This is a genomic window from Scytonema hankhaensis NUACC26, assembly GCF_045865695.1.
Taxonomy (GTDB): domain Bacteria; phylum Cyanobacteriota; class Cyanobacteriia; order Cyanobacteriales; family Nostocaceae; genus Scytonema.
Genome location: NZ_BAACAP010000175.1, coordinates 1 through 52,628, shown reverse-complemented (window position 1 = coordinate 52,628; position 52,628 = coordinate 1). Strand labels below are relative to the sequence as shown.

General features: G+C 41.1%; 48 protein-coding genes and 4 pseudogenes. 17 read left to right on the top strand and 35 right to left on the bottom strand.

The features are described 5' to 3' along the window. Positions 1 to 134: 134 nt before the first annotated feature. Complete coding sequence (locus tag ACKTT2_RS15900; protein ID WP_407888526.1) at positions 135 to 1,730, bottom strand: nickel-dependent hydrogenase large subunit; 1,596 nt, start codon at positions 1,728 to 1,730, stop codon at positions 135 to 137. Positions 1,731 to 1,814: 84 nt separating this feature from the next. Continuing rightward, positions 1,815 to 2,777, bottom strand: coding sequence for an NADH-quinone oxidoreductase subunit B family protein (locus ACKTT2_RS15895; RefSeq protein WP_407888524.1), 963 nt, complete (start codon positions 2,775 to 2,777; stop codon positions 1,815 to 1,817). Between the two features lie 868 nt (positions 2,778 to 3,645). Between ACKTT2_RS15895 and ACKTT2_RS15890 the strand changes: the two genes are divergently transcribed. The 7 genes and pseudogenes from ACKTT2_RS15890 to hypD all read left to right on the top strand — a co-directional run bounded on the left by ACKTT2_RS15890 (position 3,646) and on the right by hypD (position 10,636). After that, positions 3,646 to 4,596, top strand: a complete 951-nt coding sequence (locus tag ACKTT2_RS15890; protein WP_407888522.1) for a tetratricopeptide repeat protein — start codon at positions 3,646 to 3,648, stop codon at positions 4,594 to 4,596. A 127-nt stretch (positions 4,597 to 4,723) separates the two neighbouring features. Continuing rightward, positions 4,724 to 4,990, top strand: coding sequence for an asr0689 family protein (locus ACKTT2_RS15885; protein ID WP_407888520.1), 267 nt, complete (start codon positions 4,724 to 4,726; stop codon positions 4,988 to 4,990). Between the two features lie 8 nt (positions 4,991 to 4,998). Beyond that, the gene (locus ACKTT2_RS15880; RefSeq protein WP_407888518.1) at positions 4,999 to 5,223 is read left to right on the top strand and encodes a hypothetical protein; all 225 of its coding nucleotides are present in this window, start codon (positions 4,999 to 5,001) and stop codon (positions 5,221 to 5,223) included. A gap of 153 nt (positions 5,224 to 5,376) precedes the next feature. After that, on the top strand, positions 5,377 to 6,564 hold the full coding sequence (locus ACKTT2_RS15875; RefSeq protein ID WP_407888516.1) for an NHL repeat-containing protein: 1,188 nt from the start codon (positions 5,377 to 5,379) through the stop codon (positions 6,562 to 6,564). A gap of 142 nt (positions 6,565 to 6,706) precedes the next feature. Then, positions 6,707 to 9,171, top strand: a pseudogene (locus ACKTT2_RS15870) (carbamoyltransferase HypF). A 72-nt stretch (positions 9,172 to 9,243) separates the two neighbouring features. Beyond that, the gene (locus tag ACKTT2_RS15865) at positions 9,244 to 9,531 is read left to right on the top strand and encodes a HypC/HybG/HupF family hydrogenase formation chaperone (RefSeq protein ID WP_407888514.1); all 288 of its coding nucleotides are present in this window, start codon (positions 9,244 to 9,246) and stop codon (positions 9,529 to 9,531) included. Further along, positions 9,518 to 10,636, top strand: a complete 1,119-nt coding sequence (gene hypD / locus ACKTT2_RS15860) for a hydrogenase formation protein HypD (RefSeq protein ID WP_407888512.1) — start codon at positions 9,518 to 9,520, stop codon at positions 10,634 to 10,636. The genes ACKTT2_RS15865 and hypD overlap by 14 nt, the downstream gene beginning before the upstream one ends. A gap of 27 nt (positions 10,637 to 10,663) precedes the next feature. Here hypD and ACKTT2_RS15855 read toward each other — a convergent pair whose 3' ends face one another. The 3 genes from ACKTT2_RS15855 to ACKTT2_RS15845 are packed head-to-tail and all read right to left on the bottom strand — an operon-like array spanning position 10,664 to position 12,109. Further along, positions 10,664 to 11,140, bottom strand: a complete 477-nt coding sequence (locus ACKTT2_RS15855; protein WP_407888510.1) for a PIN domain-containing protein — start codon at positions 11,138 to 11,140, stop codon at positions 10,664 to 10,666. Further along, a complete protein-coding gene (locus ACKTT2_RS15850) occupies positions 11,137 to 11,928 on the bottom strand; it encodes a hypothetical protein (RefSeq protein ID WP_407888508.1) in 792 nt (263 codons plus the stop codon). The genes ACKTT2_RS15855 and ACKTT2_RS15850 overlap by 4 nt, the downstream gene beginning before the upstream one ends. Positions 11,929 to 11,941: 13 nt before the next feature. Continuing rightward, the gene (locus tag ACKTT2_RS15845; RefSeq protein WP_407888506.1) at positions 11,942 to 12,109 is read right to left on the bottom strand and encodes a hypothetical protein; all 168 of its coding nucleotides are present in this window, start codon (positions 12,107 to 12,109) and stop codon (positions 11,942 to 11,944) included. A 215-nt stretch (positions 12,110 to 12,324) separates the two neighbouring features. Here ACKTT2_RS15845 and ACKTT2_RS15840 point away from each other — a divergent pair, with 215 nt between their 5' ends. Both ACKTT2_RS15840 and hypE read left to right on the top strand, forming a co-directional pair. Beyond that, complete coding sequence (locus tag ACKTT2_RS15840) at positions 12,325 to 13,506, top strand: FAD binding domain-containing protein (RefSeq protein ID WP_407888504.1); 1,182 nt, start codon at positions 12,325 to 12,327, stop codon at positions 13,504 to 13,506. A gap of 187 nt (positions 13,507 to 13,693) precedes the next feature. Further along, positions 13,694 to 14,788, top strand: coding sequence for a hydrogenase expression/formation protein HypE (hypE, locus tag ACKTT2_RS15835; protein ID WP_407888502.1), 1,095 nt, complete (start codon positions 13,694 to 13,696; stop codon positions 14,786 to 14,788). A 57-nt stretch (positions 14,789 to 14,845) separates the two neighbouring features. On the opposite strand, the gene ACKTT2_RS15830 is transcribed toward hypE, so the two are convergent. Next, a complete protein-coding gene (locus tag ACKTT2_RS15830) occupies positions 14,846 to 16,252 on the bottom strand; it encodes a CHASE2 domain-containing protein (protein ID WP_407888500.1) in 1,407 nt (468 codons plus the stop codon). 240 nt (positions 16,253 to 16,492) lie between these two features. On the opposite strand from ACKTT2_RS15830, the pseudogene ACKTT2_RS15825 reads away from it, so the two are divergent. Continuing rightward, positions 16,493 to 16,652, top strand: a pseudogene (locus tag ACKTT2_RS15825) (hydrogenase expression/formation protein HypE); the annotation flags it as partial. Between the two features lie 50 nt (positions 16,653 to 16,702). Here ACKTT2_RS15825 and vapC read toward each other — a convergent pair. Beyond that, a pseudogene (gene vapC, locus ACKTT2_RS15820) lies at positions 16,703 to 17,023 on the bottom strand (type II toxin-antitoxin system VapC family toxin); the annotation flags it as partial. Positions 17,024 to 17,087: 64 nt separating this feature from the next. Beyond that, complete coding sequence (locus tag ACKTT2_RS15815) at positions 17,088 to 17,324, bottom strand: type II toxin-antitoxin system VapB family antitoxin (protein WP_407888498.1); 237 nt, start codon at positions 17,322 to 17,324, stop codon at positions 17,088 to 17,090. Positions 17,325 to 17,367: 43 nt separating this feature from the next. On the opposite strand from ACKTT2_RS15815, the gene ACKTT2_RS15810 reads away from it, so the two are divergent. Next, positions 17,368 to 17,673, top strand: coding sequence for a hypothetical protein (locus tag ACKTT2_RS15810; RefSeq protein WP_407888496.1), 306 nt, complete (start codon positions 17,368 to 17,370; stop codon positions 17,671 to 17,673). On the opposite strand, the gene ACKTT2_RS15805 is transcribed toward ACKTT2_RS15810, so the two are convergent. The 8 genes and pseudogenes from ACKTT2_RS15805 to ACKTT2_RS15770 form a co-directional block, all read right to left on the bottom strand. Then, positions 17,637 to 17,846 carry a hypothetical protein gene (locus ACKTT2_RS15805; RefSeq protein ID WP_407888494.1) on the bottom strand — a complete coding sequence of 70 codons (210 nt, stop codon included), beginning with the start codon at positions 17,844 to 17,846 and terminating at the stop codon, positions 17,637 to 17,639. The genes ACKTT2_RS15810 and ACKTT2_RS15805 overlap by 37 nt on opposite strands. Next, complete coding sequence (locus tag ACKTT2_RS15800) at positions 17,833 to 18,318, bottom strand: PIN domain-containing protein (protein ID WP_407888492.1); 486 nt, start codon at positions 18,316 to 18,318, stop codon at positions 17,833 to 17,835. The genes ACKTT2_RS15805 and ACKTT2_RS15800 overlap by 14 nt, the downstream gene beginning before the upstream one ends. A 258-nt stretch (positions 18,319 to 18,576) precedes the next feature. Beyond that, positions 18,577 to 20,037: a GAF domain-containing sensor histidine kinase gene (locus tag ACKTT2_RS15795; RefSeq protein WP_407888490.1), complete on the bottom strand. Its 1,461-nt coding sequence runs from the start codon at positions 20,035 to 20,037 to the stop codon at positions 18,577 to 18,579. A gap of 502 nt (positions 20,038 to 20,539) precedes the next feature. Further along, entirely contained in the window at positions 20,540 to 21,094 is a 555-nt protein-coding gene (locus ACKTT2_RS15790) for a hypothetical protein (protein ID WP_407888488.1), read from the bottom strand. Positions 21,095 to 21,105: 11 nt separating this feature from the next. Then, the gene (locus ACKTT2_RS15785) at positions 21,106 to 22,380 is read right to left on the bottom strand and encodes a glycoside hydrolase family 10-like protein (RefSeq protein ID WP_407888486.1); all 1,275 of its coding nucleotides are present in this window, start codon (positions 22,378 to 22,380) and stop codon (positions 21,106 to 21,108) included. Between the two features lie 192 nt (positions 22,381 to 22,572). Further along, positions 22,573 to 23,166 (bottom strand): annotated as a pseudogene (locus ACKTT2_RS15780) (FAD-binding protein); the annotation flags it as partial. Positions 23,167 to 23,298: 132 nt separating this feature from the next. Then, entirely contained in the window at positions 23,299 to 24,840 is a 1,542-nt protein-coding gene (locus ACKTT2_RS15775; RefSeq protein WP_407888484.1) for a GMC family oxidoreductase, read from the bottom strand. A gap of 54 nt (positions 24,841 to 24,894) precedes the next feature. After that, positions 24,895 to 25,023 (bottom strand): hypothetical protein, encoded by a 129-nt coding sequence (locus tag ACKTT2_RS15770; protein WP_407888482.1) that lies wholly within the window; start codon positions 25,021 to 25,023, stop codon positions 24,895 to 24,897. A 385-nt stretch (positions 25,024 to 25,408) separates the two neighbouring features. Here ACKTT2_RS15770 and ACKTT2_RS15765 point away from each other — a divergent pair, with 385 nt between their 5' ends. Next, positions 25,409 to 26,110, top strand: a complete 702-nt coding sequence (locus ACKTT2_RS15765; protein ID WP_407888480.1) for a Crp/Fnr family transcriptional regulator — start codon at positions 25,409 to 25,411, stop codon at positions 26,108 to 26,110. Between the two features lie 11 nt (positions 26,111 to 26,121). Here ACKTT2_RS15765 and ACKTT2_RS15760 read toward each other — a convergent pair whose 3' ends face one another. The 7 genes from ACKTT2_RS15760 to ACKTT2_RS15730 all read right to left on the bottom strand — a co-directional run bounded on the left by ACKTT2_RS15760 (position 26,122) and on the right by ACKTT2_RS15730 (position 30,946). Next, the gene (locus tag ACKTT2_RS15760; RefSeq protein ID WP_407888477.1) at positions 26,122 to 26,802 is read right to left on the bottom strand and encodes an alternative oxidase; all 681 of its coding nucleotides are present in this window, start codon (positions 26,800 to 26,802) and stop codon (positions 26,122 to 26,124) included. 67 nt (positions 26,803 to 26,869) lie between these two features. Continuing rightward, positions 26,870 to 27,151, bottom strand: a complete 282-nt coding sequence (locus ACKTT2_RS15755; RefSeq protein ID WP_407888475.1) for a hexameric tyrosine-coordinated heme protein — start codon at positions 27,149 to 27,151, stop codon at positions 26,870 to 26,872. A gap of 112 nt (positions 27,152 to 27,263) precedes the next feature. Further along, on the bottom strand, positions 27,264 to 27,797 hold the full coding sequence (locus ACKTT2_RS15750) for a hypothetical protein (protein ID WP_407888473.1): 534 nt from the start codon (positions 27,795 to 27,797) through the stop codon (positions 27,264 to 27,266). An 18-nt stretch (positions 27,798 to 27,815) separates the two neighbouring features. Then, entirely contained in the window at positions 27,816 to 28,220 is a 405-nt protein-coding gene (locus tag ACKTT2_RS15745; RefSeq protein WP_407888471.1) for a hypothetical protein, read from the bottom strand. Positions 28,221 to 28,239: 19 nt separating this feature from the next. Then, a complete protein-coding gene (locus ACKTT2_RS15740; RefSeq protein WP_407888469.1) occupies positions 28,240 to 29,178 on the bottom strand; it encodes an NAD-dependent epimerase/dehydratase family protein in 939 nt (312 codons plus the stop codon). Positions 29,179 to 29,625: 447 nt separating this feature from the next. Continuing rightward, positions 29,626 to 30,384 (bottom strand): SDR family oxidoreductase, encoded by a 759-nt coding sequence (locus ACKTT2_RS15735; protein WP_407888467.1) that lies wholly within the window; start codon positions 30,382 to 30,384, stop codon positions 29,626 to 29,628. A 184-nt stretch (positions 30,385 to 30,568) separates the two neighbouring features. Next, on the bottom strand, positions 30,569 to 30,946 hold the full coding sequence (locus ACKTT2_RS15730) for a hypothetical protein (RefSeq protein ID WP_407888465.1): 378 nt from the start codon (positions 30,944 to 30,946) through the stop codon (positions 30,569 to 30,571). Positions 30,947 to 31,537: 591 nt separating this feature from the next. Here ACKTT2_RS15730 and ACKTT2_RS15725 point away from each other — a divergent pair. Beyond that, on the top strand, positions 31,538 to 34,081 hold the full coding sequence (locus tag ACKTT2_RS15725) for a two-partner secretion domain-containing protein (protein ID WP_407888463.1): 2,544 nt from the start codon (positions 31,538 to 31,540) through the stop codon (positions 34,079 to 34,081). 125 nt (positions 34,082 to 34,206) lie between these two features. Here ACKTT2_RS15725 and ACKTT2_RS15720 read toward each other — a convergent pair whose 3' ends face one another. Next, on the bottom strand, positions 34,207 to 34,413 hold the full coding sequence (locus tag ACKTT2_RS15720) for a hypothetical protein (RefSeq protein WP_407888461.1): 207 nt from the start codon (positions 34,411 to 34,413) through the stop codon (positions 34,207 to 34,209). A gap of 282 nt (positions 34,414 to 34,695) precedes the next feature. Here ACKTT2_RS15720 and ACKTT2_RS15715 point away from each other — a divergent pair, with 282 nt between their 5' ends. Next, complete coding sequence (locus ACKTT2_RS15715; RefSeq protein ID WP_407888459.1) at positions 34,696 to 37,464, top strand: CHAT domain-containing protein; 2,769 nt, start codon at positions 34,696 to 34,698, stop codon at positions 37,462 to 37,464. A gap of 84 nt (positions 37,465 to 37,548) precedes the next feature. On the opposite strand, the gene ACKTT2_RS15710 is transcribed toward ACKTT2_RS15715, so the two are convergent. The 9 genes from ACKTT2_RS15710 to ACKTT2_RS15670 all read right to left on the bottom strand — a co-directional run bounded on the left by ACKTT2_RS15710 (position 37,549) and on the right by ACKTT2_RS15670 (position 46,256). Beyond that, complete coding sequence (locus tag ACKTT2_RS15710; protein ID WP_407888457.1) at positions 37,549 to 39,009, bottom strand: cyclic nucleotide-binding domain-containing protein; 1,461 nt, start codon at positions 39,007 to 39,009, stop codon at positions 37,549 to 37,551. Continuing rightward, positions 39,002 to 41,431: an adenylate/guanylate cyclase domain-containing protein gene (locus ACKTT2_RS15705; protein WP_407888455.1), complete on the bottom strand. Its 2,430-nt coding sequence runs from the start codon at positions 41,429 to 41,431 to the stop codon at positions 39,002 to 39,004. Before ACKTT2_RS15705 ends, ACKTT2_RS15710 begins: the two co-directional genes overlap by 8 nt. Before the next feature lie 96 nt (positions 41,432 to 41,527). Continuing rightward, positions 41,528 to 41,656 (bottom strand): hypothetical protein, encoded by a 129-nt coding sequence (locus tag ACKTT2_RS15700; protein ID WP_407888453.1) that lies wholly within the window; start codon positions 41,654 to 41,656, stop codon positions 41,528 to 41,530. Positions 41,657 to 42,002: 346 nt separating this feature from the next. Further along, entirely contained in the window at positions 42,003 to 42,590 is a 588-nt protein-coding gene (locus ACKTT2_RS15695) for an EF-hand domain-containing protein (protein ID WP_407888451.1), read from the bottom strand. Positions 42,591 to 42,706: 116 nt separating this feature from the next. Beyond that, positions 42,707 to 43,894 carry a mechanosensitive ion channel family protein gene (locus tag ACKTT2_RS15690; protein ID WP_407888449.1) on the bottom strand — a complete coding sequence of 396 codons (1,188 nt, stop codon included), beginning with the start codon at positions 43,892 to 43,894 and terminating at the stop codon, positions 42,707 to 42,709. Between the two features lie 90 nt (positions 43,895 to 43,984). Then, positions 43,985 to 44,206 carry a carbonic anhydrase family protein gene (locus ACKTT2_RS15685; RefSeq protein WP_407888447.1) on the bottom strand — a complete coding sequence of 74 codons (222 nt, stop codon included), beginning with the start codon at positions 44,204 to 44,206 and terminating at the stop codon, positions 43,985 to 43,987. Between the two features lie 235 nt (positions 44,207 to 44,441). Beyond that, entirely contained in the window at positions 44,442 to 45,011 is a 570-nt protein-coding gene (locus ACKTT2_RS15680; protein WP_407888445.1) for a carbonic anhydrase, read from the bottom strand. A 561-nt stretch (positions 45,012 to 45,572) separates the two neighbouring features. Next, on the bottom strand, positions 45,573 to 46,034 hold the full coding sequence (locus ACKTT2_RS15675) for a hypothetical protein (RefSeq protein ID WP_407888443.1): 462 nt from the start codon (positions 46,032 to 46,034) through the stop codon (positions 45,573 to 45,575). Positions 46,035 to 46,127: 93 nt separating this feature from the next. Next, complete coding sequence (locus ACKTT2_RS15670) at positions 46,128 to 46,256, bottom strand: hypothetical protein (protein ID WP_407888441.1); 129 nt, start codon at positions 46,254 to 46,256, stop codon at positions 46,128 to 46,130. Between the two features lie 96 nt (positions 46,257 to 46,352). On the opposite strand from ACKTT2_RS15670, the gene ACKTT2_RS15665 reads away from it, so the two are divergent. From ACKTT2_RS15665 to ACKTT2_RS15655, 3 genes are all read left to right on the top strand, one after another. Beyond that, complete coding sequence (locus tag ACKTT2_RS15665) at positions 46,353 to 47,051, top strand: LysR substrate-binding domain-containing protein (RefSeq protein ID WP_407888439.1); 699 nt, start codon at positions 46,353 to 46,355, stop codon at positions 47,049 to 47,051. Positions 47,052 to 47,599: 548 nt separating this feature from the next. Beyond that, complete coding sequence (locus ACKTT2_RS15660) at positions 47,600 to 47,743, top strand: AAA-like domain-containing protein (protein ID WP_407888437.1); 144 nt, start codon at positions 47,600 to 47,602, stop codon at positions 47,741 to 47,743. Between the two features lie 45 nt (positions 47,744 to 47,788). Next, positions 47,789 to 48,724: a LysR family transcriptional regulator gene (locus ACKTT2_RS15655; RefSeq protein ID WP_407888435.1), complete on the top strand. Its 936-nt coding sequence runs from the start codon at positions 47,789 to 47,791 to the stop codon at positions 48,722 to 48,724. Positions 48,725 to 48,729: 5 nt separating this feature from the next. Here ACKTT2_RS15655 and ACKTT2_RS15650 read toward each other — a convergent pair whose 3' ends face one another. Both ACKTT2_RS15650 and ACKTT2_RS15645 read right to left on the bottom strand, forming a co-directional pair. Then, positions 48,730 to 50,853: a mechanosensitive ion channel family protein gene (locus ACKTT2_RS15650; protein WP_407888433.1), complete on the bottom strand. Its 2,124-nt coding sequence runs from the start codon at positions 50,851 to 50,853 to the stop codon at positions 48,730 to 48,732. 377 nt (positions 50,854 to 51,230) lie between these two features. Further along, on the bottom strand, positions 51,231 to 52,628 hold a 1,398-nt coding region (locus ACKTT2_RS15645), incomplete at its 5' end, for an EF-hand domain-containing protein (RefSeq protein ID WP_407888431.1).

Genomic DNA, 52,628 nt, shown 5'->3' with positions numbered 1-52,628 from the left:
ATTGTCCCTTCCACAAGGCAATTGTCCCTTCCACAAGGCAATTGTCCCTTCCACAAGGCAATTGTCCCTTCCACAAGGCAATTGTCCCTTCCACAAGACAATTATTTATTGCAGCCAATTGAGAACCGCAATATTTAAGCTGTCCGAAAACGTGCGAGTTCTTGACCCGTTTTCGCATCGTGAGCATGAACGGTACAAACGAGACAAGAATCAAAAGATCGCGCTACGTGTCCAACTTCAATCGGATCGCTAGAATCAACAATAGGCGTTCCAATTAAAGCTTCTTCAATAGGTCCGCGTACCCCTTGAGCATCTCTCGGTCCTACGTTCCAGGTTGTGGGTGCAATCACTTGGTAGTTTTTAATCTTGCCATTTTCTAATTCCACCCAATGGCATAGAGAACCTCGTGCTGCTTCTGTTGCACCCCAACCGCGTCCATCTTTTTCCGTTGGTTTAATATACCAAGGATCGTTTAGTTTGAACTCACGCAAGCAATGTTCTGCTTGTCGGTACAGCTTGACGATTTCATGCACTCTTGCCAACTGACGCAGGTGAGTACTTGCTCCACCCATTGCCTTGAATGCACTTAAGATAAACCCATCGTAATGCTGCCAAGGTTCGCCATGTGTACCACCTGCTACTAACTGACGTGCAAGTGCGCCTGCTTCTAAGCGTCCATAATCTTCATGGCGGACTGCAGTTGACCAAGAGTAAGCGTTTTCAAAGTCTTTGTCATTCTGCTCAATTGGTTGAGTCACGCGATTAAAAGGATGAATGTCTTCTGTTCCTTCGTCGTACCACGCATGAGTGGTATTTTCGCGAGCAAACGTATGATCCATGAGAGTGTGAGTATCGCTAAAACTGTCATACACTCCACTCTTCATAATCATAACAGCATTGCGGGTAGCAATCGTAGGCTTTTGGTACTTATCTTCATGGGGTAAATATCCCCAAGTTACATACTTACCTACACCTGCACCATACTTATCTAAACCAATATCCAAACCCATACGCCAGTAAAAACCCAAGTCAGAATTAGCATGATTTGGGTTTTCTTCTAGCCAAACCATGAAATCTTCATAGGTTTTGATTTGTTCGTAACGCTCTAAAGAACAACCTAACCAGACTGATTCTAGCCAATTGGTGCGAAAATATTCCAGTATTGACCAAGCACGGGTGATGTCCGTTAGGGTGGGGGCGCACATCACACCACCAGGTACCATGTAACTAGAATGCGGCCACTGTCCCCCAAGTAATGCATAAATTTCGACTGGTTTGCCAGAAATGGTGACACCAAGTTCGTAAGATTTGCCAGTAAAAGCTGCAAAGCGCCTGCAAGCTTCTTCGTAAAAAGAGCTTTGTTGATACTTTTTGTTGGTCAAGTCAATTGCAAACAAACCGTAAAAGTAACGGGGAATGCTTTGGATTGTTTCAACAATTTGACCCAAATTTCTTGCCAAAATTGCATTGCGCGGAATCTCTGTCCCCCACGCTGTATCCAATGCCCAAGATGCACTGGTTAAGTGAGAAGCACCGCAGATACCGCAAACGCGAGGTGTGACAATTAATCCGGCTTGAGGGTCTTTGCCTCTAAGAATAACTTCAAATCCGCGAAAAAGTTCGGCATGAGTCCAGGCGTTGACCACATACCCATCTTCTATATCGACGCGAACATCTAAATCGCCCTCAACTCTTCCAACGGGTGAAATATCTAGTGTTTGAATTGTCATTTTATCTCCTTTAGTGATTGGGGACTAGGGATTGGCGATTGGGATGAACCAGTTCCCAGTCCCTAATCCCCAATCCGCATTCCCTTACACTGTAAAAAAATCATCTTCTGCCCATGCTGGCATCGTGTCTTTTGAAACAAGAGTGAGTAGGGCGTAGTCTTTCTTATTAACTCCTGTGGGTAAATCTTTAGGAACTCCCATCACGGTTTGTGTCTTGAATACTGTTCCTGGCTTGAGGTCGTAGAAGGGGAATTCTGGTTCCGTACACCCCAAACATGGCATTCCCACACGGGTTTTAGACGAGACTCGGTTCCATAAAATACGGTTGCAGGAAGAATGAGTCATGGGACCGCGACATCCTAAGTCGTAGAATAGACATCCTTTGCGCTGACCAAATTGGGTAGTTGAGGCTTTGTAGGCAAAATGGATGTTGCGCGTACAGCCTGTTTGGGTATAAGTGTTAAAGAAGGTTTGAGGACGGTGCAGTTCGTCTAGAACTATATCGCCAATTCGATTCGTAGCGATCGCAACTAATATTTGAGTTATCCAATCGGGATGGGCTGGGCATCCGGGAATATTAATAATGGGTAATCCGGATTTTGCTCGAAAGTCTTTACCTAAAAACCCTCCTTCTTGACGTTTGAGAAATTGCAATCCTGTGGATTCGCTGGGATTGGGTGCCATTGCGGGTATTCCTCCCCAACAGGCGCAATCTCCTACTGCTACAATATAGTTAGCAACTTGTGATAGGTCGCGTAACCAGTCTTTCATAGGACGGTCAGCAAAACGGTTCCACTCTCCTGTTCCATCAGGTGCGTTCACAACTGTGCCTTCAAAGACGAGAATGTCTAGAGAAATTTTTCCTAAAAGGCACTGCCACAGCATTGTTTGTAAGTTTGTACCTAGTTCCACACCTAGAGACGGATGCCAAAGTACATTAATACCAAAGTCAACGATGAGGTCGCAGACTGTGGGTTCTTCAGCATTGAGGAATGACATAGTGTTGCCCGAACAAGCACCACCTTGCAGCCATAGTAAGTTAACCATTTGTTATCTAGTAAAAAAGTATAAAGTATGAAGGATAAAATATTTATACTCACTCTCGCATTTGGCTTTCAGAACTCCTTAGATTCCGTCTTCTTCAAGAAGATGGGAATCTTGCTAACTCTATTACGGTTAGTTTATCCTTTATTACATATCATCTCGTGTATTTTTTAATTCTACTGTTTATTATTTACATAAAATTTTAGATTTTTTAGCTAAAAACATTTGAAGAATCGATGAAAAAGTTATAACATAACACCTTCTCTTTCTAATTTCAAGCTAATATGCGATCGATGACATCATTATATTCATCTCAATGTATGGGTTCGGTCTTCTCGTAACCATACTAAATTTTTTATAATACTTAACTCTATCTTGCCTGATTTAGTTATTTTTTTACATATTTATGTCAACTCTAATCTCGCTAGTAGAGTGAGCAATGCCCACAACAAGACTTGGATGATGGGCATTACTCACTCTACTTAAAATTCCAATCAAATGTTATAGAAGAATTTAACTATTGAGTTAAGTTTTGATTGTTTGTAACCAACTCTCATGCTTCAAAAAATATTTATGAAATATCAAAGATACATAAAAATTTCAGAATAAACAAATTATAATAAATATTAATGAAATACTTATATCTTTTTAGAGATAGAGTGTTTTATATTGGAATAAAATAACTCTTCATCGCTAACTTTTGAGGAAACTCAGGCGAATCATTTTAGAAGAGACTCTCTATGTTAAGGAATTCATTGCGTAAAGCCTCAAGAAACACATTTATAATTTGGTGTTGAGAAATGAGTGTTTCTTTTATGTGTCACAAGTATATGGTGTCCTTTTCCTCAATTACGAATTACGAATTGGTATTATGACCCCTAGCATAACAGATTCAGCAGTAAAGGTGGCTATGGATGTCCTTGCTTCATCTCCAGCATCGACACAAGAAAAAATTCAAATGTTAATTGAAATGGCACAAGGCTTTCAAAAAAAGCCGAAAGCTGCTCGAGATTTATGGAATGCTCTGTCATTGTACAACCAAGCACGCGATTTATGCGCTGATGAGGATTTGCTGTGGAAAGCTAGAGCAAATGTCGGAATGGCAAGTACTTTAAAGGCGATTCCTGATGTTGGGGCGCAATTGCTGTTAGAAGCAAAAGAACAATTAGAAGAGGCGATCCCAATTTTGCAACAGCTTGCTTTACCAGAGGAAGTGGCAGAAGCCCAAATGAACTTAGGGTTGGTGTTACAGTCTCTCGTACCTTTTAACTTGGCACGGGCAACTGACAGCATCCAAGTTTACCACAAGGCATTGCAAGTTTTTACTTGTCAGGACTACCCGCAAGAATATGCTATTTTACATAATAATATTGCGATCGCATACCTGTCCATGCCCGTCACATCAGAACGGCAATACTTGTATCAAGGCTTAGCCGTACAAACCTTTGAGGAAGCACTGAAGCATATTCGACTCATAGACCACCCTAGGGAATATGCAATGCTACATAATAATCTTGGTAATGCTTTGCAATATTTACCAAGTACGCATCCCATAGACAACATTATACGGGCAATAGCTGCTTATGACGAAGCATTAAAAGTACGCGATCGTCAAGACACGCCTCTTGAATATGCTAATACAATTGCTAATAAAGCCAACGCTCTATTAAATTTACCAGATGATTTAGATAAACCAGAATTTGGTAATCCTCAAAATATTGCTAAAGCGAATGCTTATTATGAAGAAGCCGTGGAAATTTTCACCCAATACGGGCAGATAGAACAAGTGCAATTAATAAATGAGTTAAGGGTTAGTGGTTAGTGGTTAGTAGATAGTTGTTAGTGGATAGTGGTTAGTTGTTAGTAGTAGAAATATTAACAACTAACAACCAGCAACCAACAACTAACGACTAACAACCAACAACCAACAACCAACAACTAACAAAAAAATGTCACACTTGATAACCAATCCTTCAGTCAAAGAACTCTTCACAAGTTTAATGGCCGATGAATTAAATCTAACAACTGGATTCGTTTGGTTTTTAGTAGCAACGGTCATATCCATGATTGGTGGTGCTATAGGAGGAATGTTGTTAGGCGGACGCGATATCGGGTATCAGTTTTCTGCTTTACTTGGTGGGTTATTTGGTCCGGCTGGTGTGATTCCTGGAGTTGTTTTAGCACTCATAGTCATAGATTTGTTGAGGAGTTTTTAGGAGGAACTATGTTAGAGATAGGCTGGTTTACAGCCCGGTTATTTTTTAAGGGGAAGCTTTTGCGAGATCCTATGTATTTTGTACAGCAAACTTCATTCGGTATTGGCATCAGTGCGCTCATACTATTTTTGTTTACACAAGCAAACGTGAGTCTTTGGATGTCAGTTCCGATATCGAGTTTTATCGGTGGCTTAGTGATGCCGCTTTTCCTTAAAGACCTCAAGCTAAAATAAAAGGATAAGGTATGAATTATGAAGGATGAATTATGAAGGATAAAATATCTTTATATCCTTCATCCTTTTTTCGGTCATACTGGCAAGTCAATAGATGAGCAACTTGTCAAAATAGATTTAAGAAGTTTAAACTCCGAATTTTCAAGGAATTTCGTGATAGCACCAACAAGCACGCAAAAAGAGACAGACGTTGCCAACAACTTACTCCTTTCGCCTAAAGGTGCTCGAGTTATTTTGGGAAAAAGTCTGGAACCAGGGCAATTAGCACTGCCTGTCATACCCAATAGACAAGAAATGTTTGGTCCTCGTGGTGCCTGTTTAATATCGGAAACAGGACCATTATGGGTATCAGATACAGGACATCATCGTTTGTTGGGATGGCGCGATACACCAACTGAAGATGGTCAACAAGCAGATTGGGTCATTGGACAACCAGATTTTAACCATGAGGGACAAAATGCGAAAGGCGAAGTTGGAAAGGCTACTCTGAGTGTTCCTACTGGTATTTGTGCTTGTGGGGAAGGATTGGCGGTAGCAGATGCTTGGAATCATCGAGTTTTAATTTGGAAAAAATTACCAGAGGATAACAATGTTCCGGCGGATATTGTGCTAGGTCAAGCTTGCTTTACTGAAAATCAAGCAAATCGGGGAAATCAAGAAGCTGCAGCCCATACCTTGAACTGGTGTTATGGAGTTTTTTACCATCAAGGAAGGCTGTTTGTGACTGATACCGGAAATCGACGAGTTTTAATTTGGTATCAAATACCTGAAGAAAACGGTCAGCCTGCGGATCTAGTATTGGGACAACCAAATATGATGTCCCGCAATGAAAATGGTGGTAGTTCTCCTTCTGCATCTAGTATGCGTTGGTGCCACGATATCACCTTTTGGGGAGATAATCTGGTTGTCACGGATGCAGGTAACAATCGGGTGATGATTTGGCAGGGAATGCCAACAGAAAACAATACTCCTTGTACAGTCGTATTAGGACAAAAAACTTTTGATTCGGTAGAAATGAATCAGGGAGTTTATTTTCCTACCGCTCATAGTCTGAGTATGGCGTATGGTGTAGCTTCTGTAGGGAAGTGGTTGTTAGTGGCAGATACTGCTAATTCCCGGTTATTGGGATGGAAACAGCCCCAAGAAATCATGACTTTGCAAGGTGTGAGGAGTGATGTCTTGGTCGGACAATTGGATTTTCACAGTAAAGGTGAAAATCGCGACTATGGATTGCCAATGCGAGACAGCCTGAATTGGTGTTATGGAATTAACGTATGTGGCAATACAGCAGTTATCGCCGACTCAGGAAACAACCGAATTATGTTATGGCATTTCAATTAAGTCATTTGTCATTGGTTATTTGTCATTGGTCATTTGTCATTGGTCATTTGTTCTTTACAATTGACCGATGACTAAGGACTAATGACTAACGACTAAGGACTAAGGACGAACCTCTTTAGTTAACTTATGTACCGACTTAATCATGGACTTTGAAGAAATTAGAATTTGCGGTACTGTACAAGGAGTTGGGTTTCGACCTACAGTTTATCGCCTTGCCAAAGCTTATGGTTTGTGTGGTGATGTTCGTAATGATGGTCAAGGAGTCTTGATTCGGGTATCTGGGAAACAAGAATCAATAGACGAATTTGTCCACAAGTTACAGAAAGAATGCCCTCCATTGGCAAAGATTAATATATTAACGCGCAAGCGTTATCAAAGCGAATTTCAATTCGACGATTTTGCGATCTCTGGCAGTGTAAGTGACGGGGTGAAAACCGAAATTGCCCCTGATGCTGCTACTTGTCCGCAATGCAAAGCAGAAACTCTCGATCCCTTCAGCCGTTGGTATCGCTATCCCTTCACAAACTGCACTCATTGCGGTCCCCGCCTGAGTATTATTCGTGCCATTCCTTATGACCGTAGCAATACGAGTATGGATGCTTTTGCCATGTGCTCGAATTGTTCTGATGAATATAAGGATGTCAATAATCGTCGCTTTCACGCTCAACCCGTAGCCTGTCATGTCTGCGGTCCTAACGCTTGGTTAGAACGTTCTGATGGTAAACCAATAACAAGTTCTATGTTTTCTATGTTAGACGATACTGATTCTGTTTGTACTTTACTACAAAAAGGTGAAATTGTCGCCATTAAGGGTTTAGGAGGATTTCACCTAGCTTGCGATGCTACCAATGAAACTGTAGTGCAAAAACTTCGTCAGCGCAAAGGACGCGAAAGCAAGCCTTTTGCTTTGATGGCAAGAGATATGGCTGTCATTGAAGAATACTGCACTCCTAGCATTGAGGAAAAAGAATTACTTGAAAGCCCTGCAGCACCTATTGTATTGCTTGCAGCAAAAGGAGGTGATGAGGGTGAAAGAGGAAGTGGAAGAATCACCAACATGGAAAACTGGACAGCCAAAAAAAAACTTACACTTCACGCCGCATAGCACCTTCTGTAGCACTAGGGCAAAAAACCCTTGGCTTTATGCTTCCTTATACCCCGCTTCACCATCTCATTCTTAAGCGGATGAATCGTCCAATTGTTTTAACTAGTGGCAATTTGTCTAATGAACCACAATGTATTGATAATGATGAAGCGCGTGAGAAGTTGGGGAAAATTACTGATTATTTTCTCTTTCACAATCGGCAAATTGTTAACCAGGTTGATGATTCAGTTGTGAGGGTTGTAGGCGATAAAGTGCAAATTGTTCGTCGTGCGAGAGGTTATGCACCAGCACCTATCCATTTACCACCAGGTTTTCATCGTGTTCCACAGATTTTAGCAATGGGCAGTGAGTTGAAAAATACCTTTTGTCTATTGCAAGACACAAAAGCAATTATATCCCAGCATTTGGGAGATCTAGAAAATGCAGTTTCTTTCCGCGCTTATCAGGATATGCTGAATTTATACTTAAATTTGTTTGAGTATAAACCAGAAGCGATCGCTGTCGATCTCCATCCTGAATATTTGTCTACAAAACTTGGTAAAGAACTAGCATCAGTTCGTGAAGAAGGGTACAGCAAAACTGTACCCTTACTATACATTCAGCATCATCACGCCCACATTGCTGCTTGTATGGTAGAGAATGGTGTACCGATTGATTCTTCCCCTGTTTTAGGTGTTGCTTTTGATGGATTGGGTTACGGCGAAGATGGTACGCTTTGGGGGGGAGAATTCCTTTTAGCAGATTATCGACAGTTTAAACGCTTAGCAACATTTAAACCAGTCGCCATGCTTGGTGGAAAGCAAGCGATTAAAGAACCTTGGCGTAATACCTATGCTCAATTAATATCTAGTTTTTCTTGGGAATATTTAAAACAAAATTACGGAAATTTAGAAATTATCAAATTTTTAGAACAAAAGCCTTTACAGATTTTGGATCGAGTTATAGAAAAACAAATTAATTCTCCTAAAACCTCATCAGTTGGTCGTTTATTTGATGCAGTTGCTGCTGCTATTGGTATTTGTCCAGAAAAATGTAGTTATGAAGGACAAGCCGCAATGGAACTCGAAGCTGTATGCGATCCGGCTTCAGCCGTTAAGCTTCCAGCCGATCGCACTCTTCTAAATAATTCTACAAAAACATTTGGTTATTCTTTTACAATTGAACTGATAGATAAACTCTATAATATAAATTCCTCTACAATGTGGCAGGCTTTGCTAAACGATTTACAACAGCAAGTTCCTCAGTCAATTATTGCCGCTAAATTTCATCTAGGCTTAGCTAATATCGTTGTAAAAATAGTAAAACTACTATGTCAAGAAAATCACATTAATTGTGTTGCGCTTAGTGGAGGAGTTTTTCAAAATCGTATTTTGTTAGAGCAAGTCACTACAAAATTAGAAGTCTTAAATATAAAAGTTCTAACTCATAGTTTAGTGCCAACAAATGATGGCGGCTTATCACTAGGACAAGCAGCGATCGCAGCTGCTTTACAAAAGAGTTAGTAGGGTGGGCAATGCCTACCAATAAACAATGATGGTGGGCATTGCCCACCCTACAAAAATAAGGAAAACAAAATGTGTTTGGGAATCCCCGGTCAAATTATAGAAATCACAGATATTGAGAAAAAATTAGCTGTTGTTGATGTTGGTGGTGTCAAGCGCCAAGTCAATATTGCTTGTATTATTGACGCACAGCATCCAGTTGAATCTTGCGTTGGAGATTGGGTACTCGTTCACGTTGGCTTCGCCATGAGTAGAATTAACGAACAAGAAGCAGCCCAAACCATCCAACTCTTAGAAGAACTGGCAAATTTAACAACTAACAACCAACTACTAACAACTAACCCTTATGAAATACGTTGATGAATTTAGAGAACCTAAAAAAGCTTTATCTCTACTCAAACAAATAGAAAAATTATCACAACAGCTAAAAAAGCCTATCAAGATTATGGAAATCTGTGGTGGGCATACTCATTCTATTTTTAAATATGGTATTGAGGACATCTTACCTAAGAATATTGAATTAATTCACGGTCCTGGTTGTCCTGTTTGTGTCATGCCAAAGGGAAGGCTAGATGATGCCATTGCGATCGCTCAAAATCCTAATGTTATTTTAACAACCTTTGGCGATACAATGCGAGTTCCTGGTTCAAAAGCAAGTTTGTTGCAAGCTAAAGCACAAGGTGCGGATATCCGTATGGTTTATTCGCCACTAGATAGTTTGGTAATTGCACGGGAAAACCCCGATAAAGAAATTGTTTTCTTTGCTTTAGGCTTTGAAACAACTGCCCCTAGTACAGCTTTGACTCTGTTGCAAGCAGCATCTGAAGAGATTCATAACTTTAGTATGTTTTGCAATCACGTTCTTGTGATTCCTGCTCTGAAAGCATTATTAAATAATCCAGATTTACAACTTGATGGTTTTATCGGTCCGGGTCATGTCAGTATGGTTATAGGGACTGACCCTTATCAGTTTATTTGTCAAAAGTATTATAAACCGATTGTTATTTCTGGATTTGAACCTATAGATATTTTTCAATCCGTTTGGATGCTGTTACAGCAAATAGTAGAAAATCGTTGTGAAGTCGAAAATCAATATAATCGATTAGTAGAAAAAACTGGGAATGATGTTGCGATCGCAGCCATAAACAAAGTTTTTGAAGTGCGAGAAAATTTTGAGTGGCGTGGGTTAGGAGATCTTCCTTATTCTGGCTTAAAAATTCGTTCTGACTACGCTCAATTTGATGCAGAAGTAAAATTTCCCATACCCAATCTTAAAGTGGCTGACCATAAGGCTTGTCAGTGTGGAGAAATTCTCAAAGGAGTTTTAAAACCTTGGCAATGTAAAGTCTTTGGTACGGCTTGTACTCCAGAAACACCCATTGGAACTTGCATGGTATCTTCAGAAGGTGCTTGTGCGGCATATTACAAGTACGGTCGCTTTTCAAAAATGTTCGGGAAACTATGAAGTATAAAAGATAAATGTTTTTATCTTTTATATAAACCAAAATTTATCTTCCCAATGTTTTGTGTCTGTATGATACCTTTGTAAATGACCTACATTAGTAGTTGCAATTATTACTGTTTTTCCTTCGTTCTGAGACATAATTATTGCTGTTGCACTTAGAATCACATCTCCATCAAGTGCTTCTTCTCCTGCAGTTTGCTGACCTGTACTGCGTGCCCATCCCCATAATCCTGCGGCTTTGAGCATTATTTCTGTTGTTATGGGTGCATATCTTATATTTTCAAAACTTTTAAGTTTGTCTAATCTTTCTATGCTTTTTTCTAACTTATTATGAATTAATTCTCTACGAACTTCATAATTTGTTATCTCAGGCAAATAAACTATAGAAGTAGTTAATATTTTTCTAAACCACTGTTGACATCTAATCACTGTTTCTTTCTTACTAGTTCCATGTATTATCCAATCAAGTGGTCCAGAATCTAAAAGAATAAGGTTTGTTTTCATGAGAAAATAGTTCGCCCACCTCGTTTTCTTCTTTCTTCGTTAATTCCTTTTTCAAAGATTTCTAGCGATTTTGTCACTTCATCTTCACTATAGGTTTTCTCCCAATCTTCAAAAAGCTCATCAACTGTTTTAAATTTAATACTATTAAATTTTCTATTATTATTAATTTCCCATAAAATAGCTCTTGCCACAATTCTAATTTGAGAAGCATAATCATGTACTATTGTTTTTTGAAATTCGTGGTTAGGCTTCCAATTATTTACTGTTTCTGAAGCTAAATTTTCTAAAATTTCTTTAACAATCTTAAATAAACTAAGTGATTCTACTGGAAATCTAGATTCTACCAAATGAAGTAACTCTAGTAAAGCTGTATTTAAATTTTCTAGCCATCTACTTTCATCTTGAACTTCAGCTTGAATCGTAAGTAAAGGTAAAAACAAAATAAATTCAAATTTGATTTTTTTGAGGCTTGTTTCTACCTGTTCAAGAGTCTGGCTAACTTCATTAGATGATTGGTGTTTACAGCTATTTTTAGTATCATCAATGTGATTTTGTAGAATACTTAGTAACTTTATTTTTTCTAATAAATCCTCTAACCCTTCATTTTTAAATTGAATCATTTTTGTTAAAGAATCAATCATTTCTTCTCGTGGAATATCAACACAGCAACCAGAGTGAAATATAGCCTCTAGTTCTTTGGTTACTTCTACTATTTCCTTGTGCGTATCAGAGTGACTTTTGGTGATATAATTCTTGACTTGAATAGGATCTTCTGCTAAGAGAGACATGAGTATCCTCCTATTAATGTTTTGTTAGCATTTTGAGAATTTTTCGCCGCCTCGATCCTCCAGTCTTCCCTGTGCTGGCTTCTTCAAAACCAAACCCAGAAAGCAAGCTGACCAATTCCTCCCATGTAAAATCTTTAGGACGACTGAGAAACCGCTCAATTAATTTCTCTCTACGGGTCATAGGAACTCCAGACTGCTTACTTCCATTATCTGCCAAAAAAGATTTTTTGCAACTAAAATTAGTTACACCATTGTAGTTAACCAATTACCTAATTTCGGTACAAAAGATTCCACTTTACCTCTAGTGTCAATAACGCTAACAAGTACCAACATTCGGCAGATCTTACCATCAGGTTATGACGTATACTCTATCGAAGACCTTAAATAGATAACCCCATGTCAGAGAATCAGGGCTTCGCGGATCGAAATTCTCAGCCTTTGCGCGTCATTATATCTGGTGGTTCAATAGGTGGTTTGTGTGCGGGCTTGGCACTGCGACACATTGGTTGTCATGTGAGAATTTTTGAACAATTGCCTGATGTCTTGCAAAGCTGGGATGCAGGCTCTGTTGTCCAATTAGAAATGGATCGCTTTCTCTCAGAACATGGTTTGACAACAACGGAAACAGTAAGTGTTCTGTCTAAGAAGCAACAGTTTCTATCGATTGATGGCAGCATAATTTGGGAAGAAGCAACACCACAAGTCATGATTTCCTGGGATATGCTCCATCATCAACTCAGGAAAAGTTTTCCACATGAGTTTTACCATCAAGGAAACAAAATTGTTAGTTTTGAACAGAATGATAACTGCGTAACAGTGCGTTTGGAAGATGGGCAAGAAGAGGAGTGCGATCTACTGATTGAGGCTGACACAAGTTCTATGATTCGTCAGCAACTACTACCAGACGCCGTTCCCCAATATGCAGGGTATGTTGCATGGCGAGGAATGATAAATGAAAGCATTCTTGTGCCTGAAGTTGCAGAGTTTTTGGCTCACAACTTCACATTCTATAACGGACCTAGTATGCAAGCAACTTGTTATGTAGTGCCGGGAGAGAATGGGGAACTAGAGGTCGGAAAGCGACGCTTCAACTGGCTTTGGTACTTTCATGTTCCTGTAGAAGAATTATCTGAAGTGATGGACAGCGATCGAGATACTGTACAAAAATTTTACTTGCCTCAAGCAGACGTGACAGAAAAAGTCATGCAACAGCGCCGTGTAGAAGCAAAGAAGTTTTTACCAGCCGTTTTTCAGCATTTGTTTGAACTGACAGAAAAACCATTGATTCAACCAATCTACGATTTATCAGTACCCCGTATGGCTTTCGGACGGGTGTGTTTAATCGGTGATGCAGCATTTTTAATTCGTCCTCATACAGATGCTGCTACTTCCAAAGCTGTGACAAATGCTGTTGAACTTGTACACGAGTTACAGGAAGCTCGTGGTGATGTAGTAGAAGCGCTGAAAAGTTGGCAAATAACCCAACTTGCGTTAGGGAATTACTTAAGAGTTTTGGGAGTAACTTTAAGCAACCGCCTGGGACTTTCTAACGCTTCGTCATTCGTTACCCCTAAGTAGCTTCAATAATACGATTTTAGTAGCATAGGTATTGCCCACCAACATCGAATGGCGATAATATGCTTTGTTTCTTGTGGTGCGGGCGTCCTCGCCCGCCACTCATATAGAACGGGCGAGGACGCCCGTTCCACAATTTGGGGTAATTTATTTCTTGGGACATTCCTTACTAACTTAAACATAATTTAATATGAATTTTTCCTCGGCAAATTCAGGACAGCCATCCTTCACGCCAAAAGTCCAATCGTCTCGCCGTAAAGTAACAGATACTCACATTACCCTCGCACATGGTAGTGGCGGTACAGCTATGCGCGATTTAATTAACGATATTTTTGTGAAAAATTTTGACAATCCTATTCTTTCTCAATTAGAAGATCAAGCAAGTTTCAATTTAGCCAATCTACTACAATATGGAGATAGACTGGCTTTTACGACGGATTCTTATGTTGTAGATCCTTTATTTTTTCCTGGTGGCGACATTGGCAAATTGGCTGTCAATGGAACAGTCAACGATTTAGCCATGAGTGGTGCTAAACCCTTGTACCTCAGTTGCAGCGTAATTTTAGAAGAAGGACTAGCTGTAGAAACTTTACGGCGTGTTGCAGAAAGTATGCAAGTTGCTGCTAAAGAAGCTGGTGTAAAAGTTGTAACAGGCGATACAAAAGTTGTACATCGTGGTGCTGTAGATAAATTGTTTATTAATACTGCTGGTATTGGTGCGATCGCCGCAGGAGTCACCATCTCAGCCCGCAATCTTCAACCAGGAGATGTAATCATTGTAAATGGTGAATTGGGCAATCATGGCACAGCAATTTTAATTGCTCGCGGAGAATTAGCGTTAGATACTCAGATTGAAAGTGATTGTCAGCCCTTGAATGGTTTAGTCGATGCTATCTTAAGTGTCTGTCCTGATGTTCATGCCATGCGAGATGTAACGCGAGGTGGCTTAGCCACAGTATTAAATGAATTTGCTGTCAGTTCGCAAGTGGGAATCCGTCTTGATGAGCAAGCTTTACCAGTTCGAGAAGAAGTCAAGGGTGTTTGTGAAATTTTGGGTTTAGACCCCTTGTATCTAGCAAATGAAGGTAAATTAGTGGTAGTTGTCAGACGCGAGCATGCGGATATAGTGTTATCTGCTATGCAGACTCACCCAGCAGGTAAAAATGCTTGTATCATTGGCGAAGTAATTTCTTCACCTTCAGGTATTGTCTTGTTAAAAACTGTCTTTGGTGCTGAACGCATTGTTGATATGCTTGTTGGCGAGCAGTTACCAAGGATTTGTTGACTTAGTTATAGATATAACTTCAAATAGTAATGGCAGAATTGCGAAGCTTCAAATTACTTACCTAATAAGATTTTTAAATAGTTTGTTATTCAACCAAATGACATTGAACTTAAATTTTATATGTACGTAAATTTTTACATATGTACCACTAATTATTAAAACAGATACTAGCGATACTATTGGCATCCACACTCCTAGTTGGAAAAGACCGAAACCTATTCCTACTACACTAAACACAGCAATACCTTGTAGCAGCTTGAGTCTCAATGGATCTTGCACTTGGGATGCAAGAACACTTCCCATCAGCGCTACAGTATATATCCATATAATTTCAATCGTCTCGGAAAGGTATTGAATCTGAAGTCGCCCATCCAGAACTACACTGATGATATGACTTGCTACCTGTGCGTGAATCAAAGCTGGCGACGTTCTTGCTGGTTGGTCTGGTAATGCAGTGTAGGGGGTGTAAAAACCAGGATGAAGGCTGGGGGTTTTAGTACCGACAATTACCAGACGGTCTTTGACTAACTTGGGGTCTACAGATCCGGTTAACATTTGTGTGAGCGTGACTTCTGGCGCAAGGCGATCGGGATGGCGATAATTTCCCCCTTGGATTTGTGCCAACTCGTATGCTTTGCGGATTTCCCACTCTACGATCTCGCTATGGACTGACCAAGCTGAAAAAAAGACAATGAAAAAATCAGCTTGACAAATTTTTGTTTCTATGTAGTCAATCCAATGCGTACCTACCAACATTTTTTGGTCAATAAAAACATCGTGATGCTGGGATAGTTCTTTATAGACTTGCAAAGCCACAGGTTCATCCGGTTCCACATTCCGCTTATAGCTAATGAAAATGCGCTTGCGGGTTTTCTTTGGTATTGGAGCAATGGATTGGTTTATAAGAAGTATGGGAGTTTGGTGTTCTTTTAGCCCAACTAAGCGAGAACAACCCAATTCAAAAGCGAACGGAATATTTTTCCCTGCGGCTAAAGCGTCATAAAATGCGGTCGCCAAAGTAACAGCACAGCGATCGCCAATTATCCGATTTGTCCCAATGACGTAGTTGACAGATCGGCTAATTTCTTCAGCTTGCGTTTTTGAATAACAAGCATTCAGGACAACACATTCAACACTCTCTAGAGCAAACAGCTTAAACATACTTCCTAGCTCTGCAGCTGACAACAACTCTACCTGTCCTATGTCATTTTCTAAAACAATTCCATCTTCCCCTGTGCCATGTCCGCTAAAATGAACTATTTGAGGTTGATAATCGAGTATTGCCCTATAAAAGTCTCGCTGGCGCACTGCCCATTTCTGTTCTAGCTTAAACTGTTCTCGTTTGTTAGCTCGCCGTAATCCTTCCTCAATTTCCCGTACTTCTTCATCAAGCCGCAAACGAGAAGTGCTTGCAGGGTTTGCTGCCAGAATTAGAATAGTTTTTACACGGGTATCATTGTTCATGAAAAAGTAATGCTAACGCGAACAGAGCAAGTGGAAAGTGCTGTTACTTCATCAATATAGTGAAACTTAATTTGATTTGAGTAAGCACAAATACGTAATTAAGTAGTATTTTAATAATCTTTCTTTATTTATAGAGTTTAATCCGGATTTCTATTTAGGAAATAAAAAAAGAGTCAAAAACTATAACCATTCCATAACTACATATACTAATCTTAATTAATACATATTTATACGTAGATATTGTTATCTGCTATGCAGTCTCGCCCAGCAGGTAAAGATGCTTGTATAATTGGCGAAGTAATTTCTTTCACCTCCAGGTATTGTCTTGTTAAAAACAGTCTTTGGTGCTGAACGCATTATTGATATGCTCGTTGGCGAGCAGTTACCAAGGATTTGTTGACTATTAGAACAGTTTTTACTGCATCATCAACAGTGTTTTGCAGAAGAGACTCAGAGTTGAAAGCGAAAATGTTGGAGCGCTCGCACTTGGGCAATGATTTCAAAGTCACGATCGTTGTGAATCAAGAGGAAATTATTCTCTAGAGCAGCTTGAGCAATACAGCAATCAATCGGGCTACGAACGGTCAGTCCTTGGCGGCGCAGGTCATAGTAAATGCGAGCAGCCGATTGCCAGGAATGAGGTGTAAGTTCAATGTAATCTTGTGTTGCAAGGTACGTAGATAGGATAGTCCACTCTTGCTCGTTCAGGCTACCTTGAAGAAGTTCAAGCTGAGTAAATCGAGTGAGGAAAACTTGACGATCGGCAATTAGGGTTTCAAGTTGCTAGCGTACTTGACCTGTGCGATTGCGAAAGACGGCAATCCAAACAGATGTATCAATCAGCAACATGACGAGTTTCACGCAGAGCTTTGTGGTCGAAATCCGGGGTAAATTGTATTTGTCCGGCGAGGTCGAGAAGGTTCCTCTTGCTACACGATCCTCCAGAAGAGCCACTTCGCGAGCGCACAAGTTCTTGTAGAGCAAGATTAAGCAGTTCTTCTTGAGTAGTAAGGTTGGTAAGTTTGAAGGCTTCGTTAAGAAGGGCTTCGTCGAGGTTGAGAGTGATTTGCATAAGCTGACAATGGGAGAACTGATTTTAGGGACAATGTCGTCTTATGTCTATTCTATTTGAGGGATTCAAGTTGTTCCTCAAAATTCTTAAAGTAGCTTGGCAAGCACTACAGGAATTAGAAATAGAAGGTAAAATCAGAATATATACTCCAGAACAAGTAGCAGAAATCATTAGACAAAATCCAAAGAAAAAAATTAATAAACAAGCAAACAATCTCAAAGCCGCAATGGATAAAAATGGAGAAATTCTTATAGAGGGACAAGCGCTTTGTTTGGCATCTGCCAAAAAGGCATCTTGTACAGTACTCAATCGCTATGACTCCCCAAAGTTATCATTACTCTGCCGTTGAGAAATATCTGCTAAGATTTCATCCAACGTCAGGGAGTCAAGCCATTGATGACGCTCAGCAGTATAATCTCCACTGCCTGAGTCAAATTGACGAATAAACCGGATAGCATCGGCATATCCCAAAGCATCTACCAATGCCTTAAATCCTTTTCTGTATAATTCAATTGGAGTCATTTTCTTCTCCTTCTAAAAGATTAGTAGTAACTTCTACCCACCAAACCATTGGGTTAGCAACAACAATGTTTAAGTTATTTCTATAGCTTAATGCTTTAGATAATAAACGGTTATCGGTTGTCAGGAAAATATCAGCATTACCTTCTGCACAAGCAATGTGAAGTGCATCAAAATTTTTAATATTATAATTTGTTAAATCTATGACTCGCTTATAAATTTTAGAATTTACTAAAATTTTCTGTTGAGCAATAGCTAACGCTTCTTGTACCTGCTCTCTCCTACTTAAATCTGGGGTTCTAGCAATCTCTGATTCTAAGGCTGTGCTACTCAATAATTCCCATTCTCCCGTTGGACAACGGCTAAGAATTTCTAAAACTGCTTCGGCTTCTAAGCGAATCCGCGACTGTGCTTGGTCGTCAAATGGACGATTTAAACAACACACATCGAGATATATTTTATACTTTTTAGCCATTGTATCAACATCTTCGAGGTTATCCTAATTTTTCCATACCTTGGGCAATTTGCTTCAACACAGTCAGTAAGGATGTTTTGCCGAGTAACGCGAGTGGTTGACGATTCATCGCCACATCAACATAAGAAGTAGCGCGTGTTCAAGAGCTTCTAATATAACACTAGGTTGTTGCGGGTAAGTTGTATAATTTCATCATTAAAATTCCGATGCACGAAGCCCCGTTACTTTAGTACGGGGTACTGACTTCTAGTGATATGACTAAGAACCGAAGTTTCTTTTGTTCAGTATAGCTTCTCTTTCATCATAGTGTGGAAATCTCAACGTAAAAGTTGTTTGATGTGATGTGCTCTCTACATCAATAAATGCTCCCATATGCTTGGTTAGTTTCTGCACTAAAGCCAGTCCCAATCCCGTTCCACTATATTTCCAAGGATCGTCATTGGGAATCCGATAGAAGGGAGCGAAAATTCGCTGCTGCTCGATCGCTGTAATTTCTATTCCAGAATTACTCACGCTGAGCACCACTGCATCTACTATCTTGAGAGCCGAAACTATAATTTTTCCGCCTCTAGGCGTAAATTTACAAGCATTATTTAAGAGTTCTGTAAGAATACGTTCTAAGTCTGCTAGCTCTGTTTCCAATAAAGGAATATCGTCAGCTATATTTAGCTCCAACTGCTGTTGGTAACAGCTTGTAAGTTCTCGGAATGGCTCAACAATTGTAGGAAGCCAGCTTTGTAGCTCAATAGGAATTAAAGTCAAAGGTTCGATTTCTGCTTCTAAATATGTTAGCGATAACAAATCATTAATTAACTTACTTTCGCGCCGACACTCTTTTTGAAGGATATGTAATAGTTGGGGAACCATTTCTACCTCAAGCAAACCTTCTTGCTTGAGAACATTTTCCATCGTTTGTACTGCAAGATGAAGACTGGCGATCGGCGTTTTTAGTTCGTGAGAAAGTGTTCTGAGAAATTCTTGTTTTAAACGTTCTAGTTTTTCTGACTCTTTTTTTTGCTCTTCAAGCTGAACTTGTAATTTCTCTACTTGCTGTTGCAATTCAGCCTGTTGAACAGCTATTTCTAAGTGCGTTGCAACTTGTTTGAGTAAGTCTATATCTGTTTGTTGCCATTGACGCGGTTGATTGCTTTGTTGAGCCGTTAGCAGTCCCCATAATTCTTGCTTAAATAGAATTGGAACAACTATATTGGCTCTGACTTCCATGGAAGCTAATAGCTTGATGTAGCACGGTGCTAACCCGGCTGCATATATGTCTTCTATGACTTGAATGCAGCGTCTGTTGTATCGTTCTGAATATTTTTTGGCAAAGCAAGGATCTGCGATCGCTCTCCCTAGCAGCGAACTAGGGGTAACGCTTGCTTCTACGGCTATAACACCAGTCATATTTGATTCTAATCGATAAACGAGTACGCGATCGCATCCTAAAAACCTTCTCAAGTCTCTCACTGTTTCATCGAGAGTAGTCTTCAAATCCTCACGTTGACCAATCCGTTGTGCGATCGCTTCTAGCACGGACTCCCTCTCAGTTTGATATTGCACAATCGAATCCTGAAATCTATGTGTAAACTGCTTGTTGGTGTTTTTTTTGTCTAGCTTTGGGACTCGTTGACGAACTGCTGATGGCAGTTGTGTTAACTCTACAGTTGATTCCGATGAATTGATACTCATGCGAGAGACCTTATCTGGTGTTGCTGACAATACATTAAGCGCTCTCTATCGTAGATATTCTAGTAGAAAACGCATTTTTGCACCAAAATCACTGCAAAGACTTTTCAGCCTCTGCTTATTGATACTTCTATCTGTCGCTACTTTGTATGAAAAACATAACCAAGCTAGTGCTGAGACGAAAAAATATCCCCTGAGTAGAGAAAAAACGTGCTTGCAAGTTTACATTAATTTACTAAAATTTATTTTTTAAAATTTTGTAGTACTTAATTCTTGCACATAGTGTCGGTACGGAGATAATAAATTGCTCAGAAAATTTACAATCTGTAATAATAGGGACTAGGGACTGGGGATAAGGGATTGGGGATTAGGGAATAGAGAATAGGAATTAAATAACTTTAACGATATCCAATAGACATCTCTGGCAAAAGATGTAAGGAAGATGTAAGGGCGCAATGCCTTGCGCCCCTACCAAGGCTTTCGGATAATGCATAATTAATTCCTGGAGATGCCCAATCGCCAATCGCCACTCCCGTCACCTGAAAATTTTCCCGCCATAAACTCCTGTGAAGACAGCTACCACAAACCACGTCACAGCCAAACCAACCACTTCGCCTAAAAACAACTGCGTCAAGTGATAGAGTAAACAGCCCACAGTCGAACCAATCCCTACTCCTAGCGCCCAACTGACTGCACTAATCGACACCCATTGCAATGCAAGAGGGTTATGCTGTTGGATGGCAAACCAATGAGCTAAACCCATACTCAATCCTGCTAATGTTCCTAAAATGACACCATAGACAACTCTCAGGATAAGAACTTGGGTTGACAATACCATCCAACCAACCGCACCAATCCCTGCAGTCGTCAGAAAAATCCAACCAGCCAGACTTGTCCATACCCATAACCAAGGGTTTTTCAAGCGTCCTCTCAGAACGAAAGCTTGAGGTAATGCGATGCTAAGTCCACCTACAGCTCCTTGAAAGACATTAAGATCTGATTTTTCACCAATTTCAATCAACAACAAACTTATCAGGAAACCGCCAAAAGTTGCGATCGCCCATTGTAATGTAAATTTCTCTGAATGCATCAAACTATTATCTAATCTTCTTGAATTTTCTTTTCTGCTACAGGAAACAATTCCAAAAAAGCTTTGCGGCGCTGTTTTGGAGAGTCAGGAGTCATATAACTCCACAAACTTTCCCAGTAAAAAAAGGAAACACCATTAAAGTTTTGCTCTCGCACAACCTTAACCTGTTCTGTAATTTGCTGGATATTAACTGGATTCGTCCAAATTCCGGTTAATATCCCTACACTCACTGGAATTGTTTGGCGTGCATTTTGTACTTCTGGTTGTGAGAGTTCAGCCAAGAAGCTGTTTTTGTCACTGCGGTACACTTGTAAAACCAACTCATCTACCAAACCAGTTTTTACCCAAGTATCCCAGTCTTGTAAATAGTGTTTATACGAAAATCTGTGTGAATTAGGAGACAATGATATTTTTATGTTAGGTTTCACATTTCTGACAGCACGAACAATTTCTTGCATAAGAATGGTTATTTGATCGGCACGCCAGCGCATCCACTCTGGATCGAAAGGATCGGATGGTGGATTTTTACCTTGATGTTCTTGCTGATAAAGACCGCTCGTGAAGGAATCGTAACCTAACTTAACTGGCATGCCAAAATGGTCATCCAGTTGAATTCCATCAATATCATAATTTGTAACAACTTCTAAAATTAAGCCTTTAATAAAGTCTTTAACTTCTGGATGAAGGGGATTTAACCAAACTTGCTTTTTAGGCGTAGTTATACTAATTAACTGTTGCCAAAAAGATGGTTTTGGTGTGTTCGTTTGTACATTGTGAAGAGTATCATCTACCAATTCATCTCCAGAAAGTTGTGTTGTTAACCAATCAGGATGATGTATTGCTAATTCTGATTGAGCAGGTAACATCAATCCATACTCAAACCAGGGAATAACACGTAATTTTTTTTGAGAGGCAAGTTTTGCGATCGTTGCTAAAATATCTTTACCACCGTGCATTATCCCTATTAAAGGTTGTGTTTCTATCCCTATCTCTTGTTTAAGAAGGTGACTTTTATAAAAAGTATGTCCTCTATTCCAAACTACAGGATAAACCGTATTAAACTTAAATGCAGAAAGTTGGTTTAAAGCACGGTTAATACCCCAAGGCATAAATAAGACACCGCTACTGACATTAGTTAACCAAACACCTCGGATTTCTGCTGTTTGAGGTGAATAGTATTGACTTTGAAAAGAAATTGAGGTAGAAGGTGAAGAAAATATGAATAGACTTAGGATTAACCCTAAAAGAATAAAATAATTGAACTTGTGGTGAATAAAACGATACATCTGAATTATAGTGCGATCGCGATCGGCGGAAGTTGTCCTCCTACTGCTTACTTCTATGGTTTTATCTGAAGAAATGATTTTTGCAATAGGTTGAATAAAATATTTACAAATCTTTTATAAAATACCACGAAGATAGAAAAAAATTTTGTAACGTTAATAACTGATGAGAAAGTGACATCATATAGCGCTTTAATCGTAACCGGGCATTTCGGGTATTTGTCCTCCCAAATCCACAATTGAACCGTCAGGAGTGACAACTTTTAACCCTAAAACGTGGTTGGTGGTGACGCCGTACTTCAGACAATGCACTCCACCTGAATTTTCTGCAACGTTCCCACCTATGGAAGAAATAATTTGACTTGAGGGGTCGGGAGCGTAGTAAAAACCAGCACCACTGACTGCTTGTGTCACCCAATTGTTAATTACCCCTGGTTGTACGACAACACGTTGATTCTGTAGATCTATATTGAGAATTTGACGCATTAAGGCAGTCACAATTAAAACGCAATCTTCAACAGGTAACGCGCCACCAGATAAGCCAGTACCAGAACCTCTAGCGATGAAGGGGATGGAATTGCGATCGCATATCTTCACAATTTCTGCCACTTGTTCTGTAGTTCTGGGCAGTACTACAATAGCTGGACGTTGGCGATAGCTAGTGAGTCCATCACATTCATAAGTAATCAATTCTTCACGACGTTGCACCACGCCATTTTTGCCAAGTACTGCTTCAAACTGCTTGATGATAGGTTTCCAGTTGCGTTGTTGTTTGTTTTGGGTGAGCATAGGGGTTTTAAAGTTTTTATATTATGAATTACAGCAGTTTTCGCTGATAAGGAGCCACACTATTTGCAAGGGCGCAATACCTTACGCCCCTGCGACTGTGGTCTATTTACCCGATGAGGTATAACTTATAGTTTAACAAGACTGGGATTTCAATCTTGCGACTTTAATCAGATCGGCTGCTTTTTCGCCAATCATAATGGTGGGCGCATTGGTATGTCCCGTGTTTAACGTTGGCATGATTGATGCATCGACGACACGCAAGCCCTCGACCCCACGTACCCGAAGTTGAGAATCGACAACTGCCATTGGGTCGGTACCCATTTTGCAAGTGCCGATTGGATGAAAGACTGTCCCGCAGTTCTCTCGGACATAAGCAGCGAGGGTATCATCGCTTTGAACGTCCGCACCAGGAGAGACTTCCCGACCGCGAAACTCATCAAATGCACTGGTCTGAAACAAGTGACGCATCAACTTAACCCCAGCAACGAACTTTTGCAAATCGGATTGACTTTGCAGATAGTTCAGTCGAATTACGGGGGCGTCTTTCGGGTCACGCGATCGCAAACTGACACTGCCAACGTTTTCAGGATGAACCAAAGCAACTATACCCGTGAAGCCTATACCAGAATTGGGATAGCCAGGAGGAGCAAACAAAATCGGACCGAAAATTAGTTCTAAATCTGGTGCTATTCCCTGATTAATCTTGCTATGCACAAACAATCCAGCTTCAGCAATTCCATTACTGGTCGCTGCCGTTTGTAAATCCTGAGTTGCCTCGTAGGACACCGGAATGAGAATGTGGTCTTGCAGATTTTGACCCACACCAGGCAAATCAACGACAACCGGAATTTCCATTGCTTGTAATTGTGCTGCATCTCCAATACCAGAAAGCATCAGCAGCTTGGGTGAGTCGAACGAACCAGCACTTAAAATCACTTCCTGATTCACCCTAACCTGATGCAGTGTTCCTTCATACAAATATTCCACCCCAACGGTATGGTTCCCCTCAAACAACAGCCGTGTTACTAACGCACCCGTTTGCACCGTTAGGTTCGGACGGTCGAGAATCGGTACTAAGAATGCAACTGCCGCACTGTGTCGTTTGCCATCTTTGACGGTCAATTGAATTGGTCCCACCCCTTCTTGCTGCTTCCCGTTGAAATCAGGATTATAGTCATATCCCAGTGTTATGGCTGTGTCTATAAAGTGTTGAGAGATTGGAGCAGGAGAAGCGACATCAGTGACGCTCAACTCTCCATCCACTCCGTGATATGGGTCAGAACCGCGTTGCTGGTGTTCGGATTTCTTGAAATAAGGCAAGACATCCTGATAGCTCCAACCTGGATTTCCGAGTTCCTGCCAGTGGTCATAATCGTGAGGATTACCCCGGATATACACCAGGAAATTAATCGAACTGCTGCCACCCAGGACTTTACCACGCGGGCAAAAGATTCTGCGCTCGTTGAGATACGGTTCTGGTTCAGAGAAGTAGCCCCAGTCCACTTCAGTGCCTGGTAAATGGGTGCATTCCAATGGGATGTGAATCTCTGGTTTCGTATCGGGATTTCCCGCTTCGAGCAATAATACGGTTGTTTCACAGTCTTCTGTCAGGCGGTTAGCAACCACACAGCCAGCTGAACCAGCACCAATCACAATATAATCATAGTGAATCATGATACCCTCGCTTGTAAATTTAACTACTTTAAGAACTGCAACTGAGACTTTTGTTCACAGTAATGAGAAATTGTTCTGTTCATCTTTTGCTAATGCTTTGCGAGTAACTCTAGGTTTTGTGTAATCCGCCAATTCCTGTAGGTTAACGGTTACTCCAGCGTCATAGCTTGAGGGGGATAGCATAGTCGATCTCCTATCATTTCAAGGTTAATTAGAATTCTTGAACTGCATATAAGATTGCTGGGTCAATACTTCAGAGAGGACAGGCACCTTTGTCCAACAGTGAGAACAGAACCAGCAAATTTCGTGGTGCTGAATGTGCCGTAGTAGTGGATAAGAACAGTAAGGACAGTTGTGCATAATACTTACCTCTGTGAGCTCCTATGGAAAGACGATTTTAGGAGCCGCTGCATATTTTAGATAGAGATAGGCTGTGAGTGTCATATCACTAACCCTCCCTTGAACTACCTTTAGTCTGACAGTTACGAGCGACAATTTCTTCGATCTAGCTCATAGTTGGCACTAAAACCGATAAATTAGAGAAGAAATCAAGATTGAGAGTTTAGCGATGCATGCCACGGTTGAACAACTCCAGCAAATTCTACTCTTTTCTGGACTCGATCGCGATCGGCTAGTCCAGTTGCAGGCTCGGGCTGTGGTTAAGCAATATTTGCGTGGAGAAATAATTCTGCATGAGGGCGATCTCCTCCCGGCTCGACTCTTTGCTGTCTTCAGTGGCAGAATTGAAGTCAAGAAAACTGGGTCTACGGGTAAAGAAACAATTTTGCGGACGTTACCAGCCGGAGAACTATTTGCCGCACCTGCCCTCTTTGGCAATCACCTTGCCCCTGCAACCGTAGTGGCACAGCAGGACTGCCAGATTCTCACAATTGAACGCGCTGCTTTGCTAGAAACGATCCAAAACACACCAGAGGTAGCATTGCAAATCATTGCTGTCCTTACCGAACGTCTCCAACAACTCCATCAAGTCGTACATGGGTTAGCTTCAGAACGAGCGATCGTGCGGTTAGCCCAGTTCATTCAAAATGCCGCAATGACTGAGGGAACAGACGAGACCGCAGAGGGATTACAGGTGCGCTCGCGCCTACCCTACTATCAAATTGCTCGCAGCATAGGTATTACCTATGAAGAATGTGTCCGACTGTTTAAGCAAATGGAGGCGATCGTCACCTATTATCGGGGTGGCAAGATTTTGGTATTAGACCGAGCGAAGTTAGAGGCGATTGCTCGAGGTGAATTCGATGTCTAAGCAACGCTTGTTCAATCGGTTTTATCTGCTATCAGTTCGAGCACCGTATGAGGACTCTTAAAGGTTTGCCGCGCTTCTGGTAGCTGGAGTGCTTCCATGGTTCTCACATGTTCGTATTCATCATCGCGGATGTTGACGAATACATCGTAGAGATTGTCTATTTTAGGACGACGAAATCGATGATTGGATGTAAACTGAGTCTCTTCAAACATGTAGAGATCCCCATCACGGTAGTAGTTGATGGCAACCTGAGGAGCGCTTTGAGTTTTTAGCTCCGCTTCATGCATTTTCAAGTGTTCGTCGTAGGTGTGGTAGGCGTGATTTTCAATCAGTTCCATCAAGTAGTAAGCGTATCTGGGAGACAGCATATAGATCGGCACAACTACCCAGTAATAAATCACTCCGATCGAGTGAGCGATCGCGCGATCGCTCCAGTGACGGTTACCGCCTAGAGATTCCATTATTAACAGATGATGCAGTTCGTTCCAAGTTTCAGCAAAGTGAACTTTCAACAAATCTGCTTTGCGCCAAAGTCCCAACGTTTCGTACAGATGCAGCACTGAGAGATAGGAAAAGTAAGGCACACGGGCGATGGTTTCCAAGACATAGAACCGAGCATAGGAACGATTACCATACACAATATCCACGATGAATACGAAGAAACTGACAATCAGTCGAATCAAAAATTTCATACTGTATTCCTCCAAAATCAGAGTATATGACCATTTTTGAATTGGAGCAAAGTGAGTGACTTGTACCCTACTTACGCCAGTAGTTATTAGCAGCAGCAATCGTGGCAAACTCCGTCGCCACGGTCTGTCCAACGGCAATCAGCATCATAGCATCGTTGCCATAAACCTCTCGTAACTGTTTGCGCTTTTCGTCATCTGGCTGAGTCAGTTTGATAATTAGCCGTGCCATGATGACTGCGAGTTGCCGTCCTTCTTCAGGTGTGTCAGTCAGTAGTGAATTATTTGGGATCAATGTAACTTCGGGTGGTGTTACAGTAGATACATGATTTGGAGCAGTTACGTTATCCATGTCAAAATCTCCTCAGTTAGTGTTGTTTTGAATTATTGATAGACAAAAAAGTTATGGAACCGCAGCCTGTAGCAGCCCGTAGCAGATAAATTTTTACTTCATTTGTCTTTGCTCACGGAAATACAATCTTAGGAGCAGCTGCATATCCCAGATACAGGTAAGCAGCCGATCGCAGCACAATTTCGGAGTAGAGAATTTTTTGAATTTCCAGACTGGGAACCCGTTTTGCGGTGAAGTTGTAAGCTACAATTTCTCCTTCCAGGCTGAAGTCGCTATGGGTTAAGTAGTGGTCATAATCGTGCATTCCCTGAAAAATAAACCCATAGATTGGATTGGGATACACGGCAGAATCGTAACTATCAGCAGAAACCCAGAGATGACCTTGTTCAATATCGGCGAACATCTCAAGAGCGTTGGCATAACGCATATAATCTGAAAATTGTAGATTTAAAGGCAATTGGTGGAACTCTTCTGCAAGCCAGTCACAGAGTTGGGTGATGGTTTCATCAGAAATTTCGGCTGGTTTGTTTTCCAGGTAGAGTTTAGCAAGGGTTTCTACTTGGGATGTGGTTGTCTTTGTTTTTGTGAGAATCATACGACTACCGTCATAACCATGAACTACATCTACTCTGACAATTTCTACCAACGATTTCCTTGAGCTAGCTCATGATAGCAAGGGTTGGTCGAGGGTTTTCAATGCCCGTATGCCAATCCAACAACCAAATCCATCTACGATTAGTATAAGAATGGCTGTCACTTGAAAAAGTAGACCCCAACCTTCAAAGGAAACTTGAGACACGTGGTCGGGACTAATTACAATCAAATGATTGTAGATTGCGAAAAGAAGCGATCCAGCTATTGAACAGAGCAAGAGCCAGCTACCAATACGGTATAAAGGTGTCCAAAGTAACACGGCAGCAACGATAGGAATCAGAAAAATCACAATACCCACAAACGAGATCTGAAGGAGAGAGAGGGCAACTGGGATTTCTATATGTGCTAAACCATGCAGTCCATTGACGATCGCGTGTGCGATCGCGATCGCTGTTCCATATTGAGCAATCTTCATCTTTTTCTCCTTGATATTATTAACTAGCACCAGGAACGGCAGTGTTAACCATCCATTCCAAAAGTCGAGGCTGAAAGTTGAGTTCGCGTTTTGCTTTAGCATTCGATGCACCTCGCATTTGAGTACCGTAGTAAACAGCATCTGCACCACCCATTTGTAGCGCCTGTTCCACTAATATCTGAGGTGGTGGAGGTGCATTTAACCAACGGGCAAAGGCTCTGAGCCACTCGCGCACTTCCAAGGGGTGGTCGTCAGTAATCTGATAAATACCAGGATTACCCCGCTCTACTGCCGCAACAGTTGCGAGCGCTGCATCCTCTACATGAATCCACGACCAAACACCTTCACCATTCCCAACAATTGGGAACTGTTGCTGTCGCACCTGTTGAGCAACATCGCCATCAGGGGCAAACCAGGTTCCAAGTCCGTAGAAAAAGCCATAGCGCAAGGCAATTCCTTCTAAGTTAGGTGTTTTGAGGAGACGATACTCGATCTCGTTCACTGTGCGAGCATCTGCTGCAACAGAGGGTGAAGCATCCAAGGATAGCGGTGCTTCTTCGTCTGCCAATCCGATACCAGGAACTGCCCAGAATGCGAGCGACTGTCTCAGATAACGACGCACACCAGATTCTTGGGCTGCTGCTAGCACGTTGGCACCTCCTTCTAAACGAAGACGACGGTTTAATGGTCCTGCTGCACTCATTGACTCACCAGTATAGGTTTTGGGTAGGGAGGTGAGTTGTTCGATGACTATCTCTGGCTGAGCATTCTTAATAGCGGCTTTGATGGCATCCTTATCAAATACATCTGCGAGCGCTGGTTCTATTCCTTGTTCGGCTAGAGTTCTGGCTCTGTCTGTGGAACGGGTCAACGCTACCACATCATATCCTTTGGCAAGCAGTTGCGCGATTAAAGGACGACCGATCGCACCCGTTGCACCTGCAATAAAAATCTTCATCTGCTAACCTCCTGTTAAAGCATAGAAAATATTGACTTTTTATTTAACTTATGTTAAAAGGGCTTTCATAACATCAGTGTCGATGTAAACCTCCAATCTCACAATTTTTTCCTCCTTGACTGTCCAGATGTAAGCAAAGTTACAACTAAACTTTTTTCCAGTTATCTTGGCTACGCCACTCGTTTTGCCGATTGCAACGATGCGCTCGCGCGCTTGAATGTAGTGAGATACCTCGACTTCTGAATCAATTAGCGGCAAAAACTTGGAGAAAAAAACTTTGCCTTCATCAAAGCCACGATAGTGACCGCCTCAGGGGAGTTCTTCAGTTTGGTAGAACTCAACGTTGGGAGACATTAGGGAAAAATAACGAGGAATGTCTTTCTCATGAAGGTAAATGTAAGCCTGCTTGACGATTTCTAGAGAATTCATATACAAGTGTTCCTTATTTTAAGCTGCGATTAATCGAGTCCAGCCACCGTCTACCACCAGTTCTTCACCCAGCACAAATGATGCCTCATCGCTAGCTAAAAATAACACAGCAGAAGCAATCTCTTGCGGTTTTCCAAATCGTTTCATGGGAATTGTTTGCTGAAGATTTGTAGCGACTTGCTCCAACTGTTGTTGAGAAAATCCCAATTTGTTATAAAGGGGAGTTTTAGTAGGACCTGGACTCACGGCATTGACTCGAATACCACGTTCAATCAATTCGGCTGCCAACACCCGAACAAGCGATCGCAATGCCGCTTTGGAGGCAGCATAAATACCTGAATTGGGCATACCCATCTGATTGTTGATTGAGGTATTGAAAACTATGCTGCTGTTTTCTTTCATTAAAGGAACGGCTTTCTGTACGGTAAACAGCGCTCCTTTAAAGTTGATGTCCATCGTTTCGTTAATAAACGCCTCATCTACATCAAGTAATGGACTGAATTTGGTAATTCCAGCATTGACAAACAAAATGTCGAGTCTACCCCATCGTTCTTTGATTTGGGTAAATACTGTGTCCAAATCGTCGAGCGCTCTTGTGTCTGCTCGAATCGCCAAAACCTCTGTACCAAGGGTTTTAGAAGCGCTATCCAATCGCTCTTGGTTTTGACCTGTAATAGCAACTCTAGCTCCTTCCCGCACAAAAAGTTGGGCAGTCGCTAAACCAATTCCAGATGTACCACCAGTAATTAGAGCAACTTTTCCATTCAGTCGAGGCATATTGATGCTCCTTGATAGTTGCAACAAATAAAATCAAAGCTTTTTATCTCTCTATTATGGAATGGGTACAGGCAAAATCAGATTATGCAGTTTTGAAGATTTTTTACGTACATTGTAAAACGTGACTGGCTGCATAAATGAACTACCCCACCTCACCCGTCGGATGGGGAATTCCGCGAAGTTGTTAAAGTTTCGTACAAGCTTGCTGCATTTGAATGTAGTTATTTTTGTACACCTCTAACGCTCCAGACTGCTGACTATCCAATGTACTGTCCCACACCCAGTACTGATAATTGCCATTCCGAAACCTGTAAACTCGACCTCCTTCTGTTGCTTGGCTTGTTCCTCTACCTAAACTCAGATTACCTTTGGAACTAGTTGCTCGATAGAGCAGTTCACCCGAATCATTCTTTTTCCAAACATTGACGTTGTATCCATCTCGGCATTTTAGGCTGAGGATTAAACCAGCCGTAGAATCCGCAGTGGCTCTTAAGGAAAGATTAGCTGTCATACAAGTTGCTAGAGCAAGAAGGAATGTGGAACATTTTAGTAGTGTTTTCATGGTGTTGTAGTCCTGCATAAATTAGACTGAAATTGTTCAATAGAGTCGCTTTGATGAGATCGAAGCAGAGCAGTAACTCTCTGTAAAGTTGTGTTGCAAGCATTTCTTAGCGACTCCAAGTTCATCTGCTTCGATCGTGCAATAACAGTTCAATCGCTTTTATGAGCTAGCTCAAGATTGCAGGAGTTAACTATCGCAATTGTAGCGATCGCTGCATCCTCACTCCGAACATACTCATATTTGTTACACCTATGAGCTAAAAGTTTTATTGAAAACCTATTTTCAATCCAAAACTTAACTGTACATTGATGTATATTGTTTATCTTGATGATGTGAAAATTGACTTCTATATGTCTATGGGTATGAACGAATCAATATTATGCAGCTGGAGCTACGGTTTACACACAAGTCTCTTTAAAGTGCTTTCTCGCGGTTTTGATCCCCCCTATCCCCCCTTAAAAAGGGGAGAAATCTAGAAATTTTGATTTTGCCAAGTATTGCTTAAGTTTTATAACATTGCAAATGATAATACTATTAATTTTGACAAATTTGATATAAACCAGAAACTAAATAAAAATCATGTATAGGGCAATGAGAAATTTAAACTTGTTTAAGTGGTTAAACGTTACCATTACCAGTGGAGTCATTAGCGCTAGCAATTGTGCGTTGTACACATTGTGCAGCAACAAAGCGATCGCTCAGATCGCGCCTGATAGTACTCTACCCAATAATTCTAGTATTCAAATAACTGGCAACACTATCAAAATTGAAGGTGGAACTACTGCTGGAAGCAATTTATTCCACAGCTTTAGTGAGTTTTCTGTTCCCACTGGGAGTACAGCCTATTTTAACAACAGTCTGAATATTCAAAACATTATTAGCCGAGTCACAGGAAAGTCTCTCTCTAATATTGATGGTTTAATCCGAGCCAACGGTACAGCTAACTTGTTCTTGATAAATCCTAATGGCATTATATTTGGTCAAAATACGCGGTTGGATATTGGTGGTTCGTTTGGGGCGACTACAGCTAGTGCAATTAGGTTTGGCGATCGAGGTTTTTTCAGTGCAACGAATCCGAATACTCCACAACTATTGACAATCAATCCAACGGCATTACTATTTAACCAAATTCGTGCCGCATCTATCGAAAATAACTCAGTTGCTCTCTCCGGTTTAAATCCATCTTCTGAGTTTACAGCAACAGGTTTGCGCGTACCAAATGGCAAGAGTTTGCTGTTAGTAGGCGGTGATATCAAAATGGATGGTGGAGGTTTGTATGCTTTTGGTGGGCGAGTCGATTTAGGTGGGTTAGCAAATGCAGGAACAGTTGGGTTGAACTCAGATGGTAATAATCTGAGTTTGAGTTTTCCCGATAGTGTAGAAAGAAGCGATGTTTTCCTTAGTAACGGCTCTGTAGTAAATGTAACTGCTGACAATGGTGGTAGTATCGCGGTTAATGCCCGGAATTTGAAGATGACAGGAGTAAGTCATCTGTATGCAGGTATAGAAAGTGGACTGGGTTCTAATAATAGTAAGGCGGGAAATATTTCAATTAATACCACCGGAGAAATAAACCTGAACGATAGGAGTGAGATTGCTAATCGAGTGCAACTAAAAGCAAATGGACAGGGAGGCGATGTCAATATCAGTGCTAGCAAATTACAATTTTTTGGCGGAGCGCAGGTATATACTACTACATTTGGCTTTGGTAATGGGGGTTCTTTAAGGGTTAATGCCCAAGATGTACAACTAATTGCTAGAAGCGCTGATAATCAGTTTCCCAGTGCTTTGAATACTGCTGCACAGTCAAACTCAACAGGAAATGCAGGAGATTTGATTATTAAAACTAATACTTTGCTTGCGCGAGATGGGGCAGTGGTAAGCGCTAGTACACGTGGTGCGGGCAAGGGAGGTTCTTTGAGGGTTGATGCTCAAGATGTGCAACTGATTGCTAGAAGCACTGATAATCAGTTTCCCAGTGGTTTGTTTGCTACCACAATCTCAACAGGAGATGCAGGAGATTTGACGATTAAAACTAATACCTTACTAGTACGAGATGGGGCAGTGGTAAGTGTTAGTACCCGTGGTGCGGGTAGGGGGGGTTCTTTGAGGGTTGATGCCCAAGACGTTCGACTAATTGGTAAAATATTTAACAATCAGCCTTTCGGTGGTTTGTTTGCTTCCACAAGCTCAACAGGGGATGCAAGAGATTTGATTATCAACACTAATACTTTGCTTTTGCAAGACAGAGCTGCAATAAACGTGTCAAGTCTCGTCGGAATAGGAGCCGCAGGCAATATGACATTAAATGCTCGCTCTATTCGTTTAAATAACAATGCTTTACTCAGTGCCAGTACGCGCAGTACTAAAGTTGACCCAAATAAAGAACAGGCAACAATTAACATTAACTCAAAAGATTTGATCCTAGCTCGCAATAGCAACATTACTACCAACGCCATAGGAGAAAACGTTATCGGCGGCAACATCATCATTAATACCAATGTTTTAGTCGCATTTGCCAATAGCGATATCAGTGCCAATTCTACTGACTTTCGGGGCGGGAATGTGAAAATCAATGCTACGGGGATATTTGGCTCTCAATTTCGTGATGCACCTACTCCAAATAGTGATATCACTGCCACAGGCAAAAATCAGCAGTTGAATGGTACAGTGCAAGTCGATACACCCGATGTAAATCCCAATTCGGGATTGGTAGAATTAGCTGCCGATTTTGTAGATCGCTCTGGTTTAATTGCTCAAGGTTGTCCAGCAAATAAAGGCAGTTCGTTTACCATCACCGGACGCGGTGGTTTGCCACCTCTACCAACCCAAACACTTCGCACTAATCAAACTGCAACTGTTGATTGGGTAACATTGAATCCTCAAGAACAAAAAAGCATAAGTGTAGAGGAGAATTTACATTTAGGGAGGAGCTTACGGCGTAAAAGCAGTGGATTAGAAGTTCGGCAAATCAGCCCTAAGATTATGGAAGCTACTGGTTGGGTCATGAATAAGTCTGGTACAGTGGAGCTAATAGCTTTTGCACCCACAGTGACTCATACCAATATTTCTACGAACGCGATAGGCGAAGCTCCGATAGAGGCGATCGCCACCTGTAGAAACCCAAGATGGTGAAAGGTTTCTTTTGGATGAAGCTAAAGCGAGTCGTTGCCTCTCAAAAAGTCTTGCAGCATCCTCAACAAAAGGCTTTCGCTCTTGCAATAAATCAAGGACAACATTAGTATCAATGAGAAGTCGCATCACTGGTACTTCTGAGTGAGATAGGTAACATAATCTGCTCCAATATTTTCATTATCTGATGTACCCGAACCTTTTGTAATACCGCGCAACCGGGATAAGTTCCCTTTCTTCGATACCAGGCTCGTTTCTTGTCGTAGCGATTCCATTAGGGTTTGCGTCAGTTGCCAACGTTCGCTAATGGATAATTGGAGTACCTGTTTTTGCAATTCTTACAATGTCATGAATCCTTTCCTGCCTGAATATAAGTTGATTGTTACATTAAAGTTAACTTGTTAGGGTTGTTATTTGTCCTTTATCATTTGCAAGAGTTTCAGGTATCTTTACATTTGGTAACATAGCTGTGTTTTTTCCACTTACCTACTTATTCTATCTTTAAATTATGCATTACCCGATCGCCGCTTGCCCTTAGTAGGAATGAGTACGAGGTTGATTCGGTTACTAACCCCCGAATAGAATTTGGTGGTTTCTACACTCCCGGAGGTTTTTAGATGACAAAAAGATTTCGTTTTTTCCTTATAGTACAGAGCTTTCTAAAAAATATTATCGTAACCTGCAAAAGTCGCTTTTATTCTAAAAAGTGGTTAAGAAGAATTACAATCGCTGTTTTAACTGCCTTATTAAGCGTTTGGGGAATTTCAATTCCTGCCTTTTCTGAATTAGCCCAAACCAGCACAAATCCTCAACTGTTGGTTGAACGAGGTCAAAAACTCTACGAAACTGGACAGTTATCTGAAGCAGTCACAGTTTTACAACAAGCAACAGATGCTTTTAATCTGCAAAAAGACTCTTTAGGAAAGGCGATCGCACTCAGCAATCTTTCGTTAGTCTTTAAGCAACTTGGACAGTGGAAAAAAGCAGAATCTGCAATTACACAAAGCTTGAATATCCTAAATAACTCAAAACTCAAAACTCAGAAATCTGCACAAATTTTGGCACAAACCCTAGATATTCAAGGAAATCTGCAATTAGAACTCGGTAGAACTGAAGAAGCTTTAGATTTATGGAAGCAATCTGCTAATACCTATGCTCGAGCAGGTGATGAAGTGGGTATAATCCGCAGTTTGATTAACCAAAGCATGGCACAGCAAGCTTTGGGGCTTTATCGACAAGCTCGCACAACCTTAGAAGAGTTGCAACCACGTCTGAAACAACAACCAGACTCGCTCCTGAAAGCGACTGCTTTACGTAGCTTCGGCGATGTTCTGCAACTAGTGGGCGATTTAGAACTATCTTTCAAAGTTTTACAACAAAGCCGAGACATCGCCAAAAAATTACAATCTCCTTCAGAAATCAGTGCTACGTCGCTGAGTTTAGGTAATACCTCTTTGGCTTTAGGTAACGGACAAATTTCGCAGCAAGACAGTACTAGTTTTGCAAACTATACTCCTTTACATTGTGTAAACAGACCTGTCTCTACAGAATCTGTCGAATTTTACCAACAAGCAACGCAATTTTATGAAGAGGCTGTCACCACAGCGACCTCACCAATTTTGCAAATTCAAGCCCAACTCAATCATTTAAGTGTATTGTTGAACCTTCAGCAATGGTCACAAGCCAAGCAATTGTCTTCTGAAATTCAGGTAAAGCTGACTAAAATACCCGCAAGCCACACAGCAAATGATGCACAAATTCATTTTGCTCAGAACTTAGTGTGCTTGAAACAAGCTACCAACGCAAATATTCCTTCGTGGAAAGAAATTGCTGAAATTTTAGCGACATCTGTACAGCAAGCTCAAAGCATGGACGATGGACGTTCAGTCGCTTATGCTTTAGGTGCATTGGGTGGATTATATTTAGAAACCCAAGACTTAGTTAATGCTCAAAAACTGACCGAGCAAGCTATATTACAAGCTCAAGCGATTAAAGCAGGGGATATAGCTTATTTGTGGCAATGGCAACTAGGATACATACTGAGAATAAAAAGAGATATAAGAGGAGCGATCGCTTCTTACACTGAAGCAGTAAATACTCTCAAATATGTACGTAATGACTTAATTGCTCTTAATCCAGATATCCAGTTTTCCTTTCGGGACAATATAGAACCCGTTTACCGACAATTAATTGATTTACTTTTACAACCTTCATCGACAGCCAGTACAAAAGAAAGCATTAGTCAAAAAAATTTAAAGCAAGCTCGTGGCATACTTGAAACACTGCAACTTGCTGAGCTAGAAAACTTCTTCCGAGAAGCTTGTTTAAAACCGGTACCCGAACAAATTGATGAGGTTGTTGACAAAACGGATGCGACAGCAGCAGTAATTTATCCCATGATTTTAGCAAACCATCTAGATATTATTCTCAAGTTACCAAATCAAGCTGAACTATTTCATTACACAATTAATAAAAAACCAACAGAGGTTAAAAGTATTTTAGAAAAATTACAACAATATTTAAGACAACCAGACCGGATAAACGATGTCAATAAGTTATCTCAACAGGTTTATAGCTGGCTAATCCAACCGTTAGAATCTGAATTAGAAAGAAAGAATGTCAAAACACTAGTATTCGTATTAGATGGTGAATTACGAAATATTCCAATGGCTGTTTTGTATGATGACAAACATCAACAATATTTAATTCAAAAATATGCTATATCCTTAGCTCCAGGTTTACAATTACTTGAGCCAAAATCTTTACAGACAGTCCAACTAAATGGATTAATTGCCGGAGTAAGCGAGCAACGTAAAATTGAAGGATATTCATTTGCTCCACTAAAAAATGTCAAAGTAGAGTTACAACGAATTCGGTCGATTATACCGAAAAATTCTGAACTGCTCGATCGAACATTTACCAAAATCAATTTACAGAATCAGATTAAAAAAGTACCATATACAGTAGTTCACATAGCAACTCATGGTGAATTTAGTTCTAATCCGGATAAAACATTTATCTTAACCTGGGAGCAGCTCTTAAAAGCCAAGGAATTTGATAATTTAATTCGGCTCAGCGAACAAAGAGAATCTAGGGCTATTGAATTACTTGTCCTAAGTGCTTGTGAAACTGCTCAAGGAGACAAACGAGCTACTCTAGGGCTTGCTGGCATAGCAGTACGTGCGGGTGCTCGCAGTACACTGGCAACTTTATGGGCGGTAGATGATGAATCTACTGCTCAATTGATGAGTCAATTTTATCAAGAACTAGAACAGGGCAAAGTCACTAAAGCTGAAGCTCTCCGTCGCGCTCAACTTAAGCTGTTGACTGATTACGAAATTCCCTATTTATGGGCACCATATATTTTAGTTGGCAATTGGTTGTAAAGGGAACTGGGGATGGGGGATTAGGGATTGGGCTAATATCATGTCCGGTTAAACAATTATGATTTACCTATCCCTCAAAAAACATCACTCTCCTTGTTGAGCCATACTTACTGCTTTGCTTCGCGCTTCTATAATTTGACCGATCTCGCGCCCCAAGCTTGGTTGACGTTCAATCATCGTATTTACAGCATCTGAGTAAATAACAAGAACTTGCAAATCGTCAACGGCGGCAATTGAAACCGGACTTGGTTCTCCAGTAAACAGTGCCATCTCGCCAAAGAACTCACCACGCAATATAGTCATTACTTCCTTTTCCTTGCCAAACTTATTCGTGACGGTGACTAGAGCCTGACCCGTAATGATAATGTACAAAGCATTACCAGGCTCGCCCTGTCGGATGACTTTCTCGCCAGCACCAAACTGCTGTAAAATAGTACCCTTAACTAAGTCATCCAAATTTTTCTGCTCGCGAGCTAAAGGCATAAATCCGGGAATTGAGTGCAAGTGGCTTAACTTACTTGACGCACTATCTGCTGATTTAGCAGCTTCCACAGCAAACTCATATCGGTAGCGATAGAGCGTCAGGTTGTTTCGCTGTGCTGCGTACCAAATTCGCGTCATAAATCTATCAATTATTTGCTCCACATCCTCAAAGTTCTCGATAAAGAACTCTACCTCATAAATAATTGCCGTTTCATCATAAGATGTAGTTTTGCTCTCCGGTTCGGGTTCTGCTAATATGCCCTGTGTAGCTAACGCTGTACTTTGTAATACTTGCTTAACGAGGTTGGGAGGGCTATCGTAGGAAAAGCCAACATTGATGCGTTGGTTGTAAATACGTTCTGGTTGGCTGTAATTATGGATGATTTCTTTTCCAATGAACTGATGGGGAACGACAATCACCTGGCGCTGGAGAGTTAGCAGACGAACAGATCGCCAATTGATATCAATGACTTGTCCTTCGATCGCCTTATCTTCACTATTCCCAACGCGCAACCAATCACCCACGCTGAAGGGACGTTCGAGAAGAAGCGCAATGCCAGACATGATGCTACCCAATGTGTCCTGAAGTGCCAAACCGATTACAATTGAGCTAACACCCAATCCCGTAGCAAGACCTGCCAAATCAGCACCCCACACTGCTGCTAGCACGATCGCGCTACCTACAAGCACCAAAAACAACCGAGAAAGGTCGATCAGCAGTTTGGGCATCCTTGCTCGCCATGTATTTGCCTCTGCTTCTTCAAACAAAATCACATTAAACAGAGACAGAGATGCATAGATAACAGATATCCAAAACAGGGTTTCGACGAGCTTTGCAAAATTCCCGTTAACGTCAAGTTTTAGGACATTCCTGACTAAAAGCATCAGTATTAAAACGGGTAGGACGAGGTTTTTCACAACTCGCAGGGTAGCGGCTAGCGGTCTACCGCGTCTTTGTAGGTGATAAATAACCTCTCCTAGTAATACGACCAGGAGTGGGAACCCCAATCCGACAATTACCGCCCAGGTATACCAGTTGTTTGAAAGGCTTAAATTATTCATAGACTTCTGACTCTCGAACACTTACTGGTTTCTGAGAATTTTTGAGTTGCCAAGCCACTAGCTTTTCTTTTCCAGGTTCTTGAATTTCACCAAAGATCTCAAAATCGTAGAGATCCTGTAGGCGATCGCAGATGTTTTGGGAAACGAAGATTGTTCCTGGCGGACAAGCCGACTTCAACCTATTGGCAATATTAACGGTATCGCCCCAAACATCGTAGAGCAATTTATTTTTGCCAATTACGCCAGCAACCACATCTCCGGAATTGATGCCAAGCCGCAACTCCAGATGCAAGCCTTTTTCATAATTAAATCGGCGGACAAACGATAGCATTTCCAAAGCAAAATCTACCGTGCGTTTGTCATGATCCAGACGCGGTACAGTCAGCCCGCATACAGCCATGTAACCGTCACCAATAGTTTTAATCTTCTCCAAACCGTATTTCTCTGTCATTTCATCGAAGCCAGTGACCAGTTCATTCAGCACGCCAACAACCTCTTGAGGGGACATTGTTTGAGTGAGCTTGGTGAATCGCTCAAGGTCAGAAAACAAGACCGAGACATTAGAAATTTGATCGGCAATTTCTCTATCGCCCTGTTTGAGGCGATTGGCTATAGCAGGACTAAATATATTTAAGATTAATGCTTCATTTTCACGATTTTTCTGTTCGATAAGTTGAGTTTCGGCGCGAAGGCTGTCTATCGTTTGGTTAAATGATTTAGCCAACTCTCCAAATTCATCTTGCGAACCCGATTTTACAACCGCGTCAACATCTCCAGCCTTCACTTTGCGGGCGCTTTTGATTAAAGTATTGATGGGTTTGACAAAGATTGCGGTCAGCCACATAGCAACAAGCGTAATTAGAGCGATGATTAAAGTAGCCCCAATCAAAACTGTTTTTTCAAACGAGCGAATTGGGGCATAAGCCTCAGAAACATCTATCTCCGCCAAAATAACCCACCTTAAGCCATCAATATCTAGAGGAGCATAAGAACTCAAAACCGGAATATTACGATAATCGTCAATTACCTGCGTACCCTGTTTTCCAAACAACGCTTCCTGTACTGCTTTTGTTTGTACGCTCTGTAGGAGGATTGTAGTATGAAACTCTGTGATTTTCTTGATAGTTTTTTCATCAGTACCGATAGAGCGTAGAGTTTTTACATGACCTTTTGGGTCTTCAATCTGGAAACGAGAAGCAGATCGCATTAAATAATCCGGTCCCACCAAATAAGTTTCTCCTGAATCTCCCAGACCATTTTGTTTCCAATTTTTGTTACCAGTCATCACGTTGTTAATTTTGTCAACGGGAAGTTGGAATGCCAAAATACCGATGAATTGGGAGTCTTTAAAGATTGGGGTAGCAAGAAAAGCTGCAGGCGCACCATAGGAAGGGCTGTACGGTTTAAAATCTACTATTTTCACATAGCCCTTTCCCTTTGCCTGTCGTGCGGCGACAATCGCTTCTGCTAGGTTGCTCTCCTTGTAGGGACCGTTGGTAAAGTTTGTGGTAAAATCAGTTTCTTTAAAAACCGTGTAGACAGCAGTCCCTTCAGGATCGAGCAAAAACATATCGTAGTAACCATATTTTTCCACTATATTTCGGAAAATGGGGTGGTAGCGGGCGTGAACGCGGCTGTAAGAGCTGGGATCGCCCGGATTGTTAAGAAGAAGTTTCTTACCAACGGTATTGGGGTTAGCGGCGGTGTAGTAGTACTGTAGGTAACGAGCAGCAGGTGTTTTGGGCGTGTAAGTTGCAAGAACGGGCGAACCCTCGTGAGTCCGCGCCAGTCTGGTTAGGAATGTTGTCCGGTAGTAGGTATCAATTTTTTTGTCAAAATCTGCTGGTATTGTTGATTTTTCAAGTTCGCGGTAAGCTGTGTTAAACTCCTGCATGGCGGCGACGACGGTCAGGTCTTCGCTTAGGGTTTGGCTGTGATTGTAAAGGTTTTCAAAATAATCTTCGATTTGATACGTTTTGGCAGAGCGAAGGCTGGTAAGTTGGTTGAATACTTTTTCGGTCAGAATAGATTTACCAGCTCTAGAGCATATAAAGGTGCTGGCGAGCATAGCGCATAGGCTGACTACCAGCAACATGACTATGAGTTTTGTCTTTATACTTAAGTGCTTAAGTAATTGCATATAAGTTTTTCTGATATTCTTTGCCTTATTTCTGGAGTTTAGACATCTTACCAGAATAGTGCCCGTGATTTTTCCATTGCCATCATAGGTGAGTATACCAGTTTGGGCAAACGGGGCTGTGTTATTCAAATACCCTGCACTTTGAGCTTCATATGCTCCATATAGACTTCTATTTGAGCATATTTTTTCTGCTTTTGCTTGTTGGGTATTCACAACAACTGAAGTGCTAAATGCTGAGAGAATGCAAAGCGTTAACGTTACACAATTACGACGAATTGTCATCTTACAATTTACGCTTTTCAGCGTAATAATAATTTTGTTTACTCTATAAGATGTCTCAAACAACACAACCTTGTTAGATAAAGTTTGGTTAAAGATTTAACCTACTTTTTCTTGCGCTTTCTCAACTGCTACGATCGCAGGAAGCGATCGCACTGGAGTTGTCCATACCACAAAAACACCAACGACTCCTGTAAGGATAATTGCTCGAATTTTATAACGCCACACTTGTTATATTCTACCAATTTTATATTTTAGATTTTGGATTGAAAAAGTTTATCTATACTTGATTGAGTCTAACTATCTGTCGTTTTAAATAAGTAATTCAGCACAATTAAAGTTAACTATTGAGGCTCGTCATTAGTTATTCGTCATTGGTAAGGATTTCACGTGGATTTGTCTGCTTGTAATGTATTTTGTTTTACTTGTGACTAGCTACTTAAAAGAAAGGAGGAACAATGGAGATTGAGCTATAAATTGCGAGTTATTGAACTTGGAGCGGACAGAATTTTTATAAACAGGACTTAAGTCCTGGTAAATTCTGTCCGTTACATCAGATCTTGGCGCTCGCCACTTATGCTCCCACTGGGGATGCAGTCGCAGAAACAACGTTAAGATTAGCAACTAACCCATAGGTTGATACATAATCTTCTAATTCTACTAAATCAATCGTGCCATTTTTATCGGTGTCAAGAGTGGCAAAAAGATAATCAGTGACGTACCTTCTGACATCTTCAGGGGAGCGTTCGCCTGTTGTCATATCTTCTATTCGACCTAAAAGCTCCATAATCTCGTCCTTATCGAGTGCATTGCTGGCATCTGTGTCCAACTGATGAAAAAGTTTTCTTACATCTTCTGTATTCATTCTTGAAGAACGCAGTGTTTCTCGCAATAATTCATTCCCAAATGAATTCATAAACAATATCTGCTCGACGAGTGGTATGCAGAAGAACCCCAGTGCTGCCCAAAAGATTGCGTATCTTACAGCTTCCGGATTGGCCGTTGCACTCACTCCCAGGAAAAGAGCCGCCCAAAGGAAAAAGTTGGGGTTCACAAGCAGGATATAAGCATCCCGAGCTTCTGCCTTGAAAAGCTTACCTTTTGACAATACTGAAGTTAATACGGCAAAGACGCGGATTAAGACAAAGACGATTGTTGCCACTGCTAGTTGTTGCAAACAGGCTAGCGAGCGCGTTGCTTAAAATTCTTGTATAACGCCGCGCCATACATTCTTTTTCACGCCTAGGTCTAATGCATTTGGTGTATTTGTCTGCTCGGTCAATTTTCGAGCGGTTTTAAGTTATTTTGAGCTTCTCCAAGGTGGGTTTGGAGTTGCACCGGATAATAGGAGAATTGATGAATCTGCTCTTTCTCCAGTAAAGTCAGTATCGCTAGGTTGAGTTTTTCGATAGTCTCAAAGTATAATTGAGGACTACCATTAGTATTAGCAAAAACCCGAATTTTAATCACACGAGAATTTTGATTGATTTCGCTAAAGTAAATAAAAAACTTTTCAGTCAATATATCAATTGACTTCGGAATTTCTCGAAGTTCGATACAAATTTTTTCGGTTTTTTCTGCTGAAATACCATCAATTTTTAGGGTTAAGTTAATTCCTATTGAATTGTCATTTCCGAGCGCTTGGAACTGATTTTCAATGGCTCCATTAATCATTTTGGAATTGGGCACTTTTTGGATAGTGTTTCTGGTTAGTATACGAAGGGTTGTACTTCTTAGTCCAATTTGTTCCACTTTAATTAAACCCTCTACTCCATGCATTGTCACTTGGTCACCGGGTCGAAACAGATTATCTACGTAGATAATGATGGTACAACACAAGTCATAGATCAGGTCTTTCAATAACAAACCTATAGCAACACCCGCTCCACCAAGCAACCCGATGAGTGCGCCTGCTGATGCACCCAAAAATACCTCGCTGCCTTTAAGTAAGATAATAGCGATCGCCAACACTTGAAACAATTTCGGCAGATACGGCACGAGCAAATCGTCTAACTCGGTTTCACTTTTGAGCGCCCATTGTTTCAGCACCTCTCCCAACACAGGGGCGGCACGGTAAACTATAAAGGCGAAAATAGCGCTCGCACCAAACCTGAGAATCCCTTCTATTTTTTCGTTCAATTCTGGGCTGAAATTTTCTGCCAGAATTAGCTGCACTATCCAGAGTCCACCGATAATAATCAGCCAGTTTAAAGGTTGCTTGATAATCTCGACCATCTCATCGTCAAAAGTGGTCTGCGTTTTGCTAGTTAAACGCTCAATTCTCCGAATAATAATTTCGGAGAAAACTTGTTTTAACGCTAGGGTAAGTGTAAGGACAATGACTATAAAAACGATTTTGAACAGCGGTATCGGTGTGTTGATGATAGAGATATCTGCACTAAAAATGAGTTTCCAAAAATCAGAACCAGTAAGAACTGCTATAAATGATATGGTAAAATTTTTCATTTTTACTTAATTTGATACTTACACAGCGTTGTACTCTCTTTTGTTTCAACTACCCCGAATTACTGATTAAAAATCGGGGTGAGAAACTCTTCAACTCGAACGCAAAACAAAGCTATTGTTTAGCGGTTGCACGGGTCTGGCATCAATTGATATTACGTTGGCAAATTGCTGGATTTGGTTTTGCGAGATTTCAATAGGCTGCTGCATCACAATCCAGGTAACTCCTTGGGAGCAGGGTGGTGTCGTCAGAGAGCCAAAGTAACGGCAAACCTTTAGGTCTTTTGATAAAAGTTGCTCTGCGTTTACCTTCACTGGACATCTCCACAAATCCCACTTTAGAGGATGTTTGAAAAGTTTTTAAGCAGTTTTGCAAGAGACAAAACCGGGGTGGGGTTGGTGGGGGATTTATAAGTAATTAAGCGAACTTGATATTAGGTGACTTTTCAAGAAACATACTGATAGTAAACAATTGAGTATTCTTTGTCAAATGCATGATATAAATAATATGTATGAATCAAATAAATTTATCCCAACTCGACCTTAATCTTCAAGTGGTGTTATATGCCTTCACGACTTGCTCCGGTTCGTTGCGATCTGGAAATGCGTCCCAGATCGGTTGCAGGGCAGCATTGTGTTGTCCCTGCTTCAATAACACTCCAATCACCGCTAGCGAACCAGCATCACTGCGGTGTACTAGATGCAGTTCCATGTCAAATAATTTTTTATCAATCGTGTGTTCGCTAGGGTCGTGGAAGTGGAATTGCACCAGGTTAAAGGTCTGACCATCCACCTTAATTGAGCTTCCCGATTCATAGTTGACTTGGATGGTATGACCGTTATTGACGATGCGTAAAGGACTCTCCTTAGAATCAATTTCAATCGGTGATAGTTCCGCTGCGATCGCTCGTTGTAAATCAATTGGCGATTGTTGGAGTCCCGTTTTGCACAGTTGAAATTCGGGAGACAGGTTCCCCCAATTCTGGGAGCCGCTTTCTCCTATATAGCCCCACTTAACTTCGTGTCCAACAGAAGCAGACACTCTTGATGGGAAACTAACACCTAACATAGTTTCCAACGCTCCAAATCCAAAGAGTTTAAGTAAGGTTCGTCTTTCCATTATTTTTAACCATTAGTTCTAAACAGCATTTTCTGGATAAGGAGCGTGGGTAAGTGCAACACAACCGTTTTGACTGCCCCGACTGTTTTTCAGAAATCTTGGCATTATTATAACTCTGACCTTTTTCTTTATTGTTGTAAAAGGTTTTTACCTCACTTTTCCTACTTTTCCTACTTTTCCTGACCTTTTAATCTACAGGGGTTTCTGAAACTGTGCTTCTCAGTTGCTCGCAGACCAGATGCTCAGGATGGGGATTCCTTGTTAAAGGAGTAGAAAACGCTCTCGAAACTATCTCAAAACTCTTACAGATTCACTAGCCAGAAATTCTTGGAAAACCTGTACTTTTGACGAAAGATTGCGTTTTGAACAACGTAAACCCAAGCGAGACACCGCTGGGTATGAATCACAGTCATTGACTTTTTGATAATAATAATTGCAATATACAATTATGAGCAGTTATACCGTTTTCCAAAAACCTTAATACGAATAAAAACCTGTAGAGACGAGATTAACTCTTGTCTCTACAAATTTCATATGTATCACTGTTAATGGGAAATGGTATTAGCGATATGGGTTGTAATTTTTGACTCTTTCACCTTTTGTATTCACAATAGTACCGGGGTCAGTTTGAGTGAAACTGAACTTGTTACCGTCATCGTAGACTACACCGCTATAATTAGCAGTCGTTCCATCGGTTCTCTGAAAGGATAGAGTAAAACTACAATCACTATTCACTTGGTATGTGCCTTGAGTGGGAAGATTAGTTGTCACCTGACCTGCAACACTTCTTACCAGAATAGTGCCCGTGATTTTTCCATTGCCATCATAAGTGAGTAAACCCTGAAGGGCATACGGGTCGGTGTTATTTATATACCCTGCACTTTGAGCTTCATATGCTCCATATAGACTTCTATTTGAGCATATTTTTTCTGCTTTTGCTTGTTGGGTATTCACAACAACTGAAGTGCTAAATGCTGAGAGAATGCAAAGCGTTAACGTTACACAATTACGACGAATTGTCATCTTACAATTTACGCTTTTCAGCGTAATAATTTTGTTTACTCTATAAGATGTATCAAACAACACGACCTTGTTAGATAAAGTTTGGTTAAATCTTTAACCTACTTTTTCTTGTACTTTCTCAACTGCTGCGATCGCAGGAAGCGATCGCACTGGAGTTGTCCATACCACAAAAACACAAACGACTCCTGTAAGGATAATGGCTCGAATTTTATAACGCCACACTTGTTATATTCTACAAATTTTAGATTTTGGATTAAAAAAGCCTTATCTAGATTTGATTTAGTCTAAACACCAGTACTTGAACCACTACAGAAAATTTTGTTAGATGTCGAGCAATTAATTCAACCAACAGTTTTCGATCTGAAAACAGTACAAGGTACAATCCACATAGCGGCATCAGATTACGCAACTGTTGTGATTCTGCCAAAGGTGCTCAAGCTTATTTGTGACAATGCACCCTATCTGAATCTGGAGTGTCATCATTGGCGTTCTGACACACTAGATAACTTACGGAATGGCGCGATCGATCTAGGTTTAGGAGTTCTAAATTTAACAGAAACTTCAGAGTTTAGGTGCCAAGAGTTATTTGTAGAAGATTTCGTGTCTGTTGTTCGGGCTAATCATCCCATCCTAAAAACGGATTTCACTGTTGAATCTGACGTTGCTTGGTCACACGCCTTAATTACAATCACAAACTCGCCTGTAAACGCAATCCCCAAATCACCTACAAGCCATGTGGATACTTTGTTGTCAGGCTTAGGTGTGAAGCGTCGGGTAATGTTGAAGTTACCGCATTTCCTCGCGGCTCCTATAATTGTCGCTCAAAGCGAGCTCATTTTAACATTACCTCGTCGAATTGCAATGCTGTTTGCTAACTATACAAACCTTACTCTTCTCGAACCACCGCTCGAACTTGGTACGTACAATTACACACAGGTTTGGCATGAGCGTTCCCATAACGACCAAAGACACATTTGGTTACGTGAACTCATTGCTTCCCAAACCCAGTACCTCTAAGAGAGTGTATCATCAAAGCTTCCGATTTCGATGCCGAGAAAGAAGCTTGAGAACCTAAAATCGATTTCATGCATACAAAACATTTATACTATGCATTTGACAAATAACAATAAATTATTTACTATCAGTATGTTTCTTAAACATTTAATAATTTATGAGTAAAACTCACTTCTTGGCGACGGCTAAGTCGCTCACGAAACTGTGTTATTTAGCGGTAGATATCAAACATAGCATATCGTTTGACTATACCTTTGCTACTTTTATCTCTTTTTCAGTCGGTCAAAAAAATTCAGTGTTAACACTAGACTTGTAGTTTAAATAAATGCTAATTTTCTTGCCATAAGATTCAAAGCAGCAATAAAAAGTAAGTAGAAAAGCTAACAATGATAAGTCTACTTACACGGACTAAGATTTCATAATTATATGCAACATAATTTTGTATTTTAACTCACTCAGATCGAAGCAAGGGTTATGAGAGTTGGAGTGATGTACTATGCCTGCAATCACTGCGATAGTGTGTTCCATTTCCTGAGCTATTAGCATTAGTTATGCAAGAGGTTGTTACTGCTAATCAAAGGGTGCAACTAGAAGCACTCACGGCAGATACATTCTTAAGCTTAGGGTTAGTCCAACTAAATGGATATCTTGTCAAACCCAGTTGCGAGTTGTATCGTCTCTATTTTCGCTCATAACTTGTTGAAATAGCTTAGCGCAATCGAATGAAATAAATAATCTCTATGCATGAAATAAATTTGTTGCAACTCGATCTTAATCTTCTCCTGGTGTTACGTGCTTTGCTCAAAGAGCGTAACGTCACCAATGCTGGAGAAAGAATTGGTTTGAGTCAATCAGCAACTTCTCATGCCTTGGGGCGATTACGCGAAGTATTCAACGATCCACTGTTTGTGAGATCTACAAAAGGCATGATGCCTACACCACGCGCTCTTGAGTTACTCGAACCACTAGAGAAAATTTTGCTAGATATTGAGCAATTGATTCAACCAAGTGTGTTTGAATCGAAAACAGCACAAGGCACAATCCACTTAGCGGCATCAGATTACTCAATCGTTGTGGTTCTGCCAAAGGTTCTCAAGCTTATTTGTGATAATGCACCCCATTTGAATCTGGAGTGTCATCATTGGAGTTCTGACATCTTAGATAACTTACGAAATGGCGCGATCGATCTAGGCTTAGGAGTTCTAAATTTACCCCAACCCTCAGAGTTGAGGTTCCAAAAGTTATTTGTCGAAGATTTAGTATCTGTGGTTCGCTCTGACCATCCGATCGCTCAAACAGATCTAACAATTGAGTCTTTCGTTGCTTGGCCACATGCCTCAATCACCATCCCGAACTCGCCTACAAGCCCGATCATGCATTCGCCGCTTAAACATGTTGATAATGCATTGTCAAGTTTAGGTGTGAAGCGTCGGGTAATGTTGAAGTTACCGCATTTTCTTGCGGCTCCTATGATTGTCTCTCAGAGCGATCTCATTCTGACATTACCTCGTCGAATTGCCATGCTCTATGCTCAGTATACAAACCTTACTCTGCTTGAACCACCGATTGAACTTGGTCAGTACGACTATATGCAGTTTTGGCATGAGCGTCTCGATTACGACCAAAGGCACATATGGCTGCGCGAACTCATAGCTTCCCAAACCCACGAGATTTGAACAAATTAATCTACAGGGGTTTCTGAAACCGTGCTTCCCAGTCGATGCACAGACCTTTCCGAAACGACATGGAGAATTTTGCCGTTACTATCCTCTTCTTGTGCTACTTCCATACTTTTGGGGATAGCAGCAAGTTGGATACCCTCTTTGTCGAACCGTTCCTGAATCATGCGGATAACGTCTGAGTTGACTGTCCAAAAATCCTCTTTCTTCACCCACCCATTGGCTTTTACACTGATATAGTAGTCTTCGATGCTCCACACTTGGGTTCTGGGGGCGGGATCTGCCAAAACTTTGGGATGCAATTTAAGAATTTCTACGAGCAATTGCTCCACCTTAGCCAGGTTTTCGTCAAAGCCAATCCGGAGCCAATGTGTAAATTGGCGAGTTTGACCGTAACTCAAGTTTTCAATCGTGTCGCTCCAAATCGTGTTCTTGGGAACGGTAAATATCTGACCGTCAAGACCTTTAATTCGCGTGTTAGCTAAGGTGATGGACTCTACCCATCCCCAGAGTTCGCCAAGTTTGACTTCATCACCGACATCGAAGGGCTTGTAAGCCATGATCATCAAACCGCTCGCTAAGTTACCCAAGTTGCTTTGCAGGGCGAAGGCTAAAATGAAACTCACACCTCCAACCAGAGCTAAAACCGGACTGAGGCTGACTTCCAGTGCTGTTAGAGCGAGTAGAAACCCAACAACAACTCCGCCGCGCTTGACAAGCATGACGATAAATTGACGCATTATTCTCGATAAGCCACTGAATAAAGCAAGCAGTCGGTAGAGGATCGCGCCCAAGATTTGAGAGACAACGATCGAGACAATGATAATCCCGACAAATTTCCCCGTGTTACCCGCCCAGCGAAGACCACCTTCTTCAGCTTTCACCCAACTCAGAAGCCGCACACCCAAACCTTCTGTATCTTTAGTATCAACATCAATACTCATAACTCCTTGAATATACTGACGGTAGGATTTGGGATTGCCACCTTTTTTCTCCAGTTCATCCAAGATGACGTTAAAGCGATCGTTGATTGCTGTGAGCTGGGATTGGAGTTCGGTAACGGTTACTACGAGTTGGTTCTTTGCCTTTGACTCCGCATCGGCACTCTTTTGCAAATTTTCGGTTGTTTTTTTAAGTTCCTGTTGTTTTTGTTGAAGGTTCTGTTGGGTATTAACAACCCCCGGTGAACCAGCAACTTTCTCTTCCCCATTGTTTTTAATTTCGGTGTTTTCGAGAGTGGCTGTGGCTCGAGCGAGAGTTTTAGACGATTGCTCGGAAGATGACTGGGTTGCTTTATCTCCCCCTATTTCTTTGAGGAGTTGTTTGAGGGCTTCGTGCGCTTTTTCGAGCTGCTGGGTGACTTGGTTGTATTCCAATGAATCGGGTTTGGCACCTTTTTGAGCTTCTTGCGCTTTCTCAACTGCTGCGATCGCTGCTTCTAGTTTTTCGATTTTTGTAGTCACCACTTGGTAAGCTGAAGAGCCAGCAACCGTCTTATCTCGATCTGCCTTTGTTCGATCGAGAAGTTGTCTAGCAGTTTCTATGTCACCAGTTTTTGTAGCCTTTTCCAGCGCTTTACGCGATGTCTCGTCTTGTTTTAATTCTGCATTGGTTGTTTTCGCTTTCTCGACAGCTTCCTGGGCTTTTTTCAGGTTTTCTTTCGCTTCTTCTACCTTTTTTGTCGCTTCTTTATATTTCGGCGCATCAGGAGCTGCACCCTTTTGAGCTTTCTGGGCTTCTTCGAGAGCAAGTTTTGCTTTTTCTAAGGCATCAGCACCTTCTTGCTGTTTGCTAATGGCTTGATTTTGACGCTTAATGGTGACTTCAGCCTCGCTGATTTCTTTGGCTTTTTTTTGGAGCACCAGCATCCACGCAGCTGCTTCGTTTCGGAGTTCTTCCAAGGTAAGCGGCTTAACGAGGATTTTCAGTTCATCAACGGGAATATTAAGGTCTTCAGTAGTCGTTGCTGCTTTGGGGTCTCCTGGTTTCTCTGGTTGAACTTGTTCAACCTTTTCAGCTTTGTCATCTGCTTGTTCTTGCTCCTGCGATCGCACTGGAGCAGTCCACAACACAAAAACACAAACGACTCCTGTAAGGACAATTGCTCGAATTTTATAACGCCACACTTGTTATGTTCTCCCAATTTTAGATTTTAAATTTTAGATTTTAGATTTTGGATTGAAAAAGCCTTATCTAGACTTGATTTAGTCTAACTAAGTAAGTGGGCACAAATAATCATTACTTGTTCGTAGTCGCGCTTTAGCGAAGACAGCGCAACTACGAACCGAATACAGATATTTTATATTTCGTTACAGAGTTCTGTTTTTTTGCCCACTTATTTATTTATCGCATTCTTTGTTTCAATTGGTATAAGTTTTTAAAAGAACAATTGACGAACAATGAAGAAACTAAATCTATAAATTGCGAGTTATTGAACTTGGTTCCGATAAAACTTTTGTAAATTCTGTCAAAGCCATTAATATTAACTTTTGGCGCTCGCCACTTATGCTCCCACTGCGGATGCAGTAGCAGAAACAACGTTAAGGTTAGCGACTAACCCGTAGGTTGATACATACTCTTCTAACTCTTGTAAATCAACTGTACCATTTTTATCGGCGTCAAGAATATTGAAAAGATAATCAGTTACGTACTTCCTGACTTCTTCAGAGGAGCGTTCGCCTGTAGTCATATCTTCTATTCGACCTAAAAGCTCCATAATTTCGTCTCTATCGAGTGCATTGCTTCCATCCAGATCCAATTGCTGGAAAAGCTTTTTGACATCTTCTGTATTCATTCTTGAAGAACGCAGTGTTTCTCGCAATAATTCATTCCCAAATGAATTCATAAACAATATCTGCTCGACGAGTGGTATACAGAAGAAACCTAATGCTGCCCAAAAAATTGCATATTTTACAGCTTCGGGATTTACAGTTGCACTAACTCCAAGGAAAAGAGCTGCCCAAAGGAAAAAGTTGGGATTCACAAGCAGGATATAAGCATCCCGAGCTTCTGCCTTGAAAAGCTTACCTTTTGACAATACTGAAGTTAATACAGCAAAGACGCGGATTAAGACAAAGACGATTGTTGCCACTGCTAGTTGTTGCAGACAGGCTAGCGAGCGCGTTGTATCCGTTGAGGAAAATAAGTCGCTTAAGAATGTTGATGGAGTAAACTGAAACCCAGTTGCCAAAGCCATAAATGCGACAGCTAGCACTCCAATAAATTTCCAGTTCTTACTGTGGTGATTTGATTCCACAGGAGATTTGTCACGCCACAACTGGGCTAAAGCTCCCGGTATTGCCAAACCAACAACGAGAATGACACCGAAAAATATCAGGCTCGAGCTGTTAATTGGTAATTGTTTTGTCAAGGTAAATGTCACAAGCAGTGCCACTGGAGCGATGATTGATAACGTCCTTGATAAGATAGCTGACGGATAGAGATTACCGCCCCAAAGTACCGACAAAACTGGGGAAGTCAGGGCGGGTGGCACCATCCAAAAAAGCACCCACATCACTTTGTACAAATCCCCCGAACCTTGATACAAGATTCCAGAAAATATTAAAACTAGCCCCACTAACCATCTCGCCAACATCCACGCATAGACTATATACTTCACAGTTGAAGTAACTTTGCGTTTACTCGCTGCAAAGTCAATGTCCAAGTAAGTATAAAACGTTGAAGCCGCCAGACAAATAACAATTATTGCTCGAAATAGTTCTGAAGGAATTCCGACTGAGGAGGCGCTTATTGCCCGAACCCCGCATCCCAGTAAGAAAGCAGCAGCATACAGCAAAATTGCCCACATAATTGACAGATCGTTGATCTGTTTGCGTACCGAAGCTGCACCGCCAGATTCCTTCCCGCGAAATTTGACTAGCTCCTCACCACTGAGAGCTTT

Coding starts and splice junctions, on each gene's coding strand:
- ACKTT2_RS15885 (WP_407888520.1), top strand. CDS start 4,724: ATGTCACACTTGATAACCAATCCTTCAGTCAAAGAACTCTTCACAAGT.
- ACKTT2_RS15765 (WP_407888480.1), top strand. CDS start 25,409: ATGCATGCCACGGTTGAACAACTCCAGCAAATTCTACTCTTTTCTGGA.
- ACKTT2_RS15690 (WP_407888449.1), bottom strand. CDS start 43,894: ATGAAAAATTTTACCATATCATTTATAGCAGTTCTTACTGGTTCTGAT.
- ACKTT2_RS15715 (WP_407888459.1), top strand. CDS start 34,696: ATGACAAAAAGATTTCGTTTTTTCCTTATAGTACAGAGCTTTCTAAAA.
- ACKTT2_RS15900 (WP_407888526.1), bottom strand. CDS start 1,730: ATGACAATTCAAACACTAGATATTTCACCCGTTGGAAGAGTTGAGGGC.
- ACKTT2_RS15815 (WP_407888498.1), bottom strand. CDS start 17,324: ATGCAAATCACTCTCAACCTCGACGAAGCCCTTCTTAACGAAGCCTTC.
- ACKTT2_RS15880 (WP_407888518.1), top strand. CDS start 4,999: ATGTTAGAGATAGGCTGGTTTACAGCCCGGTTATTTTTTAAGGGGAAG.
- ACKTT2_RS15805 (WP_407888494.1), bottom strand. CDS start 17,846: ATGACTCCAATTGAATTATACAGAAAAGGATTTAAGGCATTGGTAGAT.
- ACKTT2_RS15830 (WP_407888500.1), bottom strand. CDS start 16,252: ATGAACAATGATACCCGTGTAAAAACTATTCTAATTCTGGCAGCAAAC.
- ACKTT2_RS15680 (WP_407888445.1), bottom strand. CDS start 45,011: ATGGAAAGACGAACCTTACTTAAACTCTTTGGATTTGGAGCGTTGGAA.
- ACKTT2_RS15790 (WP_407888488.1), bottom strand. CDS start 21,094: ATGCATTCAGAGAAATTTACATTACAATGGGCGATCGCAACTTTTGGC.
- ACKTT2_RS15785 (WP_407888486.1), bottom strand. CDS start 22,380: ATGTATCGTTTTATTCACCACAAGTTCAATTATTTTATTCTTTTAGGG.
- ACKTT2_RS15775 (WP_407888484.1), bottom strand. CDS start 24,840: ATGATTCACTATGATTATATTGTGATTGGTGCTGGTTCAGCTGGCTGT.
- ACKTT2_RS15760 (WP_407888477.1), bottom strand. CDS start 26,802: ATGAAATTTTTGATTCGACTGATTGTCAGTTTCTTCGTATTCATCGTG.
- ACKTT2_RS15810 (WP_407888496.1), top strand. CDS start 17,368: ATGTCTATTCTATTTGAGGGATTCAAGTTGTTCCTCAAAATTCTTAAA.
- ACKTT2_RS15735 (WP_407888467.1), bottom strand. CDS start 30,384: ATGCCTCGACTGAATGGAAAAGTTGCTCTAATTACTGGTGGTACATCT.
- ACKTT2_RS15800 (WP_407888492.1), bottom strand. CDS start 18,318: ATGGCTAAAAAGTATAAAATATATCTCGATGTGTGTTGTTTAAATCGT.
- ACKTT2_RS15745 (WP_407888471.1), bottom strand. CDS start 28,220: ATGAAGATTGCTCAATATGGAACAGCGATCGCGATCGCACACGCGATC.
- ACKTT2_RS15845 (WP_407888506.1), bottom strand. CDS start 12,109: ATGACCCGTAGAGAGAAATTAATTGAGCGGTTTCTCAGTCGTCCTAAA.
- ACKTT2_RS15770 (WP_407888482.1), bottom strand. CDS start 25,023: ATGCTATCCCCCTCAAGCTATGACGCTGGAGTAACCGTTAACCTACAG.
- ACKTT2_RS15710 (WP_407888457.1), bottom strand. CDS start 39,009: ATGAATAATTTAAGCCTTTCAAACAACTGGTATACCTGGGCGGTAATT.
- ACKTT2_RS15890 (WP_407888522.1), top strand. CDS start 3,646: ATGACCCCTAGCATAACAGATTCAGCAGTAAAGGTGGCTATGGATGTC.
- ACKTT2_RS15660 (WP_407888437.1), top strand. CDS start 47,600: ATGCAAGAGGTTGTTACTGCTAATCAAAGGGTGCAACTAGAAGCACTC.
- ACKTT2_RS15755 (WP_407888475.1), bottom strand. CDS start 27,151: ATGGATAACGTAACTGCTCCAAATCATGTATCTACTGTAACACCACCC.
- ACKTT2_RS15730 (WP_407888465.1), bottom strand. CDS start 30,946: ATGAAAACACTACTAAAATGTTCCACATTCCTTCTTGCTCTAGCAACT.
- ACKTT2_RS15840 (WP_407888504.1), top strand. CDS start 12,325: ATGTCAGAGAATCAGGGCTTCGCGGATCGAAATTCTCAGCCTTTGCGC.
- ACKTT2_RS15675 (WP_407888443.1), bottom strand. CDS start 46,034: ATGACAATTCGTCGTAATTGTGTAACGTTAACGCTTTGCATTCTCTCA.
- ACKTT2_RS15855 (WP_407888510.1), bottom strand. CDS start 11,140: ATGAAAACAAACCTTATTCTTTTAGATTCTGGACCACTTGATTGGATA.
- ACKTT2_RS15850 (WP_407888508.1), bottom strand. CDS start 11,928: ATGTCTCTCTTAGCAGAAGATCCTATTCAAGTCAAGAATTATATCACC.
- ACKTT2_RS15725 (WP_407888463.1), top strand. CDS start 31,538: ATGAGAAATTTAAACTTGTTTAAGTGGTTAAACGTTACCATTACCAGT.
- hypD (WP_407888512.1), top strand. CDS start 9,518: ATGAAATACGTTGATGAATTTAGAGAACCTAAAAAAGCTTTATCTCTA.
- ACKTT2_RS15895 (WP_407888524.1), bottom strand. CDS start 2,777: ATGGTTAACTTACTATGGCTGCAAGGTGGTGCTTGTTCGGGCAACACT.
- ACKTT2_RS15740 (WP_407888469.1), bottom strand. CDS start 29,178: ATGAAGATTTTTATTGCAGGTGCAACGGGTGCGATCGGTCGTCCTTTA.
- ACKTT2_RS15655 (WP_407888435.1), top strand. CDS start 47,789: ATGCATGAAATAAATTTGTTGCAACTCGATCTTAATCTTCTCCTGGTG.
- hypE (WP_407888502.1), top strand. CDS start 13,694: ATGAATTTTTCCTCGGCAAATTCAGGACAGCCATCCTTCACGCCAAAA.
- ACKTT2_RS15865 (WP_407888514.1), top strand. CDS start 9,244: ATGTGTTTGGGAATCCCCGGTCAAATTATAGAAATCACAGATATTGAG.
- ACKTT2_RS15705 (WP_407888455.1), bottom strand. CDS start 41,431: ATGACAATTCGTCGTAATTGTGTAACGTTAACGCTTTGCATTCTCTCA.